Annotated in this window: 67 protein-coding genes, 2 pseudogenes and 1 riboswitch (2 of these 70 running past the window's edge); of the genes and pseudogenes, 22 read left to right on the plus strand and 47 right to left on the minus strand. The window is 41.5% G+C overall.

The annotated features are described in order from the left end of the window. The 18 genes from sufU to BTO28_RS04950 form a co-directional block, all read right to left on the minus strand. Positions 1-142, minus strand: the 5' portion of a protein-coding gene (gene sufU / locus BTO28_RS04865; RefSeq protein ID WP_076764424.1) for a Fe-S cluster assembly sulfur transfer protein SufU. It extends 293 nt beyond the left edge of the window; only the first 142 of its 435 coding nucleotides appear in the window; its start codon is at positions 140-142; its stop codon lies off the left edge, out of view. Beyond that, positions 132-1361, minus strand: a complete 1230-nt coding sequence (locus tag BTO28_RS04870) for a cysteine desulfurase (RefSeq protein ID WP_076764425.1) — start codon at positions 1359-1361, stop codon at positions 132-134. Before BTO28_RS04870 ends, sufU begins: the two co-directional genes overlap by 11 nt. After that, a complete protein-coding gene (sufD, locus tag BTO28_RS04875; protein WP_076764426.1) occupies positions 1358-2668 on the minus strand; it encodes a Fe-S cluster assembly protein SufD in 1311 nt (436 codons plus the stop codon). Before sufD ends, BTO28_RS04870 begins: the two co-directional genes overlap by 4 nt. Positions 2669-2684: 16 nt before the next feature. Continuing rightward, entirely contained in the window at positions 2685-3461 is a 777-nt protein-coding gene (gene sufC / locus BTO28_RS04880; protein ID WP_076764427.1) for a Fe-S cluster assembly ATPase SufC, read from the minus strand. A gap of 174 nt (positions 3462-3635) precedes the next feature. After that, entirely contained in the window at positions 3636-3797 is a 162-nt protein-coding gene (locus BTO28_RS04885) for a hypothetical protein (protein ID WP_233129825.1), read from the minus strand. Positions 3798-4085: 288 nt separating this feature from the next. Beyond that, on the minus strand, positions 4086-4937 hold the full coding sequence (locus BTO28_RS04890; protein ID WP_076764429.1) for a MetQ/NlpA family ABC transporter substrate-binding protein: 852 nt from the start codon (positions 4935-4937) through the stop codon (positions 4086-4088). 22 nt (positions 4938-4959) lie between these two features. Then, positions 4960-5628: a methionine ABC transporter permease gene (locus tag BTO28_RS04895; protein WP_076764430.1), complete on the minus strand. Its 669-nt coding sequence runs from the start codon at positions 5626-5628 to the stop codon at positions 4960-4962. Next, positions 5621-6646 carry a methionine ABC transporter ATP-binding protein gene (locus BTO28_RS04900; protein ID WP_076764431.1) on the minus strand — a complete coding sequence of 342 codons (1026 nt, stop codon included), beginning with the start codon at positions 6644-6646 and terminating at the stop codon, positions 5621-5623. The genes BTO28_RS04895 and BTO28_RS04900 overlap by 8 nt, the downstream gene beginning before the upstream one ends. Before the next feature lie 71 nt (positions 6647-6717). Continuing rightward, positions 6718-6821, minus strand: a riboswitch (SAM riboswitch). 86 nt (positions 6822-6907) lie between these two features. After that, positions 6908-7207, minus strand: coding sequence for a thioredoxin family protein (locus BTO28_RS04905; RefSeq protein WP_076764432.1), 300 nt, complete (start codon positions 7205-7207; stop codon positions 6908-6910). A gap of 3 nt (positions 7208-7210) precedes the next feature. After that, the gene (locus BTO28_RS04910; protein ID WP_076764512.1) at positions 7211-7570 is read right to left on the minus strand and encodes a toprim domain-containing protein; all 360 of its coding nucleotides are present in this window, start codon (positions 7568-7570) and stop codon (positions 7211-7213) included. 133 nt (positions 7571-7703) lie between these two features. Next, positions 7704-8105 (minus strand): DUF3021 domain-containing protein, encoded by a 402-nt coding sequence (locus BTO28_RS04915; RefSeq protein WP_076764433.1) that lies wholly within the window; start codon positions 8103-8105, stop codon positions 7704-7706. Position 8106: 1 nt separating this feature from the next. Further along, positions 8107-8556, minus strand: coding sequence for a LytTR family DNA-binding domain-containing protein (locus tag BTO28_RS04920; RefSeq protein WP_076764434.1), 450 nt, complete (start codon positions 8554-8556; stop codon positions 8107-8109). A gap of 167 nt (positions 8557-8723) precedes the next feature. Continuing rightward, positions 8724-9107: a glycine cleavage system protein GcvH gene (gcvH, locus tag BTO28_RS04925; protein WP_076764435.1), complete on the minus strand. Its 384-nt coding sequence runs from the start codon at positions 9105-9107 to the stop codon at positions 8724-8726. Between the two features lie 71 nt (positions 9108-9178). Next, positions 9179-9529 carry an arsenate reductase family protein gene (locus BTO28_RS04930; protein WP_076764436.1) on the minus strand — a complete coding sequence of 117 codons (351 nt, stop codon included), beginning with the start codon at positions 9527-9529 and terminating at the stop codon, positions 9179-9181. Between the two features lie 50 nt (positions 9530-9579). After that, on the minus strand, positions 9580-9948 hold the full coding sequence (locus BTO28_RS04935; protein ID WP_076764437.1) for a VOC family protein: 369 nt from the start codon (positions 9946-9948) through the stop codon (positions 9580-9582). A gap of 97 nt (positions 9949-10045) precedes the next feature. Then, entirely contained in the window at positions 10046-11812 is a 1767-nt protein-coding gene (locus BTO28_RS04940; protein ID WP_083711302.1) for an acyl-CoA dehydrogenase family protein, read from the minus strand. Positions 11813-11826: 14 nt separating this feature from the next. Next, entirely contained in the window at positions 11827-13005 is a 1179-nt protein-coding gene (locus BTO28_RS04945) for an acetyl-CoA C-acetyltransferase (protein ID WP_076764439.1), read from the minus strand. Between the two features lie 13 nt (positions 13006-13018). Continuing rightward, positions 13019-15343: a 3-hydroxyacyl-CoA dehydrogenase/enoyl-CoA hydratase family protein gene (locus BTO28_RS04950; protein WP_076764440.1), complete on the minus strand. Its 2325-nt coding sequence runs from the start codon at positions 15341-15343 to the stop codon at positions 13019-13021. Between the two features lie 139 nt (positions 15344-15482). Between BTO28_RS04950 and cls the strand changes: the two genes are divergently transcribed. Further along, on the plus strand, positions 15483-17009 hold the full coding sequence (cls, locus tag BTO28_RS04955; protein ID WP_076764441.1) for a cardiolipin synthase: 1527 nt from the start codon (positions 15483-15485) through the stop codon (positions 17007-17009). Between the two features lie 127 nt (positions 17010-17136). Here cls and BTO28_RS04960 read toward each other — a convergent pair whose 3' ends face one another. The 4 genes from BTO28_RS04960 to BTO28_RS04975 all read right to left on the minus strand — a co-directional run bounded on the left by BTO28_RS04960 (position 17137) and on the right by BTO28_RS04975 (position 20861). After that, the gene (locus BTO28_RS04960) at positions 17137-17847 is read right to left on the minus strand and encodes a LutC/YkgG family protein (protein WP_076764442.1); all 711 of its coding nucleotides are present in this window, start codon (positions 17845-17847) and stop codon (positions 17137-17139) included. After that, the gene (locus BTO28_RS04965) at positions 17844-19274 is read right to left on the minus strand and encodes a LutB/LldF family L-lactate oxidation iron-sulfur protein (protein ID WP_076764443.1); all 1431 of its coding nucleotides are present in this window, start codon (positions 19272-19274) and stop codon (positions 17844-17846) included. Before BTO28_RS04965 ends, BTO28_RS04960 begins: the two co-directional genes overlap by 4 nt. A gap of 13 nt (positions 19275-19287) precedes the next feature. Further along, a complete protein-coding gene (locus tag BTO28_RS04970) occupies positions 19288-20004 on the minus strand; it encodes a (Fe-S)-binding protein (RefSeq protein ID WP_076764444.1) in 717 nt (238 codons plus the stop codon). 113 nt (positions 20005-20117) lie between these two features. Then, positions 20118-20861, minus strand: coding sequence for a FadR/GntR family transcriptional regulator (locus BTO28_RS04975; RefSeq protein WP_076764445.1), 744 nt, complete (start codon positions 20859-20861; stop codon positions 20118-20120). 171 nt (positions 20862-21032) lie between these two features. On the opposite strand from BTO28_RS04975, the gene BTO28_RS04980 reads away from it, so the two are divergent. Then, positions 21033-22844, plus strand: a complete 1812-nt coding sequence (locus tag BTO28_RS04980) for an L-lactate permease (protein WP_076764446.1) — start codon at positions 21033-21035, stop codon at positions 22842-22844. A gap of 58 nt (positions 22845-22902) precedes the next feature. On the opposite strand, the gene BTO28_RS04985 is transcribed toward BTO28_RS04980, so the two are convergent. Next, a complete protein-coding gene (locus tag BTO28_RS04985) occupies positions 22903-23109 on the minus strand; it encodes a hypothetical protein (RefSeq protein ID WP_076764447.1) in 207 nt (68 codons plus the stop codon). 52 nt (positions 23110-23161) lie between these two features. Continuing rightward, the gene (locus BTO28_RS04990) at positions 23162-23350 is read right to left on the minus strand and encodes a hypothetical protein (RefSeq protein WP_076764448.1); all 189 of its coding nucleotides are present in this window, start codon (positions 23348-23350) and stop codon (positions 23162-23164) included. Between the two features lie 505 nt (positions 23351-23855). Between BTO28_RS04990 and BTO28_RS04995 the strand changes: the two genes are divergently transcribed. Further along, positions 23856-24287: a hypothetical protein gene (locus BTO28_RS04995; RefSeq protein ID WP_076764449.1), complete on the plus strand. Its 432-nt coding sequence runs from the start codon at positions 23856-23858 to the stop codon at positions 24285-24287. Between the two features lie 125 nt (positions 24288-24412). Here the strand turns inward: BTO28_RS04995 and BTO28_RS17765 are convergent, their stop codons facing one another. The 4 genes from BTO28_RS17765 to BTO28_RS05010 are packed head-to-tail and all read right to left on the minus strand — an operon-like array spanning position 24413 to position 26549. Continuing rightward, positions 24413-24829, minus strand: a complete 417-nt coding sequence (locus tag BTO28_RS17765; protein WP_332888706.1) for a hypothetical protein — start codon at positions 24827-24829, stop codon at positions 24413-24415. Further along, positions 24816-25109, minus strand: coding sequence for a DUF2306 domain-containing protein (locus BTO28_RS17770; protein ID WP_332888707.1), 294 nt, complete (start codon positions 25107-25109; stop codon positions 24816-24818). The genes BTO28_RS17765 and BTO28_RS17770 overlap by 14 nt, the downstream gene beginning before the upstream one ends. 58 nt (positions 25110-25167) lie before the next feature. Continuing rightward, entirely contained in the window at positions 25168-25725 is a 558-nt protein-coding gene (locus tag BTO28_RS05005) for a DJ-1/PfpI family protein (protein ID WP_076764450.1), read from the minus strand. Between the two features lie 38 nt (positions 25726-25763). Next, positions 25764-26549 carry a PhzF family phenazine biosynthesis protein gene (locus tag BTO28_RS05010; protein WP_076764451.1) on the minus strand — a complete coding sequence of 262 codons (786 nt, stop codon included), beginning with the start codon at positions 26547-26549 and terminating at the stop codon, positions 25764-25766. A gap of 190 nt (positions 26550-26739) precedes the next feature. Here BTO28_RS05010 and BTO28_RS05015 point away from each other — a divergent pair, with 190 nt between their 5' ends. Continuing rightward, positions 26740-27549 (plus strand): alpha/beta fold hydrolase, encoded by an 810-nt coding sequence (locus BTO28_RS05015; RefSeq protein ID WP_076764452.1) that lies wholly within the window; start codon positions 26740-26742, stop codon positions 27547-27549. Positions 27550-27623: 74 nt separating this feature from the next. Continuing rightward, positions 27624-27947, plus strand: a complete 324-nt coding sequence (locus BTO28_RS05020) for an iron-sulfur cluster biosynthesis family protein (protein ID WP_076764453.1) — start codon at positions 27624-27626, stop codon at positions 27945-27947. Between the two features lie 312 nt (positions 27948-28259). Here BTO28_RS05020 and BTO28_RS05025 read toward each other — a convergent pair whose 3' ends face one another. Beyond that, positions 28260-29186, minus strand: a complete 927-nt coding sequence (locus BTO28_RS05025) for a phosphodiester glycosidase family protein (RefSeq protein ID WP_144289451.1) — start codon at positions 29184-29186, stop codon at positions 28260-28262. Positions 29187-30248: 1062 nt separating this feature from the next. Next, entirely contained in the window at positions 30249-30707 is a 459-nt protein-coding gene (locus tag BTO28_RS05035; RefSeq protein ID WP_076764456.1) for a PH domain-containing protein, read from the minus strand. Between the two features lie 377 nt (positions 30708-31084). On the opposite strand from BTO28_RS05035, the gene BTO28_RS05040 reads away from it, so the two are divergent. The 5 genes and pseudogenes from BTO28_RS05040 to BTO28_RS17425 all read left to right on the plus strand — a co-directional run. Next, a complete protein-coding gene (locus tag BTO28_RS05040; RefSeq protein ID WP_076764457.1) occupies positions 31085-31702 on the plus strand; it encodes a DUF47 domain-containing protein in 618 nt (205 codons plus the stop codon). Positions 31703-31716: 14 nt separating this feature from the next. Further along, complete coding sequence (locus BTO28_RS05045; RefSeq protein ID WP_076764458.1) at positions 31717-32715, plus strand: inorganic phosphate transporter; 999 nt, start codon at positions 31717-31719, stop codon at positions 32713-32715. A gap of 167 nt (positions 32716-32882) precedes the next feature. Next, positions 32883-33182 carry an SRPBCC family protein gene (locus BTO28_RS05050; protein WP_198936743.1) on the plus strand — a complete coding sequence of 100 codons (300 nt, stop codon included), beginning with the start codon at positions 32883-32885 and terminating at the stop codon, positions 33180-33182. 110 nt (positions 33183-33292) lie between these two features. Continuing rightward, on the plus strand, positions 33293-33526 hold the full coding sequence (locus BTO28_RS05055) for a hypothetical protein (protein WP_076764460.1): 234 nt from the start codon (positions 33293-33295) through the stop codon (positions 33524-33526). 77 nt (positions 33527-33603) lie between these two features. Further along, positions 33604-33776, plus strand: a pseudogene (locus tag BTO28_RS17425) (amino acid permease); the annotation flags it as partial. A gap of 309 nt (positions 33777-34085) precedes the next feature. Here BTO28_RS17425 and BTO28_RS05060 read toward each other — a convergent pair. The 4 genes and pseudogenes from BTO28_RS05060 to BTO28_RS17870 form a co-directional block, all read right to left on the minus strand. After that, the gene (locus BTO28_RS05060; RefSeq protein WP_076764461.1) at positions 34086-34742 is read right to left on the minus strand and encodes a phosphatase PAP2 family protein; all 657 of its coding nucleotides are present in this window, start codon (positions 34740-34742) and stop codon (positions 34086-34088) included. Positions 34743-34893: 151 nt separating this feature from the next. Next, a complete protein-coding gene (locus BTO28_RS05065; RefSeq protein ID WP_076764462.1) occupies positions 34894-35613 on the minus strand; it encodes a YebC/PmpR family DNA-binding transcriptional regulator in 720 nt (239 codons plus the stop codon). A gap of 192 nt (positions 35614-35805) precedes the next feature. Continuing rightward, positions 35806-36066 carry a hypothetical protein gene (locus BTO28_RS05070; protein ID WP_076764513.1) on the minus strand — a complete coding sequence of 87 codons (261 nt, stop codon included), beginning with the start codon at positions 36064-36066 and terminating at the stop codon, positions 35806-35808. A gap of 61 nt (positions 36067-36127) precedes the next feature. Beyond that, a pseudogene (locus BTO28_RS17870) lies at positions 36128-36238 on the minus strand (VOC family protein); the annotation flags it as partial. A gap of 195 nt (positions 36239-36433) precedes the next feature. On the opposite strand from BTO28_RS17870, the gene BTO28_RS05075 reads away from it, so the two are divergent. Further along, positions 36434-36967: a YceI family protein gene (locus tag BTO28_RS05075; RefSeq protein WP_076764463.1), complete on the plus strand. Its 534-nt coding sequence runs from the start codon at positions 36434-36436 to the stop codon at positions 36965-36967. A gap of 42 nt (positions 36968-37009) precedes the next feature. On the opposite strand, the gene BTO28_RS05080 is transcribed toward BTO28_RS05075, so the two are convergent. From BTO28_RS05080 to BTO28_RS05110, 7 genes are all read right to left on the minus strand, one after another. Further along, entirely contained in the window at positions 37010-37198 is a 189-nt protein-coding gene (locus BTO28_RS05080; protein ID WP_076764464.1) for a hypothetical protein, read from the minus strand. 144 nt (positions 37199-37342) lie between these two features. After that, positions 37343-38542: a Bcr/CflA family multidrug efflux MFS transporter gene (locus tag BTO28_RS05085; RefSeq protein WP_076764465.1), complete on the minus strand. Its 1200-nt coding sequence runs from the start codon at positions 38540-38542 to the stop codon at positions 37343-37345. A gap of 185 nt (positions 38543-38727) precedes the next feature. Continuing rightward, positions 38728-39042, minus strand: coding sequence for an ArsR/SmtB family transcription factor (locus tag BTO28_RS05090; RefSeq protein WP_076764466.1), 315 nt, complete (start codon positions 39040-39042; stop codon positions 38728-38730). An 84-nt stretch (positions 39043-39126) separates the two neighbouring features. After that, positions 39127-40401: a Y-family DNA polymerase gene (locus tag BTO28_RS05095; protein ID WP_083711306.1), complete on the minus strand. Its 1275-nt coding sequence runs from the start codon at positions 40399-40401 to the stop codon at positions 39127-39129. 5 nt (positions 40402-40406) lie between these two features. Continuing rightward, positions 40407-40739 (minus strand): hypothetical protein, encoded by a 333-nt coding sequence (locus BTO28_RS05100; protein ID WP_076764468.1) that lies wholly within the window; start codon positions 40737-40739, stop codon positions 40407-40409. Between the two features lie 186 nt (positions 40740-40925). Further along, positions 40926-41120 carry a hypothetical protein gene (locus tag BTO28_RS05105; RefSeq protein ID WP_076764469.1) on the minus strand — a complete coding sequence of 65 codons (195 nt, stop codon included), beginning with the start codon at positions 41118-41120 and terminating at the stop codon, positions 40926-40928. Positions 41121-41237: 117 nt separating this feature from the next. Next, positions 41238-41567 (minus strand): hypothetical protein, encoded by a 330-nt coding sequence (locus BTO28_RS05110; protein WP_076764470.1) that lies wholly within the window; start codon positions 41565-41567, stop codon positions 41238-41240. Positions 41568-41744: 177 nt separating this feature from the next. Between BTO28_RS05110 and BTO28_RS17080 the strand changes: the two genes are divergently transcribed. Further along, positions 41745-41888: a hypothetical protein gene (locus BTO28_RS17080; RefSeq protein ID WP_158068782.1), complete on the plus strand. Its 144-nt coding sequence runs from the start codon at positions 41745-41747 to the stop codon at positions 41886-41888. A gap of 107 nt (positions 41889-41995) precedes the next feature. Here BTO28_RS17080 and BTO28_RS05115 read toward each other — a convergent pair whose 3' ends face one another. From BTO28_RS05115 to BTO28_RS05130, 4 genes are all read right to left on the minus strand, one after another. Further along, on the minus strand, positions 41996-42391 hold the full coding sequence (locus tag BTO28_RS05115) for a hypothetical protein (RefSeq protein ID WP_076764471.1): 396 nt from the start codon (positions 42389-42391) through the stop codon (positions 41996-41998). Between the two features lie 90 nt (positions 42392-42481). Then, positions 42482-45058 (minus strand): YfhO family protein, encoded by a 2577-nt coding sequence (locus tag BTO28_RS05120; RefSeq protein ID WP_076764472.1) that lies wholly within the window; start codon positions 45056-45058, stop codon positions 42482-42484. Then, the gene (locus BTO28_RS05125) at positions 45055-45444 is read right to left on the minus strand and encodes a GtrA family protein (RefSeq protein WP_076764473.1); all 390 of its coding nucleotides are present in this window, start codon (positions 45442-45444) and stop codon (positions 45055-45057) included. Before BTO28_RS05125 ends, BTO28_RS05120 begins: the two co-directional genes overlap by 4 nt. After that, positions 45392-46378 (minus strand): glycosyltransferase family 2 protein, encoded by a 987-nt coding sequence (locus BTO28_RS05130; RefSeq protein ID WP_076764474.1) that lies wholly within the window; start codon positions 46376-46378, stop codon positions 45392-45394. Before BTO28_RS05130 ends, BTO28_RS05125 begins: the two co-directional genes overlap by 53 nt. Before the next feature lie 357 nt (positions 46379-46735). On the opposite strand from BTO28_RS05130, the gene BTO28_RS05135 reads away from it, so the two are divergent. The 8 genes from BTO28_RS05135 (at position 46736) to BTO28_RS05170 (ending at position 54870) form a co-directional block, all read left to right on the plus strand. Continuing rightward, the gene (locus BTO28_RS05135) at positions 46736-48091 is read left to right on the plus strand and encodes an arsenic transporter (RefSeq protein ID WP_076764475.1); all 1356 of its coding nucleotides are present in this window, start codon (positions 46736-46738) and stop codon (positions 48089-48091) included. 180 nt (positions 48092-48271) lie between these two features. Continuing rightward, positions 48272-48946: a DUF421 domain-containing protein gene (locus tag BTO28_RS05140; protein WP_233129831.1), complete on the plus strand. Its 675-nt coding sequence runs from the start codon at positions 48272-48274 to the stop codon at positions 48944-48946. A 108-nt stretch (positions 48947-49054) separates the two neighbouring features. Continuing rightward, complete coding sequence (locus BTO28_RS05145; RefSeq protein ID WP_083711308.1) at positions 49055-50140, plus strand: CdaR family transcriptional regulator; 1086 nt, start codon at positions 49055-49057, stop codon at positions 50138-50140. A gap of 85 nt (positions 50141-50225) precedes the next feature. Beyond that, the gene (glcD, locus tag BTO28_RS05150; protein WP_076764478.1) at positions 50226-51638 is read left to right on the plus strand and encodes a glycolate oxidase subunit GlcD; all 1413 of its coding nucleotides are present in this window, start codon (positions 50226-50228) and stop codon (positions 51636-51638) included. Continuing rightward, positions 51635-52966 (plus strand): (Fe-S)-binding protein, encoded by a 1332-nt coding sequence (locus tag BTO28_RS05155; protein WP_076764479.1) that lies wholly within the window; start codon positions 51635-51637, stop codon positions 52964-52966. The genes glcD and BTO28_RS05155 overlap by 4 nt, the downstream gene beginning before the upstream one ends. Positions 52967-53155: 189 nt before the next feature. Further along, positions 53156-53293 (plus strand): YvrJ family protein, encoded by a 138-nt coding sequence (locus BTO28_RS05160; protein WP_076764480.1) that lies wholly within the window; start codon positions 53156-53158, stop codon positions 53291-53293. A gap of 228 nt (positions 53294-53521) precedes the next feature. Continuing rightward, positions 53522-54202: a hypothetical protein gene (locus BTO28_RS05165; protein WP_076764481.1), complete on the plus strand. Its 681-nt coding sequence runs from the start codon at positions 53522-53524 to the stop codon at positions 54200-54202. 14 nt (positions 54203-54216) lie between these two features. Then, complete coding sequence (locus BTO28_RS05170; RefSeq protein ID WP_076764482.1) at positions 54217-54870, plus strand: hypothetical protein; 654 nt, start codon at positions 54217-54219, stop codon at positions 54868-54870. Between the two features lie 143 nt (positions 54871-55013). Here BTO28_RS05170 and BTO28_RS17085 read toward each other — a convergent pair whose 3' ends face one another. Continuing rightward, a complete protein-coding gene (locus tag BTO28_RS17085; protein ID WP_158068783.1) occupies positions 55014-55157 on the minus strand; it encodes a hypothetical protein in 144 nt (47 codons plus the stop codon). A gap of 148 nt (positions 55158-55305) precedes the next feature. Between BTO28_RS17085 and BTO28_RS05175 the strand changes: the two genes are divergently transcribed. Both BTO28_RS05175 and BTO28_RS05180 read left to right on the plus strand, forming a co-directional pair. Further along, on the plus strand, positions 55306-55521 hold the full coding sequence (locus BTO28_RS05175; protein WP_076764483.1) for a DUF1659 domain-containing protein: 216 nt from the start codon (positions 55306-55308) through the stop codon (positions 55519-55521). Positions 55522-55544: 23 nt separating this feature from the next. Beyond that, complete coding sequence (locus BTO28_RS05180) at positions 55545-55757, plus strand: DUF2922 domain-containing protein (protein WP_076764484.1); 213 nt, start codon at positions 55545-55547, stop codon at positions 55755-55757. A gap of 42 nt (positions 55758-55799) precedes the next feature. Here BTO28_RS05180 and BTO28_RS05185 read toward each other — a convergent pair whose 3' ends face one another. Next, positions 55800-56375 carry the 3' portion of a YitT family protein gene (locus tag BTO28_RS05185; protein ID WP_076764485.1) on the minus strand. Its footprint extends 231 nt past the window's final position, so the window shows 576 of its 807 coding nt (coding positions 232-807); its start codon lies beyond the right edge, outside the window; its stop codon occupies positions 55800-55802.

Consider the following 56375-nt stretch of genomic DNA (forward strand, 5'->3'; position numbering starts at 1 on the left):
TCAAATGAATACGATCTCCACACGTAGGATTATTCATGTCAATTGTAACACTGCCGTCTTCAATTGCTCCCTTATTCCGTGGGTTTTTGTAATGATCCATAATCACCTGGCGGTAAAGTTGATCTAAATTATCAAAAGACATCTGAGAAATACTCCTTTGTTTTTAGCAAACCGGCGGCAAGTCTGTCGATATCTTCTTCCGTGTTGTACAAATAAAAACTTGCTCGTGCCGTCGAAGAGACCTGGCACCATTTCATTAACGGCTGTGCGCAATGATGGCCAGCGCGGACGGCGATGCCTTCTGCATCAAGAACTGTTGCTACGTCATGTGGATGAACCTCATCCAAATTAAATGTTACCACACCCGCGCGGTCTTTTCCGCTTTTCGGACCTAAAATTTTCAAACCTGGAATATCCGCCAACTTTTCAAGCGCGTAAGTCGCAAGTTTATGCTCATGCTGTTCAATCTTATCCAAGCCAATGTCAGCTAAAAAATCAATGGCTGCTCCGAGACCGATTGCCCCGGCAATGATTGGCGTGCCACCTTCAAATTTCCACGGCAGCTCTTTCCAAGTTGACTCATAAAGACCGACAAAGTCAATCATTTCACCGCCAAATTCAATCGGCTCCATGTTGTTGAGCAATTGTTCTTTCCCGTATAATACCCCAATTCCAGTTGGTCCGCACATCTTATGGCCCGAAAAAGCTAGAAAGTCACAATCGAGCTTTTGTACATCGACTTGAATATGCGGTGCTGCCTGGGCGGCATCAACAACCATAACAGCTCCGTTTTCATGGGCGATTTTCGTGATGTCTTCAATCGGATTTATCGTTCCAAGTACGTTTGATACCATCATAACAGATACAATCTTAGTATTTGGGGTAACCGTTGCTCGCACATCATCCAGAGAAATCGTTCCATCTTCCTGCATCGGAATATATTTTAGTGTAGCACCTGAAAATTTCGCCAGCTGCTGCCAAGGAATAATATTCGAATGATGCTCCATGTGTGTGATGACGATCTCGTCGCCTTCTTTTACATTTGCACGTCCATAACTTTGCGCAACAAGATTGAGCGCTGTCGTTGTCCCGCGTAAAAAGATGATTTCCTTTGTGGACGCTGCGTTGATGAAACGGCGCACTTTATCGCGCGCCCCTTCATACAAGTCCGTTGCACGATTGCCAAGCGTATGAACACCGCGGTGAACATTCGAGTTGTGCAAACGGTAATAATCGTTTAGCGCTTCAATGACTTGAACAGGTTTTTGAGATGTTGCCGCGCTGTCAAGATATACGAGTGGATGACCATTCACTTCTTGATCGAGAATCGGAAAATATTTTCTCAATTCTTTTGCGTTCATTGGCGAACTTTCCTTTCAATGACACCTGTTAGTTGTTGTTTCACGTTTTCGATTGGCAAATTATTCACAACTGGTGCTAAGAAGCCATGAATAACAAGGCGTTCTGCTTCCTGTTTTGTGATACCGCGGCTCATTAAATAATAAAGCTGTAGAGGGTCGACACGGCCGACAGAGGCAGCATGACCTGCCGTTACATCATCCTCATCAATTAAAAGAATTGGATTGGCGTCACCTCTCGCTTTTTCACTAAGCATTAACACGCGTGATTCCTGCTCTGCATTCGATTTAGAGGCACCATGCTCGATTTTGCCGATTCCATTAAAGATTGATTTTGCTTCGTCTTTCATAACGCCATGTTTCAAAATGTAGCCTTCTGTATGTTTTCCAAAATGAACGACTTTTGTTGTAAAGTTCATGGATTGATTTCCACGGCCGACAACGACCATTTTCGTATCCGCGTAGGATCCGTCACCGATTAAGTTCGTTACATTTTCTGAAACGGTATTGCCATCGTTCATTACACCTAGTGACCAATCAATGCGGGCATTAGGTGCTGTAATACCGCGTCGGTTCACGTATGTTGTTACGTTTTCAGCAAGTGTATCTACAGCTCCATATGATACGCGCGCATTATTTCCTGCAATTACTTCTGTCACAATGTTTGCAACACTTCGCTCAGTTGCCACTGTGGAAATGTAGTTTTCCACATACGTAACCGAGCTGTTCGCTTCTGCTACAACGATTACGTGATTAAAAAGTGCTGCGTTTTTATCGTCATGAATGAAAACAGCCTGTACTGGTTCTTTTATTTCAACGTTTTTCGGCACGTATAAGAAGACGCCGCCGTTTACAAGTGCTGCATGAAGAGCGGTTAACTTATGCTCATCTGCTTTCACCACTTGAGTCATGAAATATTTTTGAAGGAGGTCGCCATGTTCTTTTGCAGCAGTTGCAAAATCAGTGAAAATAACACCTGCTTCTTTTAATTCAGAAGATATATTTAAAATGGACGGTGTGCCATTGCGCTGTACGTAAATAGTTTGTGCTGGATTTTCTTCCCCAACAACCGCTTGAGCTGCTTCTGGAAGAGCTGCGAGCGACTCAAATGGAGCGCTCTGTACATTGTGCGCACCGAACTCCGTAAAGTTCCATTTATCGATTTTTGTTTTATCCGGTTTTGGAAGCGGTAATTCCTCCGCTTTGTTAAACGCATCTAGACGAGCGTTTAAAAGCCATTCAGGTTCGTTGTTTGCAGTTGAAAAAGCGCGAATTCCTTCTTGATCAACCGACCATTTTGTTTCAGTCATAGTAGCTCCTCCTCGATTACTGTACCGTTTCGTCTTCGATGCCAAGTTCCTGTTTAATCCAGTCATATCCTTCTGCTTCAAGGCGTTCCGCAAGTTCCGATCCACCAGATTTCACGATTTTTCCTTGCATCATAACATGGACATGGTCAGGTGTGATGTAATTCAAGAGACGTTGGTAATGCGTAATCATTAAGCAGCCAAAATCTTCACCGCGCATTTTGTTGATTCCTTTTGATACAACTTTAAGCGCATCTATATCAAGACCTGAGTCGATTTCATCAAGGATGGCAATTTTCGGCTGGATTGTCATTAATTGAAGAATTTCGTTGCGTTTTTTCTCCCCGCCAGAAAATCCTTCGTTCAAATAGCGTTGTGCCATATCTTGATCCATTTCAAGAAGATCCATGTTGCCGTCCATTTGACGGATAAATTTCATTAGTGAAATTTCGTCCCCCTCTTCGCGGCGGGCATTTACTGCAGAGCGAAGAAATTCAGCGTTTGTAACGCCTGTAATTTCACTTGGGTATTGCATTGCTAAAAATAGACCTGCACGAGCACGTTCGTCTACTTCCATTTCAAGAACATCTTCTCCGTCAAGTGTGATAGACCCTTGTGTTATTTCATATTTCGGGTGACCCATAATAGCGGAAGAAAGAGTCGATTTACCCGTTCCATTTGGCCCCATGATCGCATGGAACTCGCCGCCTTTAATCTCAAGGTTTACCCCTTTCAAAATTTCTTTCCCGTCGATTGCGACGTGAAGATCTTTAATTGTTAATGTTGATTGTGACATGTTTTACCCTCCGTATTCATCGGTTTGAGTAACCGATTGTGTCTATTCTCAATTTATTCTCATTACAATCTTATAACAAATTAAATTTATATTCAACCGTAGAAAGCGATTACAATTTGTATTCTCAAATAAAAGTAAAAAAACCGGCTTTTTTGCCGGTTCCCTTACTTTTCATTAAGATATGTGATTAGTAAATTTCCGGTTAAAGTCCGCAACGATGCGTCTGCTTTCAAGGTAATCCTGCTCGCGCTGCTGCTCGACGTCAATTCTCACTTCATGCTTCTGGCTGTACACTTCGTAGCCAACACCATGGGATGCGTGCATCGCTTTTTCCATGCCTTCTGTGTACTTCATATTCAGTGAGTTACTAATAGGGAATCAATCCTTTTCGTTTTTTTTTGGAGACCTGCTCCGCTATTAATACTAGCAGGCGGCGAACGGGATACGCAAAAGCAATTAGAAGCCTTGAGTCCCCCTCACAAGTTGTGAGCTCCTTTATACTCTTGTATATATCCCCTTTCGCAGAATATAAACCAAATACTCACGAATTCTTAATTATCTGAAAACTAAATGTTCTTACAAGGTAAAAAAAACCGACCAGTACTAAGCCGGTCGGTTTACGCATTATTTCGAAACTGGTACGAATGCTCCGCCCCATTCTTCTAAAATAAAGTCTTGAATTTCTTTAGAATGAAGGACTTCTACCAATGCTTTAATTTTTTCTTTATCTTCATCACCTGAACGTACAGCAATGATATTCGCATATGGTGAATCTTTTCCTTCAAGGGCAATCGCATCTTCAAGTGGATTCAAGCCAGCGTCCACAGCATAATTCGAGTTGATCATGACTGCATCACCCTCGTCGTTATTGTACACTTGCGGAAGCAATGCAGCTTCATAATCATAGTCGAATTCTAAATTCTTTTTGTTTTCCGCAATATCATCAAGTGTTGCTGCCTCTTTCGCAACACCTTCTTTTAACGTGATTAAACCCGCTTCTTCAAAGAGAGCCAGCATACGACCGTGATCTGCAACAGATGAACTTAAAATAATTTTAGCGCCTTCTGGAAGTTCTTTTAAGTCTTTATACTTTTTCGAATAAATCCCGATAGGTTCAACGTGGATACCGCCAGCACTTACAAAATCGTACCCATGCTCCGCTTTTTGTGCTTCGAGATAAGGAACATGCTGGAAGTAGTTCGCGTCAACTTCTCCCTCTTCTAATACTCTATTCGGTATAATATAATCCTGGAGGGTTTCAATCTCCAATTCATACCCTTTTTCTTCTAGTATCGGCTGCGCTTTTTCCAAAATCGCTGTATGAGGAACTGGATTAGCCGCTACCACAATTTTTTTATCTTCTTCTGCTGTACCTGAGTCTTTGTTTTCATTATCTGCTGTCTCTTCTCCGCCTCCGCACGCTGCAAGAACGAGCATAAAAGCGACTGTCATTAAACCGAGAAGCCATTTTTTCATTACAAATTCCTCCTAAACAAATTTATCGTTTATCGAGTTTACGTGTTGCAGTATCCCCGATGAACTGAATAATAAACACAATGATTAAGATAATAATGGTTGCCATCATCGTGACATCAGTACGACTGCGCTGGAATCCATCCAAAAAGGCAAGATTGCCGAGTCCTCCTGCTCCGATAACACCCGCCATCGCCGTGTAGCCAACAAGGGCAATCGCCGTAACGGTCAAGCCGGAAACGAGAGCTGGCAATGATTCCGGAATTAATACTTTTCTGATAATCGTCCATGTAGATGCACCCATTGCACGGGCAGCTTCAATGACCCCTTTGTCAATTTCCCGAAGGGCTATTTCAACCATCCGGGCATAAAAAGGAGCTGCTCCAATAATTAACGCAGGGAGTGCCGCATTTTCTCCGATAATTGTTCCGACCAGCGCCTTTGTAAATGGAATAAGCAACACAATTAATATGATGAAGGGAATCGAGCGGAAGACGTTGACGATGATGGCTGTTATGCCATATGCCGCTTTATTTTCCCATAACTGCCCTTTCGATGTTAAAAAGAGCAGAAGACCGAGTAATATACCTAAAATAAAGGTGACAATGACTGAAATACTCGTCATATAAAGCGTCTGTACTGTTGCTTCCCACATTTTTTCCCAATCGACATTCGGAAACCATTGTTCAATCATATGTAATTACCTCCGAATCCACCTGCTGCGCATCCAAAAATGCCGTGGCTTTGTCGACTTCAGTTGCATCACCCGTTATTTGAACAAACAATGTTCCATAAGCGCCATTTTGCGTTTGTGAAATTTTCCCCTGCAAAATATTAACGTCCACGTTAAACTGGCGGATCAATTCGGTCATGACCGGCTGTTCTGCTGATACACCAACAAATGTCAGTTTAACAATTTTTCCGTTCGGATGAGATTCAAGCAAATGATGAATCGTTTCCTTTGATTCTTCAGGCTCAGTCACCTGCTGCACAAACCGCTTCGTAATTTGCTGTTCCGGACGGCGGAATACGTCCAGCACCGTACCAAGTTCTACGATTTTCCCCGCTTCCATTACGGCCACGCGATGGCAGATTTTGCGGATAACATGCATTTCATGCGTAATAAGCACAATTGTCAGTCCGAGCCGCTGATTGATATCAACGAGCAATTCTAAAATCGAATCGGTCGTTTGTGGATCAAGCGCGGATGTCGCTTCATCACACAGAAGAACTTGCGGATTGTTCGCGAGTGCTCGCGCAATACCCACTCGCTGCTTTTGTCCTCCTGATAGCTGTGATGGATAAGAATCCCCCCGTCCTTCAAGACCGACAAGTTCAATAAGTTCGTTTACACGCTTGTCCCGTACCGCTTTATTAACGCCGGCAATTTCAAGCGGAAATGCAATATTCTCACGAACCGTGCGTGACCAGAGCAAGTTAAAATGCTGAAAAATCATGCCGATCTCCTGGCGCGCTTTTCGAAGTTCTTTGCCTTTAATTTTAGACACCGCCCGTCCCGCAACAGTCACAGAGCCTTCAGTTGGTGTCTCGAGTCCGTTTAGCATGCGGATGAGTGTACTTTTACCCGCACCGCTGTAGCCGATCATTCCGAAGATTTCACCCTCCTGAACGGAAAGATTTATATCATCAACAGCAGTTACCCGGCCATTTTTTGTATGGAATATTTTCTTTGCCTGTTCAATTAAAATCATGGTGTCAACTCCTTTCCATAAAAAAAACCCGTCTGCACAAAGTAGACAGAAAGGCAGTGATGAACCCCTTTCTCTCATCTTCCGGAGCATATTGCTTCGTGTGACTTGGCACCTTTCTGCTAAAGAAGGTTGCCGGGCTTCATCGGGCACATCCCTCGGCCTCTCTTGATAAGAGCTTGTTCTAAACATGAATGGATTTTAACATTCGGATAATAATTATGTCAATAAAACAATATTTAACCCCCGTTGTAAATAATGGGATTATATAACCGAGCGTATTTCTTCATATATATATGGAACTGACTGAAAAGCATAAATTTTCTTTATTAGTTTCCCATTTGAAAACAAGAGTAAACATGGGACGCTTTCAATCGCAAATAAATGGGCAATATCTTCGTGGTAATTTAAATTGATCCGTCGAAGCGGCACGTCTATGTTCATAGCCTCAACGACATCAAGCATTTTACCGGCCACCTGGCATGTACCACACATTGGTGTGTATGCATATAAAGCTGCTTTCGGTCCAGCAAGCAGTTCTTGAATTGTTTTTGTTGTCTCCATCTTTTACTGCGTTCCTTCTTTCTGTAAAAATTCACCGTGTACATCGATATCCGCGCTCATTAAAACTGACGCGAGATAACGATGCGGAGCAGCCGCGACTTCTTTATAGCGGCGGTCAATGTATAGATGCCGTGCTTGAGGAAGCTCCCGTTTAAACTGTCGGCGTAATTTCTCTCCTGATGCGTCCGCATCAACTAAGATGTATACATCACGTTCAAACAGCTCGTCCACAAGCTCGTCAAGACGTGACACACCAATCGTTCCGTTCGTACAAATGATGTCTACCGGTTCTCTAACAATTTCAGCCACCCGTTTCCGGTCAGAAGACCCTTCGACGATAATTGTTTTTTCCACCATTATCACCATCACCCCGCTGCACGTTATTGTCTCTATTTTCACCTGTTTGATGAAAAAATGCAAAAAATAAGAGCAGACAACCAATCCTTTTGTTGTCTGCTCTTTATAAACTATTTGTCCAGTTTCCCATGTAGATAACCTATTTTCGTATTGAATCATTCATTGATTGTTCCAGCTTTTTCAAATTAAAACGGGCCCCTATCCAAAATAAAACATAGGTTGCACAAAATACCACAAAACTCAGTACAACAGGAAGCGGCTCAGGCGGAACCCAACCGACAAACAAAGCTAGCGGGTAAAACACACATATAGATAGTAGAAAATGAACGGATGTTTGTTTTAACGGACTCCACGAGTCATTGTCAAAAAGAAACGAAGCAAATCCAAAATAAACACCTATTATTAAACTGCCAAACATATGCATCCATAATTCTGACACTGTTGCTTCCACCATGTTTACTTTCATCACAGTCAATACAGCAAATGTTATCACTCCAGCCATGCTAATTCCGACAAACGCTCGTTTTATCACTTCAAACATGTTATTTGCCTCCTGTCCTTAATGTTTCATGCACTACTTTTGTATATTTTCTCGATACATACTCTTTATTTCCTGATTTGAAATAAACACATAGATTTCCGTTAAAAGAAAGTTCAAATCGGTGAATTTGATCTACATTGCCTATCACTGATTTAGAAAATCGAGTAAATTGCCTTTGATCAAGTGTCTCCTCCACTTCGTACAGCTTCATCTTTAATTCAATTATTTGATCCTTTAACACGGCCGTTACTTTTCTTCCTTCCGCCTGCACGTAATCAATATCTTCCGCTTGAATGATAAACGATTGGCCTCCTTTTTCTCCAACCAATCGTTTCACTCTCGAGCCTTTGGAAAACTTTACAATCGATTCCAGCTCCCTAGTCCATTCTTTCGCATGAATTGTCATCACCGGCTCTTCATACTCATCACTTATGTCAATGTTAATCTTCATCTGTCAGCCCCCTTCTATTTATATTATAGTTGGTAGGATTTTTTTTCAGTTGACAAACAACATAACCGGTTAATACCAAGTCATAACATGATGCAAATTCTGTGTATATGGAAATGCTCGTTGTTTTTGGAACACAAAAAAGACCGGCGTTGTGCCGGCCTTTTAAATTAATCTTCTTTTGTCATTTCTTCATATTGTTCTGCAGTCATAAGATCGTCAATTTGAGACGCATCAGACGGCTCAACCACGATCATCCATGCTTTTTCATATGGAGATTCATTAACAAATTCCGGGCTGTCATCAAGATCTTCATTGATTTCAACGACTTTCCCGCTGATCGGGGCATACAATTCAGAAACTGTTTTAACAGATTCAACACTGCCGAAAGGTTCGTTAGCTGTTACTTCATCGCCAACAGACGGAAGCTCAACGAAAACGATGTCACCAAGTTCAGATTGCGCGAAATCCGTAATCCCGATGCGCACTTTCCCATCTTCTTGTTTCACCCATTCATGTTCTTCGGAAAAACGCAGGTCTTTAGGCAAATTCATTTGTTTGTCCCTCCAGATTGTATAATTATACTTTTCACTTTACTGATTATTTATACAGAAAGCAAGAGGATTCATTTCCATTTTTGTGCATATTCGTCTTCTTTAAAGCCAACCGTCACCGTATTATTGTTGATTGCAAGCGGGCGCTTAATTAACATGCCATCAGATGCCAATATGTCAAGCAGCTCATCATCAGACGATGCTGCGACTTTATCCTTTAACCCCAGCTCACGGTATTTTTGACCGCTCGTATTAAAAAACTTCTTTAACGGAAGCCCGCTTTTTTCATAGGCTTCTTTTAATTCTGCTTTTGATGGGGGCATATCAACAATATGGATCGCTTCGTACGATACATTATGTTCATCAAGCCATTTTTTTGCATTGCGGCATGTCCCGCATTTTGGATACCAGTAAAACTTCATTATAAAATCACCTCAACTGATGATGTTCGACAAAATCCGCAAAAATCCTTTTATCTTTGAAAATTCATTACCCAGTTAATGCCGTTTTTGCAGTCGGTGACCTGTCCGTGCAGTGCGCCGAAAAATGTATCCGCGAGCTTTACTTTAATGGCGCCTCCGTCTGCAGCCAATTTTTCATAGGCATTCGTAATTTCCTCTTCGCTCCCAAATTGCATAATGACATTTGCATCTTTCGTCTCATTTTGCTTTCCATATGTATCGGCAAAATGAATAAGGCTGCCGCCAAGATGCAGCTCAGCATGAAGCAATTTTCCGGCATGCTCGTTCAAAATTTTAATATCGCCACCGAAAATAGACTGATAATACTCTACCGATTCCCGTACATCTTTCACTAAAATAAAAGGACTAGCACTTTTCACGTTATGATCACCTCACGGATAAATTTCAACTTTTTTTGTAAAAATCCTTCTTTTGTTAATGCTAAAAGCCCCTTTTTATCAAAAGGGGCCCACGTTATTATACGACGTATTTCAACGTATTATTCAGTTTCTCTGCTGCTTCACGCTTTTTTGCAATGACGTTGATCGGTGTGTGGCGGCCGAGTTTGCGTAATACAGACATCATCATGCGCAATGTGTCGCCTGATTCAATCGCCACGATCGTTTCTTTTGCATGTGTTTCTATTTCGTTGAATGCTTCCTGGCAGAAAATTTGGGTGTACAATAATTTCTGTTTATTTTTTTCTTCACCGAAATTCTCTATTGCTTTTTCAGTGCGCAAAACCGCTGATTCCATCGCATACACTAAGTTAGCAAGATCCGCGATATTTGCCAGTACTTCTTGCTCCACTTCAAGCGCTTTTCCGTATTTCTGAACGGCAAGCCCTGCACCAAGAAGGGCAATTTTCTTTGCATTTTTCACAAGCATTTTTTCTTGCGCAAGTACAGCGTCCCCCGGTTCTTCCGGTATATGCATCATCACTTCTCCTTGCAGCGCCTGTGCTTTTTCAAACAGCGGCAGCTCTCCTTTGAACGCTTTTTTCAAAAATGTACCCGGCACGAGAAGCCGGTTAATTTCATTCGTTCCTTCGAAAATACGGTTAATGCGAGAATCCCGATACATTCTCGCGATTTCATATTCCTCCATAAATCCGTAGCCGCCGTGAATTTGCACCCCTTCGTCTACAACAAAATCGAGTACTTCTGATCCGAAAAATTTGCCTAGTGAACACTCAATTGCATACTCGGCAACAGATGCCGCAATGGCTTTTCCGTCCTTTTGTTCTTCTTCAGAGAGGGCGCTCATCCGCTCTTCAAAGTACCCTACCGTTCGATAAATTGCACTTTCTGATGCGTATACTTTTGACGCCATCGTCCCGAATTTTTCTTTGATCAAATTAAAGTTTGCAATCGGTGTTTTGAACTGCTGGCGTTCATTTGCGTACTTTAATGAGATATCCAGCGCCCGCTTCGCACTGCCGACTGTACCAACACCTAATTTGTAACGCCCAATGTTTAAAATATTAAATGCAATGACGTGACCGCGTCCTGCTTCACCAAGTAAATTTTCCACCGGCACTTGGGCATCACTTAAAATTAGTGTTCGTGTCGATGAACTTTTGATCCCCATTTTTTCTTCTTCTGCCCCGGTTGATACACCCGGATAATCTTTCTCCACTATAAACGCCGAAAATTGTTCCCCGCCAATTTTCGCGTACACAATAAACACATCTGCAAACGCAGAGTTTGTAATCCACTGTTTTTCCCCGTTTAACACATAATGTGTCCCTGATTCGTTCAATCGTGCTGTTGTTTTCGCCCCGAGCGCGTCCGATCCCGAACCGGGTTCTGTAAGGGCATAGGCCGCGAAACGTGTTCCCGCTGCTAAATCGGGAAGATATTTTTTCTTTTGCTCTTCATTTCCAAATAAGACGATCGGCAATGATCCGATTCCGACGTGCGCCCCATGCGAAATAGAAAATCCGCCTGCGCCCGCCATTTTCTCAGCAATCAGCGCAGAACTGATTTTATCAAGATTCAGCCCCCCGTATTCTTCTGGCACATCTGCAGCCAGCAGCCCAAGTTCGCCTGCTTCCCTTAATAATTTCACAGACCGGTCAAATTCATGCTTTTCTAAGAAGGGTACTTCAGGCATGACGCTGCCTATCACAAAGTCCTCAGTCGTTTTGGCAATCATTTTTTGTTCATCTGAAAAATCTTCAGGTGTAAATATGAAATTAAAATCCACATCTTCTATTAAAAAAGAACCGCCTTTTGCTGCCATGTTCATTTCCCCCTTTATGAAATCATTTCAAAAACGCCGGCGGCCCCCATACCGCCGCCGATGCACATCGTGACAACACCAAATTGCTGGTTACGGCGCTTCAATTCATGCAGTAATGACAAAGTTAACTTTGCCCCTGTACAGCCGAGCGGATGGCCGAGTGCAATCGCTCCGCCGTTTACATTCACAATCTCTTCGTTCAATCCTAGTTCCCGAATGACCTGTATCGACTGCGATGCAAACGCTTCGTTCAGTTCAAATAAATCAATATCTGATAATTCCAGTCCTGCAAGTTTCAGTGCTTTGGGCACCGCAACAACCGGGCCGACGCCCATAATTTCCGGCGGGACGCCCCCAACCGCAAACGAGCGAAACTTTGCTATAGGCGTGAGACCGAGTGACTCCGCTTTTTCGCGTTCCATCACCATGACGGCTGCGGCGCCATCCGATGTTTGTGAAGCATTACCCGCCGTTACAGATCCCGTAACCGAAAATACTGGACGAAGTTTTTCAAGCCCTTCCATTGATGTTCCAAGACGTACCCCTTCATCCTGTGAAAAAACAACGTGTTCCTCCACTAATTTATGATCAGTACCAACTTCTCTGAATGTCACTTCAACTGGTACAATTTCATCAACAAACTTACCCTCTTCAATTGCATGACCTGCCCTTTCGTGGCTGCGCACGGCAAAAGCATCCTGTTCTTCTCGCGAAATGCCGTACTTTTTCGCCACTTCTTCTGCCGTGTGTCCCATCGACATGTAATATCCCGGCATCTCTTCGGCAATCCTTACGTTAGGACGTGCAATATGGCCCATCATGGGCACAAGACTCATCGATTCCGCTCCTCCTGCAATAATCGTGTCCGCGTGGCCAATCATAATTTTTTCTGCTGCATAAGCAATGGATTGCAGTCCAGATGAACAGTACCGGTTAATTGTAATAGCAGGTACATCATGCGAAAGCCCGGCAAGCGCACCGATATTTCGCGCCATATTTAACCCTTGCTCCGCTTCGGGCATTGCGCACCCGATAATAAGATCATCTATATGACCATCGTAGCCGCCTGCTCTTTTCAATGTTTCTTTTACAACAATTGCGCCAAGATCATCCGGACGCATGTTCCGCAATGTCCCTTTTTTTGCCCGTCCAACCGGTGTACGCGCACCGGCGACAATGACCGCTTCCTTCATTTCGATCTCCCCTTTAATTACGAAGTGGTTTTCCCTTAACGAGCATATGGTGCATTCGCTCCTGTGTTTTCGGCTGTGCTACGAGCTGTAAAAATGCTTCCCGCTCAAGATCGAGCAAATACTGTTCATCGACTTCCGTTCCGAACGGGACTTTGCCTCCTGCAATCACCCATGCAAGCTTTTTGGCTATTGTCAAATCATAATCGGATATAAATCCAGATGCGTGCATTGACTGCGCACCTAGTAATAGTGTCGCGTAACCGGTTTCACCTGTGACCGGCACTTTTTTGCGAACTGGTGCGGTGTATCCCTTCCCGTATAAATGAAGGACTGCCTGTTTTGCGTCATGCAGCAGATGATCATGATTAGCGCTAATTCCGTCAGCTTTATATAAAAAATTATTATCTCGTGCCTCTGCCCCCGATGTTGACACTTTAGCCATCGCAATCGTTTCAAATACTTTATTTGCAACTGCCTGCAAATCAACCGTAACACCAGCTGGCAGCTGTTCAAGGTGGCGAATATAAAGCTCTTTATTTCCCCCGCCTCCTGGAATAAGCCCAACACCTGCTTCGACAAGTCCCATATACGTTTCCATTGAAGCTTGAATATGTGCGGCCGGCAAACATACTTCCGTTCCCCCTCCCAGCGTCATCCCAAACGGGGCGGCAACAACTGGTTTTGCACTGTATTTAACTTTCATCATCGCCTGCTGGAACCCCTTGACAACCATATCGATTTCCCATATGTCATCATCTTGCGCGGCCATTAAGATCATCGCGAGGTTCGCGCCAACACAGAAGTTTTTCCCCTGGTTTCCAATGACAAGACCTTTATAATTTTTCTCAACTTCATCGACTGCTGTATTGATCATCTGTACGATATCCATGCCAATTGCGTTGTTTGGAGAGGTAAATTCAAGAAGTGCCACACCATCGCCAAGATCGATCAAATTCGCTCCGCTGTTTTGTTTAATGACGTTCCCTTCCTGTTTCAGCTGTTTTAAATCGATGGCTTTCGGATTCTTTTCAATCGGATTATACGATTGAGATGACGGATCGTAATAAAGGCCGTTTTTATAAAACGTGTCACCGTCCATCTCTTTCACCCAATCTGGAATGATGTGTCCGTCAGATTCCATCTTGTTAATTGAATCAGCGATACCGATTTTATCCCAAATTTCAAAAGGGCCTTCACTCCATCCAAATCCCCATTTCATGGCCCTATCAATTGATACAATATCATCAGCAATTTCACCGGTTAACCGCGCCGAATACAACAGTGTCGGTGCGAGCATATTCCAAATGAATTGCCCCGCCTGATCGTCCGAATATACAAGCGTTTTCCATTTCATAGATCCTTTTTGCTGTTTGGCTCTCTCGATTGAAGCCGCTTTCATTTTCTTTCGTTCAATATATTCCATTACATTTAGATCTAGCTCAAGAATAGTCTTTCCATCCTTTTTAAAAAAGCCCTGACCTGCTTTCGCTCCGATCCAGCCCTTGTCACGCATTTTCAAAAGTGCTTCCGGCACGTTAAATATTGCTTTTTCCTCACCATCCACCAGATCATAAACGTTTTTGGCGACGTGAATGAACGTATCGAGGCCAACAACATCGAGTGTTCTGAAAGTAGCGCTTTTTGGCCGGCCAATAAGCGGTCCTGTAATAGAATCAACTTCACCCGGTGATAAATTCATCTCGGTCATAACATGCATCGTCTTCAGCAAACCATATGTGCCAATCCGGTTTGCGATAAAATTCGGTGTATCTTTCGCGAATACCACGCCTTTTCCAAGCACGTCTTCTCCGAACTTTTTCATGTAATATAATACATCCGGGTCTGTTTCAGATGTTGAAATGACTTCAAGCAATTTTAAATATCGGGGCGGGTTAAAAAAGTGAGTGCCGAGAAAATGCTTTCTAAAATCCTTGCTCCGTCCTTCTTTCATCGCTTCAACAGAAATGCCTGATGTGTTGGATGAAACAATGCTGCCTGGCTTTCGATGCCGGTCAACTTTTTCAAAAACAGCCTTTTTCACGTCAAGACGCTCCACAACGACTTCGACAATCCAGTCTGCTTCCGCGAGTTTATCAAGGTCATCTTCGAGATTTCCGGCTGTGATAAGATGCGCGTTTTGTTTTGAAGAAAGCGGTGCTGGTTTTTGTTTGAATAATTTTCGGATAGCGCTTTCAGAAAGTTCGTTTCTATTTTTTGCATTCTCTGGGACAATATCAAGTAAAATGGATGGAATGCCAATGTTCGCAAGATGCGCGGCAATGCCTGAGCCCATGACACCTGACCCGATGACCGCTGCTTTTCGAATGTGCTGAACCACTTTGTATCCTCCTTTGAATGAATACTCATTCATTTATTCTTATTTTCACTATACAGGACCTTTTTTAAAATTTCAACAGTCACTTCCGGAAAAAACGGGTAAACTGATACATAGTTGGTTGAGAGGGAGGGTATTTGCCATGAGAGAAAAAACAGTGCAGCTAATCGTTTTAATTACTGTTGTTGCGCTCGTATATTTTGGACTACGCTATTTTTCGAATGAATTGTCGGTTGCATTTACATATCTCGCCGGAATCATTTCGATTATTGTTGTATTTAATTTATTATTATTCGATTCACGCGGAACGAACTCAAAAGTCGCTTGGATTGCAATCGTACTCGTCTTTCCCCTGGCAGGTGCAATCGTCTATTCTGTGTTTGGACGGGATCCGCGCAGCCGGATGCTGCCAAAGCATGTCATTTTAGAAACAGTGAAATTTATTACAACGATGCGCCATCACGGTGAGAAATGGGATATTTCAAAAATGGTTCCCCAAGCAAAAAAAATTCAAAATATGACCGGCTTTGAAGCACTCGCGGGAAATAAGGTTGATATATTAACAAACGGAGAGGAAACATTCCCGGCCATTCTCGATGCGATCCGCCATGCGGAACATCACATTCACATTCAATATTATATTTTCCGCGAGGATGAACTATCAACAGAAGTGCGCGATGCTCTTGTAGAACGAGCAGAAGCAAATGTACATGTGCGCTTTTTGTATGATGGTCTCGGTTCCTCTGGATTATCAGCGTCGTTTTTGAGTCCTTTAAAAGAGGCAGGCGGTGAAGTGTATGCCTTTGATCCAATCGTATCCCCTTGGTTTACACGAACGGCAAATTTGCGGAACCACCGAAAAATGGTTGTCGTTGACGGACACACTGGATTCACCGGCGGGCTTAACGTCGGTGAAGAATACAGAAGCAATACAGAACAGTTCGAAGTATGGCGCGACACACATATACGAATGGAAGGTCCCGCTGTACGCCAATTACAGGAAGCGTTTATCACTGATTGGATTCATGCAACGAGTGCGAAAACGTCATTGCTTGATGAATTAAAAGAAACGTTTCGATTTTCTGCTTATTTTCCATCTGAAACACATGAAGCAGACGAAATGGTTCAGACGGTATATGGCGGGCCATACAATGAAGAACGGGATGTACGTGATGCGATGATGGAAATGATTCAATCCGCCGAAAAATCAATCTGGATTGCATCCCCTTATTTTGTACCGGATGACGAATCCCTAGCCGCTGTCCGTGTAGCGGCGCGAAGTGGCAAAGATGTGCGCGTTATCGTCCCCGGAAAAGGAGACCGTGCAATCTCGTTTTATGGTACAAATTCATATTTTCAGGATTTATTAAGCGCCGGTGTAAAAGTATTCGCATACCGGGATGATTCTTTTATTCATTCAAAAGTGCTGCTGATAGACGGAAAGCATGCTATTGTGGGGACAGCCAATTTTGACGTCCGCAGCTTCCGTCTTAACCATGAACTCATGACGTTCCTATACAACCGGACACCGGCCGTCGAAAAAGTCGAAGTGGACTTTTTAAAGGACTTTTCCGATTCGGTTCCGATTAGCCGTGAACGATATGAACATAGAAATTTCCTAAAACGAATTGGGGAATCTCTTGCCAGATTACTGTCGCCTATTTTATAGTGCATAAAGCCGCTCTTATGAGCGGCTTTATGCACTATAATAAAAAATCCGCTGTATATTCACTGCGGATTTTCTAATTTTCTATTTTATTTCTTATACAAGTTATTCAGCTAACCATTTAGGGAATTTATCGATCTTCCACGATGATATATGCCGCTTTTACGGGACCATGCACACCGACGACTAAATTCATTTCAATATCTGCGGAGTTGCTCGGTCCAGTGATGAAATTAATACACGATGGAATTGTTTCACCAGTCTGAACGCGTCGTGATATTTCCTGTGCAGCCTGTGTCATACGGGGGACAACCGTGCTTTTAGGAATGATCGCAATGTACTTGTGGGGCAGCAAACTAACGGACCGCCCTTTATCAGAGCTTGAAAACAGCACCACTGTACCGGATTCAGCGAGCGTCATATCGCTGAATGTAATGCCGATATTGGCACGCTCGGCTTCAGCAATATTTTCTTTCCCTCGATTGGAATCCCATTCATTCACTTCGACGCTGCGAGCAGGCCACGTTTCGCGAACAAGTTTACCGAGACCGAATTCATCAAAGCGAAGGTCACGCCATAGCGAAATTGGACCACCCCCGTACAAATTGACCGTTGATTCCAGAACCGCTGCAAGCTTATCACTAGACGTTTCGATTAGTTCCGTATGAATAAGCCGGCATTGATTGCGTAAAACTTCCATTAGTTCATCGGCTGTTTTGCCGGTCAATGTTTTGTCCTGCGGACGAAATGCCCAGTTACCATCCGGTTTCACTGATGTATTTCGGCTGCGGCCAAGCCGTTCAGCTATATTATCTAAAAAAGAGTCGCGGTTGTGTATCATTTTTTAACTCCTCCTGACTCGTGTTCCTTAAACCAGTCACGGAACCGTTCTTTGTTCGGTGCCGGAAATTCGCGAATTTCCGTCCACGTTTTTAAAGGACCCGGTCCGTTTGAAATACGCCCATCTTTCGTAAATGGCTTCATGACAGTAGAGGCCATTTTCGAACCCGCTCCATAAAGAGGGTTCGATGAAGCACCAAGTCCAAATGCCTTCATCGCAAGTTTCTCTGAAATTGGTGCACGTCCTTCTTTTTCCACAATGACCTGGCGGTGTTTATGTAAAAGTTCATGCAATGGAATTTTCACCGGACATGCATCTGTACAAGCCGCACATAATGTTGACGCGTATGGCAGTTCTTTGAAATCATCATAGCCGCCAAGAAGAGGCGTTAATACTGCACCAATTGGTCCCGGATAAATTGAATTGTACGAGTGGCCGCCAATGTGGCGGTATACCGGACATACATTAATACAAGCAGCGCAGCGAATACACTGTAACACTGACTGAAATTCAGTCCCCAAGATTTTTGAACGTCCATTATCCACAATAACAAGGTGAAATTCTTCCGGTCCATCTGCATCGCCATCCTGACGCGGACCGGAAAGTGCCGTGATATAGCTTGTTAATTTTTGTCCGACCGCACTACGTGTAAGGAGGCTGACCAATACTTCAAATTCTTCAAATGTGGGTACTATGCGTTCCATCCCCATCACCGTAATTTGCGTTTTCGGCAGTGCAGAAACAAGGCGCGCATTTCCTTCATTTGTAACAAGGCTGATAGAACCAGATTCTGAAATGGCGAAATTACAGCCAGTAATACCGATGTCCGCTGTTAAAAATTCCTGGCGCAGTTTCTCCCGTGCATGAAGGGCCAGTTCTTCCGGTTTCGATGTTAATTTATAATCTAATTTCTCCGCAAACACGTCTCGGATTTGTTCTTTATTTTTATGGAGTGCCGGCGCAACGATATGTGAAGGTGGATCGTGGTCATCGAGCTGTAAAATGTACTCACCGAGATCCGTCTCGATCACTTCACATCCTTCTTCTTCCAAAATTTGATTTAAACCGATTTCTTCCGTAACCATAGACTTCGATTTGACGATTTTTTTGCCGTTTTTGGAATTGACGACTTCGCGAACGTACGCATTCGCTTCATCCGCTGTTTCAGCAAAATACACGTGTCCGCCCCGTTTTTGGACATTTTCTGCCAGTTCATGCAAGTAATAATCAAGGTTGTCAAGCACATGCTTGCGAATTTCTTCTCCATGTGACCTCCACTCTTCCCAGTTCCCCAGCTCTTCTGCAGCATCCAGACGACGTGTTCGAAGACGCTCCTGCGCTCCTGCCACCGCTCCACGCATAAATGTATCCTGCATATTTTCGTTTACATTGTCTTTAAATTTTCCTTCACCGATTTTCATCGCCATATTGTTTTCCCCCTTACCGGCTGTTTAATACTTCCGCAATGTGCATGACACGAATTGGTTTTCCCCTCCGCTCGATTCTGCCGCCGATATTCATTAAACAGCCGCCATCAGCACCAATTAAAAAATCAGCGCCAGTCATTTCCGCAGAATCTACTTTTTCATCCACCATTTGTTCAGAAATATTGCCCATTTTCACCGAGAATGTGCCGCCGAATCCGCAGCAGTTATGTGCGTTTGGAAGTGGTTCGAATGAAAGCCCCTCCACATTTTTAAGTAACCTCATTGGCGCATCTTTTACACCAAGAAGGCGCGTCATATGGCAAGATGGGTGATATGTTGCCACACCATCTAATCTCGCCCCTACATCTTCCACTTTTAAGACATCGAGGATAAACTCCGTCAGTTCATATGTTTTCGACGCAAGCTTTTCCGCCCTCGGACGCCAAATTGGATCGTCATGGAAAATATGCTGGTATTCTTTAAACATCGTCGCACATGAGCCGGACGGTGTGACAATGACTTCCGCATTTTCGAATGTCGCAATCATCTTTTTCATCGCATCTTTTGATTCTTCCACATATCCTGAATTGTACGCAGGCTGACCGCAGCAAACCTGACCCATCGGAAATTCAATCTCACACCCAAGGCGTTCCAGCAATTCCACAGTTGCTTTCCCTACATCGGCTTGAAACATATCAACAATACACGTAATAAATAGTGTTACCTTCAATTTTCCCACCCCATGAAGTAAGGTCATCAGATGACCTGTATTATTGTTTTATTTTTATCATACTACAAACGCTTACATAACCACAAACGCTTTTTATAAAACAAAAAAACCGGCTAGATTTCACCGGTTTCAGTATACACATCGTTATTGTTCATATAGTCATGCAGAACATGCTCGACATAATCAAGATGCAATGCCATTGCGCTGCGCGCTGACGACGGATTTCCTTCTTGAATGGCACGCAAAATCGCATCATGCTGAACATTTAATTGATCGACTGTTGCTGTTTTCGAATATAGGCAAATGCGGCGTGTTTCACGCATTGATTCCGCGGTCATGTCTGACACATGATGCATTAAGCTTGCCAAAAGTTTATTGCCGGCTGCTTCTGCAATCGCTAAGTGAAACGCGAGATCTGCTTTCTCTCCCAGCTCTGCGTCACCTGAATACTTTGTCATATCGGCAAAAGCCTGCTTCATTGCGTCGAGATCTTCATCGGTTCGCCGGTTCGCTGCCGAAGCCGCAATCCCTGTTTCTAAAATTTTTCGCACTTCCATTAAGCCGGTTAAATCATCACGGTTCATTAACAACGCACTCTGTAAAGGAAACGCGATCCCATCAGCAGAAAAGGATTTTACATATGTCCCTTCTCCCTGTCTCATTTCGATTAAGCCCATCGCACGCAGAGATGTAAGTGCTTCTCGAATTGCCGAGCGCCCGACCTGAAAACTTTCAGCCAGCTGCTGAACGGAATCTAACTTTTCACCCGGCTGCAACTCGCCAGAGCGAATGGATTCAATCAGTGTTTCGGCTACTTCTTCATATATTTTTTTCGGTTTAATTTGCTTGTATTTCAACGTTATCGTCACCTCTTGTTTTTATTATAAACGGAAATCAGAAGAAATTTTGATTTTTTAAAAATTTTGATTGTTTTTTCAGAACATTCCCTCTATAATCAAAACAGGTCATCTGATGACCAAATCATTAACTAATTTTGAAATCGCTTACTTTTAGGAGGGTGCCATATTATGAGTTTGCTAACATTGTCATTGATTGCAATTGTGCCGATCATTACGATCTTGGTTTTTCTTGTTTTCTTAAACTGGCCGGCTAGCCGCGCGATGCCGATCGCACTTTTCGTTACTGCGCTCATCGCCATGTTCGTCTGGGGAACGGACGCTAATGTTGTCGCTGGTGCTGCATTTAATGGCCTGATCACAGCACTTGAAGTTATTTTCATCGTATTCGGTGCCGTACTTCTTTTAAATACTGTAAAAGAAAGCGGTGCCATCAATACGATTCGCCGCGGTTTTATTGGAATTTCACCAGATCGTCGTGTTCAAGCCATTATCATTGCCTGGTTGTTTGGATCGTTTATAGAAGGATCTGCGGGATTTGGCACACCTGCCGCAATCGCAGCTCCGCTTCTTGTGGCAATTGGATTTCCTGCGATGGCCGCCGTTATGGTATCCCTCATTATTCAAAGTACGCCTGTCTCATTCGGCGCCATCGGTACACCACTTCAAATTGGTGTGAACACCGGGTTAACAGATCAGCCGTCTGTACTCGCGGGGCTCGAAGGCACAGGCATGAATTACACCGATTATCTTCTGTATATTACATCCAATGTCGCCCTTATTCACGGAATCGTAGGCACATTGATTCCATTATTTGTTGTCGCCATGCTTACTCGCTTTTTCGGGCTGAACAAGTCATTTCGCGAAGGGTTAAAAGTATGGAAATTTGCCCTGTTTGCAGGAATCGCTTTTACCGTTCCTTACTATATTATTGCCACCTTGTTAGGACCGGAATTCCCATCGCTGCTTGGTTCACTAATCGCTCTTATCATTGTCGTACCGGCTGCACAAAAAGGATTGTTTATGCCGGCAAAAGACGAGGTTTTTGATTTCCCTCCTAGAAGCAAATGGGAAGAAGACTGGTTCGGCAAACTTAACCATGAACCAGAACGAGAAGAAGGAACAAATCGTTCTATTTCAATGGCGATGTCATGGCTTCCGTACATTCTTGTTGCCGGGCTTCTGGTTGCATCACGTACGGTCGAGCCATTGACGTCTGCTTTGAAAGCGCCTGCAATGGTATTTGAAAATACGTTCGGATCTGGTATTACAACAACATCAACACCTCTTTTTTTACCGGGCTTTATTTTTATCGTTGTGTCTGTTTTAACATTCTTCCTCCACCGCATGAAGTCTGCGGACTACAAACACGCTTGGAAAAGTTCATTTAAAACAGCTGCTTCTGCTGGTTTAGCGCTTATTTTTGCGGTACCCATGATTAAAATTTTCTTGAATACGTCTTTAGCTGCGGATAAAGTGTCCGCTGCGACAGAAGCTCTCGCCGGTCAAAATATGCCGCTTGTTCTTGCCGAAAGTGTTTCGGTTATCGCTGGTGATTTTTGGCCGATCGTTGCCCCTTCAGTCGGTGCTCTCGGTGCGTTTATTGCCGGAAGCAATACGTTCAGCAATATGATGTTCTCCCTGTTCCAGTTCGGTGCTGCTGGCAACATCGGACTAGACGTACATCAGTCTGGCATTGTGGTGGCCATGCAAGCGGTCGGCGGTGCTGCCGGTAATATGATTTGCGTCCACAATGTTGTTGCTGCATCCGCTACAGTCGGCTTAATTGGTAAAGAAGGCGCCCTCATACGCAGCGTTCTTCTGCCAATGACCTACTACTTGCTTGCAGCTGGATTCCTTGGCATGGCCATTATTCACGGTGTTGTCAACGTTTGGCTTCTCGTTTATGCTGCCATCGTTATCGTATATCTTGCACGGCTCGTTACTGCGAAAAATGGATTATCACTAGCAGCAGTTCGATAAAAAAAACCGTCTCAACTTAAGGGCAGTCCCCCTCTGAGTTGAGACGGTTTTTTTAAAATTATTTCCACCCATCTATAGATACGGTAATTCCATCATAAACGGTTCGATTCTTCTCCTGATGATTAGACAAATAAATATTAATAAACGATGCAATGATAAAGAGCACGCCCGCAGTCATAAAAACGGTAATCAGCGATGTCATATTCATAAAGACTCCTGAAACACTCGTACCGATCAGCAAAGAACCGGTAAGTACTGGTGTCATCAACTCCTTCACCCTGCCGATGTACGCTTTATCAATAGACGGATCACTGCTGTCAACGTCGGCTGAATGAGATCCATAATAAAATTCCAGTAAGTAACCGCATTCCTCCTGTTAAAATCGGCCAAACTGACCATACTTCAATGATCGTCGCCAGGCCTAAAAAGAATAACCCGCTGAACATGATTGTTTTTTCTTTCAGCTTTGTGGAACTAATCGCTGCAAGAACGCCCCCCATCAGCATTCCAAAACCCGCGGCGGCTGTAACATTGAATATTTTTTTCTAGTCAAGACGGTCCATAATGATGAAAATATCAAGCGGTTTGTTATGTGAATGCTTCCGTCTGTTATATCCTTCATCAACTTCTCTTAATGATTTTGAGAATCATTTTCAATTTCTTGTTGACTTATACGAAAACTGCGTTTATGATAAAAATGTAACCGGTAATGATAATCATTATCATAGTGCTTTACCCCACCGATTCATTGTGCATTGTTAGGCGGTCCGAACGCCCATCCGGATCGCCCCTTTTTATGTAAAATTTGATGCTATCCGGCCAATGATCCTCTTCCAATTTTTTATATACTGCTGTCTATTTTTTCTGAATATTAAAAATTCAGTAATCCTATTTCTATTTATTTCTTAGCATTTACGAATTGATTACATCTCGTACTTGCCTGTTTATGATTGTGACTGTGGGGAAACTTGCAAATGTATCATAAATCTACCATAGGAGAGTGATGTTAAGATGATGAAGAAATTAGCGAGTTCAGGTTTGGCTTTAGGTCTGGCATTTGGTGCGGGATCGGCCGCATTAGCAAACGGAGCTGAAGAAAGCCAAGTGGATCTTTCTACAAAATTGAATACAGAACTCCACGATGGTTATTTATCTTCTAATCAAGAATTACAAGCTATGGCGGAATCCAATAATTGGACTGTAAAAGATCTTCAAGTATGGGCGGATGCTAACGGCTTAACGGAAGCGGACCTTCAAAATTTAGCTGAAAAATCCGGGTGGAGTGAAGAAGAAATCTCCAGCTTGAACTTAGATGTAAATGCAAGCATCGGACTCGGTGATCTTTTGGATGGTTCAGACAATCTTTTGGATTCAATTAATCATGAGGATAACAATCTTACTGACAATCTTTTAGATGAAGATCTGTTAGGTGGGATTCTCTAACTTGACCAAAGCATTTATGAGGAAGGGGCTCTCTTTTGAGAAGCCCCCTTTTTATTATTGAATGGTTTTATAGTCGTCTACGATAGAACAAGTGGGTTGACTTCGTACTATGTCTTTCCTTATGCCTAAATATTGCTGTTCTTACTGCCGTTAAATTTTTTCGTATAGTAAATGGATAGTCCAATAATAACAGGCGTTAAGATCATCGTTGGCAGAAACCATAACAAAATGCTGACCGTTTCGATATCGAGGAGTCTCGGTGCCCCGAACACAACAAAAGCTGTAATCGTGGCGATGGAGCAGCCAAGCATGCCGCCAAAATGTTCAAACCACCAGTGCATTTTTCTATTCAGTTTTCGCAGCCAATATTTTAACTGGGTTACACTTAAAAACACACCTAACAGCGGAAACCAGGTTAAGAGTGCAAAGTCCTTGATGAATCCATATATGCTAATGCCAATAGCCGATGTCAGAAGAAGGAGCGGAAATCCTAAATCGAGTATGTTTTTGTGGACGTCCTTCCTCCCTTTAAACCGGAGCACCCGAATGCCATAAAACGCTGTCGATGAACTTAAGATGGCGATAAAAATTAAAAACATTGTAAATGATATGGTTTCGGAAGAACTGCCCCGGGTCGAACAGACGATACATACCTAAGTAAAAAGCTGATATCGCCACTACTATCATGCCCCCGACGTACCCCCATCCCGACATGCTATGCAGCTTCCCCCCTTTCTTTGTCACAACGGGAATCCAGAAAGTGAAAAGCGCAGTAAACCCGCCAATAATATGCAAAATTAGAATTAGCTGAAAAAATTCCATCCATTTACCTCTTTTCTATATACCATTACCAATTTTAAAAATTGTGAGTCACCCTACCTCATACATTTTGATAGTCCATTTGTACTCGGATTTTTTCTTTTGCATCAAAATCGGCTAATTTCTCACAGAGATAAAGTCCTAAATCGATAGAAGAGCTGACGCCTCCGGCTGTAATAATATCCCCTTCATCGACAATTCGCTCACTGAGAACCGTACAGTATGTTTGTAACTCAAGAAACGCATTCGGATGCGTCGTTGCAGATTTCCCTTCTAAAAATCCTGCAGCGCCTAATAGAAGTGACCCTGTACAAACAGACGCCTTCATCTTGCAGTTTTTTGCTGTTTTGAGCCATTCAATAAACGGAGCATCATTTCGTAATGTTCTTGTGCCAAATCCACCTGGGACAATGACAAGATCGTACTGATCAAGAGATTCCCTTACTCTCGTGGGTGTAAACTGAAGACCTGTCCCATCTACAATTTCTTCTGTAAAAGCGCAAATATCCCACTCTAAATCCGGGATGACATTCATCGTTTTCAATCTCGTTACGGGATCATACACACCAACGAAGTCGAGCGCTGTTACATGATGAAAAAGAACAAAAGCGATTTTCATTTTTTCTCCCTCCGATCATTCTTTTGAACATTTCTTATTTACGTTGTTAGTCTTCCATCCAAAATCGATGTCACTTTCCCCGCAATTCGCACCTTATTGCCCTCAACATTTACTTTTAATAGACCGCCTCTTTCAGAAGATTGATAGGCAGTGAAATCATGTTTACCCATTTTCTTTTTCCAGTACGGACCCAGGCAGCAATGTGCTGAACCAGTGACATAGTCTTCATTCAATCCTTGTGCGGGAGAGAAAAAACGAGAAACAAAATCGAGGTCTGGTGTATCTGAACGGGCCGTGACAATCACACCACGTACAGACATCCGGCTAATCAGCTCTATATCAGGATTCATTTCCCTGACCATTTCCTCAGAAGCCACTTCCACCAGCAGATCATACTGATTTTGCCCGATATAAACAGGTTTCACACCTAGCGCTTCTACTAGGAATTCTGGTGTTTCCACTTCTTTTTCATAAAGCGCAGGAAACCATAACTGTACCCAATCATCCACCAAATTTGCCGTCACGACTCCACTTTTTGTTTGAAAATGAATGGACTGTTCCTTTTGAACATATTTGTTTTCCCATAAAAAATAACCACTGGCAAGCGTACCATGGCCGCAGATTGGGATTTCTGTTGAAGGGGTAAACCACCTTAACTGAAATTCTTCGCCGGCCGTTCGTATAAAAGCCGTAACGGGCAAGTTTATTTCGCTTGCGACCTGCTGCATCCAGTGATCCGTTTTTTCCTCCTTTATCAGACAAACAGCCGCCGGATTGCCTCGAAATGCCCGATCTGTGAAGGTATTAAATATAGATAGGTGCATCCATCCCCCTCCTGCTCTCTACTACCTTTTCTTTTTCTATTATACAGTGCATTTTATAAAAAATGGTAAAAAGTTAGCGGGTATGGGAACAGCCAAACATTACAAAAAGAAAAAATATTTTTCATAAAGTCATTTTATTTCCTGTAGATGAATACCTTTCAGGACAGCAGTCTTTATAGGAGGAATTCACGTGGGATATTATTTGAGAATAGAGCCTGATGTAAATATATATGTGGAAGATGTGAACCAAAAAAGCGCAAAGACAATTTTGTTTTTACACGGTTGGCCCGCAAATCATAAGCTGTTTGAATACCAGTTTAACCACCTTCCTTCGATGGGCTATCGATGCATAGGTATGGACTTAAGGGGATTCGGCAACTCGGACAAACCTTCAAGCGGCTACTCCTACGATCGAATGGCCGATGACGTGAGGGCTGTGATTGAAGAACTTCACTTAGAAAATGTTACACTCGCAGGACACTCTGTAGGAGGAGCCATATCCATTCGATACATGGCACGCCATAATGGGTATGGGGTGGAAAAGCTTGCTTTATTCGCTGCCGCAGCACCAAGCTTTACAAAACTTCCTGATTTTCCTTACGGGATGACGAAAGAAGACGTGACAAAACATATTCAGGAAACATATGAGGACCGTCCAAACATGCTGAAAGAATTCGGAGACCTCTTTTTCTTTCAATATGTCACTCGCTCTTTCTCCGACTGGTTCTTCCAGTTGGGGCTCCAGGCTGCAGGCTGGTCCACAGCGTCGCTTGCTGCCTCACTTAGAGATGAAAGCTTGTTTTCTGATCTTGAAAACATTCAAGTTCCGACACTCATTCTTCATGGTATTCATGATAAAGTCTGTCCATTTCCACTTGCAGAAGCACAAAATAGAGGGATAAAAAACTCAAAACTTGTATCGTTTGAAAACAGCGGTCACGGATTGTTCTGGGAAGAGCGGGATAAATTCAATCAGACATTAGCTGAATTTATTGGATAATCTGCTTTCCAATCGTCCGGCAAGCCTTAAAAAAACAGCTATGATATACTGAAAAGAAAAAAGGATGAACGACAATGGAGATTACCATAACACCCGCCGCCGCTAAAAAAATTCGAGAATTGCGAAATCGTGAACGCGGCTTGTTGAAGTTAAAATGGGATACAGAAGGCAACGGATGCGTGCTGAACGGTGTCCCAACCTTATGGTATGTAGATGAACCAGATGAGGATCATGATGTACTGCTTGAAACCAATGACATGTCCATTCTCGTTGAAAAACCGAAAATGGTGTTTTACGATGAAGAGCTAAAAATTGATTACTCAACAGATGCGGGCATGTTCCAGCTAAAAAGCCCTGGTCAGATTTTGAACGGCCGGATGGCGTTTCGGAATAAATAATGAAAAGCGGCTGCAAGACGCACGCCGCTTTTTTCTTTGGATTTTATGACACTTAAATAATGATTAGATATTCTTCATATCCCCTTTCAACCAGTTCTTCTTTTGGGATAAATTGTAAGTCGGCGGAGTTCAGGCAATATCGCAATCCCCCTTAACCGTCTTCGAATACGTGTTCAAAGTGAACCGGCTTTTTTGCTCCGGACCTCTGTTCTTATTATGTGATGAGTGACATCCATTTCTTTCTTTACATTCACTAAATCGGAGAAATATTTTGTACTCACAATCACAATCTAGAAAACTCTCATTATATTATCACTTTTTTACCACAAACAACGCACTGCCAATGTTTCTATTTTCTGTAGGCCTATTAACTGTTTTCCCCCTGACTACAAGAGAACTAGAACCACCGCCGTCAAAGTTTACGGCTTCTACAGCACCTAATTTCAGCATAATTAGCGCACTTTGATCCGCCGTCACGCCTTTACTTGTTCCGCTTCTTCCGTCAACAGCAACTAAAATGTAACGTCCATCTTTTAACTGTCCAAAAAGAGAGCGTGGGTTCCGTTGAGTGCTGTGAGAAAATCGATAGGCATTTTCGAGGTTTTTCACACCATCTTGAACTAAAGCGTAACTTGTACCCACAACAAAGTTTGTTTGCTGCTTCAATTGATTTAACTTGCTTCTAGCAAATGTTTTATTGTCATAGTTTGCAATATCAATACGTCCATCTTTATAAAGATGCAGAGAAATATACCGCGCTGAAGGGGCTTGAATATACTTGCCATCTACGAGATACATACCTCCATGTTGAGAGCCGGGTCCGAACATACCCATATTTATTTTGGCTGTTTCTTTATTCATCTTCATATTTATTAATCTTTCTAGTTTTGATGTACCCAAACTCACTTTTAACGTTTCGTTTGTCCCCGAAGTATACACATAAACGGCACTGTTAAACATACTATATTTTTTAAAAGTAGGTTGATAGGACTTCTTTGACGTTTCTGAAGGCTCATCTGATTTTCTCTTCTTTTCATTTCTCTCTGTAACTAAAACTGAAGATGCTTGTTTTACTTCTGCTGCTTTAGCAATCGAAGTTAATAAAAACGGGTTCTCTTCCAATCTTTCTGTTTCAAAGCCCCCGAATAAACCAATCAATAAACCTATTAAAGCTGCTCTTTTGCCTAATCTATTTTTTCTAATTACCATATCAACTTGCTGCTCCCCTCTAGTTGGCACTCATTTTGAACACCATTAAAAACTCCCCTGTACATACAAAATAACTGAAACATTTTTATTCACTCATATTGAAAGATTCTTTTGATTTTCGCCAGATTCCAATATAAAAGAATAATAGCTTTGCTGCGAGAAGAAGTGATGTTCAACTCATTTCTATTATTAGTATAAAATACCTGGTTATAATTGTATAGTTTATTCCAAATAAAAGAATAGGAATGTCTTGTTTGAGGTAACAAAAAAAGCAGCTTTTATAATAGCTGCTTTACGCGTCATTACAATGAAATTTTCTTTTTATCGTTACTCATGTTCAACAGTCTGGCTGACGGCCTGAACGTACTTTTCACACCATTTTTTCCATTAAATTCCACAGGGATAAATCGTTATTCCATCCAATAACGCTTTTAATGACGACCAGACAAACATGCCAGCCGGCAAGATCTTTTGGGGTATGGTTCGTTATCGTATGAATCTTTTCAATGAATACTAATTGACAGCCTTCCTGTTCGGAATATAATTCAAAGCGAACAACATCTTTAGCCCATGTAACAGCCTCGACCAAACTTCATCAGCAGATTGATTAAAATGACGATCGAATCGGGGCGCGGAAGCAATGAAAACACCAATGACCTGCTTCGGTGACAGGTGCCGAGCTCGACCGGGCTCTCCAGCTGCTCAACAACCGGCCATGAAAGTGTCTTGACTGGCGCACGCCACACGAAGCGTTCATCGGCGAAATGCTGCACTTAACTTGACAAATGATCATGAAAATAAATAACACTGTTTAGATTTAAACAGTGTTATAAAATGATTATTTTGATAGGTCTTTTTAAAAACACATTTTATTATGAATTTTGAAACCCATATAAACCGATCCATTCGAGGCATGAGATTATTAGAAGTATAAGGCTAGCCGATACGAGCATTAACTTTATTTTTTTATTTTGCATTTTAATGAATAATGATAAATATACAAAACATATAAGTATCTAAAAGAGGGACGAGTAATTACCAGACCTAATCGACCAATAGTTCTTCTTGATAAAGCTAGTAATCCATTAAATATTAACTAAGCAGCCTAGACTTATTATCAATTTTTATATGGGGGTTTATTTTGAGTATTTGTCTTAAGAACGCCTCTTTATCTTTTGGAGATATATTAATAGTTTCAAATTCATTATAATTGATTTCGATTTTATCTCCTGATAATGCGGGATCAATAAATGGATTCTTTGTCTGCCTGATCGTACTAATTGTACCAATATCAATTATTTTTTTATAAGGTCCAAAATGTACGTTTAATATTGATTGTTGAATTTCATAGCGTGTGCCGAACCATATCCATAATAAATAAATTGCTGGTATTAACAATATTATGGTTGTTATCACTTTATTATTAAGAATTTCAGGCAACATGATTACTCCTATTGGTTCAATGGATAAGATAGATGGCAAGATGCAAGTTAATATGATGATCCAAATAACTAAAGACATCCAAATACTTTTTTTTGATGGAAAAACCAATGTCATCTCTCCTCTGTATATAAATCGTATTTAATTATTACAGTTATCATGCATTCTAAAAAGGTTTTTCCACAGCAGGAGAAAAAGCACTTTTTAGCCATTCCCCCCCTCCTTCATAGTTTTTATAAGGAAAATGTAGCATAATTAGGGAATTTATTTTAAGAACTGCAAATACGGATTACAGGTAGTTGCGCGTCTTAAAACAGAGATTCTCTTTGAAATATTCGAGCACCCCCCTTTATTTTTCCATTACTGTCATAATCACCGCCTTCATGCATTAGACTAGATTGATTCCATCTCCCATAAAAACTTATTTTTCTCGAAACATCTTAAGCAAAATTGATTCGTTTTCATCTAAAAAACAGGGGGACGTTCAGATGTTTAAAAACAAAAAAGATAAATTTTTTATTCTGCTCGAATCCATTGCTGTAAATTTAAAAGAAGGAGCTTATTATTTCTCAGACTATAAACTTAAACATCCGAGTGATTTAAACATATTCTCAGAAGAAATGAAAATATTTAAAATTCAAGGTGATAAGTATATTCATCAAACCATTAAAGAATTAAACAATTCATTTATTACACCGATTGAGCGGGAAGATGTTTTAGCGCTGGCGATGAGTATGAATGATGTGTTGGATAGGCTGGAAGAAACAGCCGCCATTTTCGAAATATATTCTGTGGCGCAGACAGATGCGTATATGTTTAAGGTTGTAGATGCGATTCGGTCATGTACAGATGAAATTGTCAAAGCGGTTGAATTGTTGTCCGCAAAAAAACTGCCGGATATTCGAGCACATGCAATTAAAATCAAAGAGTATGAAATCATTTGTGAAGGCGTTTTACGCCAGTCAATTAAGCACATTTTTACAATTGAAAAAGATCCGATCCGCCTCATTAAAATGAAAGAGATTTATGATCATTTTGAAGAAATAGCAGACTCCTGCCAGGCCGTTGCAAATACCCTTGAAACCATCATCATGAAGAATGCGTAAAGGGCATTAGCGATATGGAAGATTTCTTAATCATTACCATTCCCATTGTTATTTTTGCCCTTGCTTTCGATTTCATCAATGGTTTTCATGATACTGCCAATTCGATTGCAACAGCCGTTTCAACGAAAGCACTTACACCAAGACGGGCTATTATTCTTGCTGCAGTTATGAATTTTGTCGGCGCAATGACATTTACAGGTGTTGCGAAAACCATCACGAAAGATATTGTAGATCCTTTCATGCTTCAAAATGGATCGATGGTCATTTTAGCTGCGTTGCTTGCAGCAATTTTTTGGAACTTGCTTACATGGTATTATGGCATTCCAAGTAGTTCTTCGCATGCCCTTATCGGGTCTATTGCTGGTGCAGCGATTGCAGCTGCAGGATTTCAGGCACTTAATTACACGGGTTTCTTTAAAATTTTACAGGCACTGATCATTTCTCCCTTACTTGCTTTCGCAGTTGGATTCATTATGTACAGCCTGTTCAAAGTTATTTTTAAAAACAACAATCTATCACAAACGAATCGTAATTTCCGCGCATTCCAAATTTTCACAGCAGCATTACAGGCCTATACTCACGGAACAAATGATGCACAAAAAGCGATGGGTATTATCACGATGGCGCTCATTGCAAACAACCATCAGCAAACGACTGATATCCAGTTATGGGTACAAGTTTCTTGTGCGTTAGCCATAGGGCTCGGCACATCTGTCGGCGGGTGGAAAATTATTAAAACAGTCGGCGGGAAAATTATGAAAATCCGTCCTGTTAACGGTGTGGCAGCCGATTTATCGTCTGCTATGGTTATTTTCACGGCCACACTGATTCATCTGCCGGTCAGTACGACTCATGTCATCTCTTCCTCTATTCTCGGTGTAGGTTCTTCCCATCGGGTAAAAGGTGTAAAATGGGATACAGCACAACGTATGATCTTCACATGGGTGATTACACTTCCTGTTTCTGCAACCATTGCATCGATTTTCTACTACATCTTAATATTATTCTTTTAAGCTGTACCCAAATATGGATTCAGCTTTTTTATATGCTTGTTACAATGTAAACATTCATTTTATAGAATAAGAGCTAATTAAAAGGGAGTGGACAAACTGTACTCAAATACCACACTTATATAAAAGCACCTATTGAAGTGTATTTTGACATTGGCAGAAATGTAGAAGTGCATACAAAAACAACATCTAATACAAAGGAAACAGTTGTTGGCGGTGTGACAGAGGGATTATTAGAACAAGGTGATTATGTCACTTGGGAGGCAATTCATTTCGGTGTTAAACAGAGAGTAACAGCTAAAATTACAGAAATGGATCCACCATATACATTTACTGACGTTATGGTAAAAGGAGCTTTTCATTCCTTTATTCATATACACGAATTTATAGAAAACGGCAAAGGGGGCCATTATGACGGATACATTTATATAAAGCCCCTTTTCTCGTGCGACATAAAAATGTTTCAATAATTAAAATTCCAAGCACAACATACAAATAATAGATGAATAAATTTCCTTTCAATTTTTCAAATAACGGGTTCATCCTTTCCGTATATTATTTGACTCGGAGGTGTAGGTACATGTCTCAAAAAAATGGTGATAATGCAGCAAACGATCAAGACGTTTACATTAATGTCGGTATAACACCTGAGATTGATGAATATTACGACCAACGTTTTAATAAATGGATCCATATTAAAGAAATAGATGACGGTGTGGAGAATGAGAACGATAAAGAAGCGGGTTTCATTGACTATGCAGTCTTCGGAATCGTCTTGGCGGCAAGCACCTTATTCTTCATCAATTATTTATAGCCGCCAGCGAATTTCAACTGGACATTTTCACCTCATTATTACTTCTAGTGTTAATACTTTTAAGTAATCTATGGCAGACGTCTATACCGGTATCGGGGAGTGTTTACACGTATACGTATGCAACCTTTGGTGGACTTTTAGCCTTTTTAATTGCTGGGGTTTAATGCTTGAATATGTTATTGCGCTTGCGGCTGTGGCAGCAGGCTGGGCAGGTTATTTTCAATCGTTCATATCTGGATTCGGGCTAAACCCTTGGCAACACAGGAAAGAGAGGGAAAAATGGGAGAGGAAATAAAGGCTAAAAAAAGTATAAATTGATGTATAACAAGGTCTACACACCAATTTATACACCAATTTGCAGTCATGATCCGTCATTTTCCCGCTGTCCTTTCCTCTGCTCCAGGAAGTGGACTAAATGGAATCGTTAACTTACCTGCCAAGAATCATGATTTTTATTAATTACGGCTCTTGTAAGTAAAGGAGGAAAAGAGAGTACACCCGTTTTATATGTGGCCGTTTAAACAAACTGTAAGACAGTGCTTCGTTTTTTAGTTTCTGGTCACCCAGCGCTTTTGCATTTTTTTATATAGGACTGACAGGTAATATAAACAAAACAAAACCATGCCACCGAAATGCTTATAGCAGCAATTGTATCAGAAAGAAAATGGGCTCCGAGGACAATCCGGCTTAACGCAACCCCTGCTATAATGATTGAACATATCGCATAAAGGAGAATCTTTATTGACTCCTTTTTTACTAAGCGATAACTTATATAAATCAGAAAGGTGAAAAGGATAACACTCCGCATTGTATGTCCACTGGGAAAGCTGTAAGATGCGATTTCAATAGTATAATTAAACACTTCTATATTACTCATTTCTCCTGGTCTTTTCCTTTGAAAAGAAACTTTTAACAGTAGATTTAATAGGATACCGCCAAATGTGAGAATTATTAAAAAGAAGCTGTTAAACCAATCCCTTTTAGATAGGAAGAAGACTGTCATTCCAAGCGTAGCCACAAGGATAAATTCACTCGATCCTATAACAGTTATCAATTCCATACTTTCTACCATGGCGTTGGAATTTTGAGCTATCCACGAAGTAATGACTTCATCAAATAAAAAGCCATCATTGTATAACGACAAAAATGCAATGGACACAAAAATAACTAAAGAGGCCGTCATTATGGAGGTTAAACGTTTATTTTCATAGATCATGTTTTTTCACTCTTTCTATTTATGTGAATAATGAATCTTTATCTTATTACATGTCGGTGTTTAATGACAAACAATATGGTTGAATGGGGGAATGGAAAGATGTGATAAAAATAAAACAGACCTTTTTTATGACAAAGGTCTGTTTTCATTTTTATTCACTTAAATCCACATTGTGGTACACTTGCTGGACATCTTCTAAGTCTTCTAATGCATCAATCATTTTTTCAAACTGTTCCTGATCGGCTTCTGATAATGTCACATCATTTTGCGCGAGCATCGTAAGCTCCGCTACTGTAAATTCCGTGATCCCGGCATTCTTAAATGCTTCTTGCACGGCATGGAACTGGTCAGGCTCGGCATAAACGATAACTGCTTCATCTTCTTCTAATATGTCACGCACGTCTACATCCGCTTCCATTAAGATTTCAAGCGCTTCATCTGCTGTTTTCCCTTCAAGACCGATGACAGCCGTTGCATCAAACATATAGGCAACTGAACCACTTACTCCCATGTTACCACCGTTTTTACCAAATGCGGCACGTACATCTGATGCAGTACGGTTCACGTTATTGGTCAGTGCATCCACGATGACCATTGATCCGTTTGGTCCGAAGCCTTCATAACGAAGTTCGTCAAAGTTTTCTTCTGAACCGCCTTTCGCTTTTTCAATCGCACGGTCAATAATCGTTTTTGGTACACTGTACGTTTTTGCCCGCTCGAGTACGACTCTTAACGCCTGATTTGTTTCTGGATCTGGTTCCCCTTGCTTAGCGGCTACATAGATTTCGCGTCCAAACTTTGCGTATATACGACTCGTGTTTGCATCTTTTGATGCTTTTTTTTCTTTAATGTTGTTCCACTTACGCCCCATACTATTTCACTCTCTTTCAAATTTGACTCTTCACAAAAGAACTAATATGTAATAAAACTATACGAATGGCTGCATTCACTTACTGTATTCATTATACCTCAATTGCAATCATTTGGTGCGAGTTTCATATTCAAAAAAGAAGTACTTATGTATATGTAAAACCATGGATTTTAACTCCATGGTTTTAGGCGGCTATTCTGTCTCATCTTTTTCATCATGTGTCGGGTGTGCACCGGGGTACTGCCTTGGTAAATTTTCATGCTGATTTCTAAACTCATAGGTAAAACCACTTGTGTATTGCTGGCCTTCCTCCCATGGAGTGCTCTTATTTTCAACTGGTTTTATTTTACCTATTGGCGAACCATATGGTCCTTCCGGAAATTCCTCCGCTGTTAAGAAATTTCTTTGTTTTTCCACGTTTGATAAATCTTTATATTCCTTTTTATTATCCACATAAACACCCCGCCATGTTTTTTTGTAATGTGACCCAAAATGAAGGGGATTATGCACGTCGTTAGCTTTTGGCAAGATGTAATTGCCGCGAAACACCGTATTTATTTTCTACCCACCCGAATTTTTCACTCATCGAAGAAGCGGCTAACGGTATTAAAACCGTTCCATTTTCTCAGATAACCTTTGATTCATGGCCTCCTCAGCCGTTCCAGAAAACATTAAAAATGTTGTGATTTTTTGAGCATTCACTCCTTTTTTATTGATGATTCTTTTACGTTCGTTTTATTTAAAGAAAGCAAGGGAAATACATCATATAGCATCCACTGTTACCAAATTTCTTAAAAACGAGCAAAAGGAGAAGTGAATCATGACAAAAACAAAATGGGCAGTCGACAGAGCGCACAGCAGTATTGATTTTGCCATCCGGCACTTGATGGTCAGCAATGTAAAAGGAACGTTTCACGCATTTTCAGCAGTCATAGAGGCTGACCCGGCAAATTTAACGACAGCAAACATTGCATTCACTGTTGATCTTGAAAGCGTTGATACACACAATAAGGAACGCGATGCTCATTTACTCACGCCTGATTTCTTTGACATTGACAAGTTTCCGCAAATGACATTTTTGGCGAACAATATTGTGGAAACCGGTGAAAACAAATACGACATGATCGGCGAATTTTCGCTGCACGGCGTAACCCGTTCGGAAACGTTTGCTGTCACGTACGAAGGTGCCGCAAAAGACCCTGCCGGGCAAGAGAAAATTGGTTTTCGTGCGAGAGGATCCATTAATCGTAAAGACTATGAATTGAATTTCAATAAGCCATTAGAAACAGGTGGTGTATTGCTCGGAGACCAGGTGAACATTTCATTGGACATTCTGGCGTCTAAAGAAACGTAGGCAGCTCCCGAGATTCATGTGCTTTCCTCTATATTATATATTTTATATACACCTTAGGAAGCGCCACTTTACTCTTTCAGCATATTCATCCATTTCTTTTTTTGTTTTCACGCTGAACCCCTCTGTATAGAGAATAGATAACGTTTTTTCATCTATAATGAATAAGGAACACGTAATCCTTTCTTTCTTTTCAAAAGCATTGTGCATGACCGTTACATGATATTGCTTCATCATCTTTTCTCCTTTAGCCCGTTTCATTCTAGTTTCTATTTACCAGTGTTATCGTCTGAAACGGATTTTAATCTGTTATTTAAGAAAAAGCGGCTGTTCCGCAAGTCAAGTAAACCTTGCGGGACGCCGCTTTATTTTTTCGTTCTAGCTGTAACTTCTATTCATCTTTCTAACCAGCCCATAATAAGACAGCAGGGCAAACGCACTTGCAGAAAAGATAATAACCCCCATCGGGAGAGCCGTATTTTCCCCCGCTATTCCGACAAGCGGCGCCGTTATCGAGCCCAGTACAAAAGGCAGCAATCCTAAAAGAGCGGATGCGCTTCCCGCAATATGCCCCTGCTTTTCCATTGCTAATGAAAAAGAAGACGTTGCAATAATGGCGATTGATGAAACAAAAAAGAAGATCGGAATAGCAATCGTAAAGAGCGGTCCTTTTAACAGAACCATGATGACTAACAAAAGGCTGGACACGCTTGATATAAATAAACCAATCTGCAAAAAGCGTGTTTCTGAAACAAAATCGGCGTATCGGCCAACAATCTGTGTTCCAATGATTAACCCAATCCCATTCATCCCGAACAATAAACTGAATAATTGAGGAGACGCCCCGTAAATGTTTTGATAAACAAAAGGAGTACCGGAAACGTAAGCAAAAATGCCCGCAATAATGAATCCTTGCGTAAGTGCGTATCCCATGAACTCGCGGTCTTTTATTAATGAAATGAAGTTTTTTACTGTTTCCGTCAAGCTGCTTGGTACACGATTTTCAACAGGCAGCGTTTCATCCAGTTTCCATAGCACAATGAGAGCGAACAAAACCCCAATTGCCCCTAACACAATAAAGACACCTGTCCAGTCCGTAAAAAAGAGAATAACGCTTCCCGCGACCGGCGCCAGAATAGGGGCAAGATTGTTAATCAGCATCAGTAATGCAAAAAACTTCGTTAGTTCCCGGCCGCTGTATACATCGCGGACAATAGCACGTGAAATAACAAGCCCTGCCGCCGCCGCAAACCCTTGCAAAAAGCGTGCACCGATAAAGAAATAGATCGAAGGAGCGTATGCGCATAATATGGACGCCACAAAATACAATGTGAGAAAGATGAGGAGCGGTTTACGTCGGCCCCGGACATCACTTATCGGTCCGATGATCAGCTGTCCGAATCCGAGACCTAACAGGCAGGCAGTTAAACTAATTTGTACAAAAGAAGCGCTCGTGCCGAATTCATTTGCGATTGTCGGGAATGAAGGCAAGTACATATCGATTGTAAGAGGACCCATTGCGGCAAGTGAGCCAAGAAGAAGTGCGAATCGTAACCGCGTATTGATTAATTTGTTCAAGTTTTCTAACAACCTTTCATCATTCCAGGTGTTTCTGCCTATTAATGAAAAATACACCTTGTCTTGTGTGATTGAGCACTCAGTACAATACCACCAATTCTTGCGCTTAAAACCATCTTATTGTTCGTTGGCCCCTTCTTCATTGATACATTTAAAATAAACGATATATAACAAAAAAGAACTCGTTAAAGTTCTTCTTTTAACGAATTCCAGAGTTCTTTAATGATGGTTTCATTTCTCCTGTAGTATGTCCATTGACCGTGTCGTTCAGATTCCAATAAGCCCGCCTTTTGCAGCATGGTTAAATATTGAGAAATCGTTGACTGCGATAACCCAGCCTTTTCAACAATATCTCCGACACAGACTCCTCCTTTTTCATTCATATTTTTTGATAAATGAGCGGAAGGCTTATCAAAGTGTTTTTCCGGTTCTTTAAGCCATTTCAATATCTCTAATCGCGTTTCATTAGATAGTGCTTTAAAAATGTCAATTTGATTCATGGCTTTATGTTAATCGGGTTTTTTCGATATGTCAATAAAGAGGGAAAATCAGGTTATTTAACACTATTTCCCCGATTAGGGATTTTACCCTTTATGCCCCCCTACATGATTTGCCCGCCTCAAAAACGTGCCGCCCCTCAATAAACTATGTGCTCTAAAAATCGAGTCTTTCCCATACCGCAACCGGATCGTATCCATTACGGCGTCGATCGCATGATTCTTCTCATCGCATTCAGCCGCCGAAAACAAATTGATCTGTTCGTATTCGTCCGAACCGAGTTTGGTGCAGACAACATGAATCTGCCGGACAGGCTGCCCGCGCCAGTATCGCTTAAACAGCTGAATAAAGGAAACAGCAAGCTCCTTTGTACTGTTTGTGCTTCGCTGCAGCAGCATTTGATGCTTAAATCCCCTCTCTTCAATGTCCTTGCTGTACGAAATGCCAAGCGCAATGCCAGACGCCGCCGAATTATGCGCGCGAAGCCGCATCGCCACTTCGTCGACCATCTCCTGGATCACAACGATGATTTCCTGTTCAACGTAATAGTCCCTCATTAAAATCTGGCCTTTCGAATACGATTTTTCCCTGGGACCGACTCGTTCGGAAATCACGCTGTAATCCACGCCCCACGCATGGTAATACAGCTGAGATCCGAGAACTCCAAGCCTGCTCTTCAGTTTGAACCGATCCGCGTGCGCAAGGTCATACACCTTGTAAATGCCCATATTGTTCAGCCTTTTTTTATAGCCGCTGGAAATCCCCCACATATCCGTTAATTCCGGAATGCGCCAGATCGTTTCCTGTACGCGTTCATACGACCAGTATGCAAGCCCATTGGGCGCATTTTTCGCCTCGTTATCCAGCGCCAGCTTGGCTAAAAGAGGGTTATCACCGATCCCGATCGTGACGACTAGTTTCAGCTCTTTAAAGATCGTATGCTGGATCTTCTTTGCGATCTCAAACTTATCTCCAAACAATCGACGCGAGGCCGTTACATCTAAAAATGCTTCATCAATACTGTAAATATATAAATCTTCATCTGATACAAACCGCTTAAGAATATCGATGATCATTTTATTCACTTTTAAATACAGCGACATGGATGGCTCCACAATCATTAGCCGGCGGTCATTGGGAATTTCAAAGGCGCGCGATCCCGTCTTAATCCCAAATTCTTTTTTCACTTTCGGCGAAGAAGCCAGAACGACTGAACCGGGTCGATTCCTATTGGAAACAACTACAATATAGGCACCTAAAGGATGGATTTTGCGCCGGACTGCTTCGACGCTGGCAAAAAAAGATTTCACATCGATACAAAGGACATCCCGCCTCGGCATCTGTGTGTAATCAATCGACATCACCATCACCTCTCAACCAGTGTAATCGATACGATTTCATCGACCCAAAACACAGAGCTGGATCCCTTCAATGAAAGAAACCCTTTTTTCCTGCCTGTTCGGGTGAAGGATTGAACTACGCCCTTCACTTCGAAATAAGGTTCCCCAAACGTATCCATGTTAAATACAATTTCCTTTTCGAAATGAATCGAGATGTTTACAATCCTGTCAAAACGATCTTTTTCCTGTTCATCAAGCATCACTTGTTTCTTTTTAATATTTTCTTCTCTCAGCTGTTCGGCGTGTTCCGGCAGGATTAAACCTTGCCATTTCAACATCTTTCTATCGTCATATAACAAAGTCAACGCCCCCTGGAACATAAGTTCTTTTTATTCATTATAAGAACTATCGTTCGATTTGGCAAAGGGAGATTTATGGGAATATAGGAAAAATGGAAATACAGTGAAATATACAGAAAAGATAAGTTCGTGGCGGTTCCGCGTATTCCAGATTAAAATAAAAAAACTCCCTAAAGGAGCTAAAAATCAGGCGAATTCATCATATATTTCTAATTGCTCTTTCAACAGTTCAGCCCGGCCCAAAAACCGTACTCCATCACTTATCTGCACAGTGTCACAAACAAGATGCACCACTTTGTTTTTTTCGGTCCAGGCAACAAGGTCTTTTTCCAAAATCTTTTTCCTGCATGCAGCACATAGTAAACCAACTGCACAATTCATAAATCCATTCTCCTTTTTGTAAGCGCTTTACATAATTATATCGCAGACAAAAAGAAAAGATTGTAGAATCATCGTTCATATTCTAAAAAAGATTATGTCGAAAGAACAGAATCGTGATTAATCTGCCGTTCGGGCATCCGCAAAATCAAGAGAGACGATATCTTTCAGGTAAAAATATTCACTGGTTCCGCTAATTTGTATATACCCTTCTTCCCAATTGACTGACTTCACTACCCCTATCACCGTGAAAGGCTCACCAAACGTCATCTTCATTTCAATCGGCTTTCCGTCATAAATAGAAGCAATGAGGGCTCTGTCGAACAATTCCTTTGCGTGTACGTCTAGAAAAGCAGATTTCTTTTCATTATCGGCGTCCCGCATCTGCTCAGCGTGCTCCGACAACATAAATCCTTGCCATTTACCCATCTTTCTGTCAGTGTATAGCATGTTAAACGCCTCCTGGAACATAAGTTCTTTTTTGTACTATAAGAACAAATGATCTATTTTGCAATACTTATTTTTGGCATTAAAGGAATTGCAACACGCTGTGCCATTCCATTTCACGTATGTTCTCTAAAGAAACGGAGAAAATAACCTGAACTATCGATCAAGGAGGCACTCATAATGGCTGAAAACAAAGAAGGTTATGAAGAAACGTTTAAGGAAAATGTCAAACAAATACAGGAAGAGCACAATCAGATGATGGAGGATAAAGACCGGATTCCGAATCAGCAAAACCGCATGAAAAGTGTGGAAAGAAAATTATAGATGTACCAATTCGACCTCAAAACAAAAAGTGGCGGGATGGTCTGAACATCACGCCACTTTTTTGGATATAGCCGGTAAACGCGAGAACTTGCAGTGCCGGCTCGTTGCTACTGAGCAGCCGATTCTTTCTCTTTATAGTAGCTGGACACCGCATGATTAAAAGCCTGTTTTCTTTCCATAATGGTTGCTCTGGACTTTTTCATCCCCTCATCAAAGGTGCTCCACGAGAGTCCATATTTTTCTTCAAACCAGCTCATGAAATCTTGCTCCTTGCTGCCCTGTGGATAAACGTAACGATAAATCGTGTTATATACTTTTTCAGCGTCACTTGCAGAGAAAGGACCCGTTAAAGCTTTCAACGCTGCTTTTCGTCCATCTCCAACATAAAACGAAATAAACATTTCCGGCAAAGCAGCAATATGCCGGCCGTTATGTGTAAGAATGAAAAACTCGGCGCTTTTGCTCTTGCCAGTAAAGATACCGGCAATCTTAATTCTTTCCACCTTGTACCACCTCAACATTTTTTCTATCCTTTAGGTTGCCCAAAAATGAAGATCTTTAATATGGTCAAACAAGTTGGTTGCAATCGACGGTTACACACGCTTTGAACTTATTGCCAAAGCACCCATCATACCGACAAACGTAAGGAAAAGAGAGAGTCGAAAGTAAGGAGGATAATACGATAAGACAATGTGATTCCCTCCTTTTTCTAAAGCAAAGCCGGTAAATGCGTAGTTTGCTTTTTCAATTTGTTTTTTTTCGCCGTTTATTTTTAATTCCCATCCTTTTTCATAAGGCACAGGCAGCACCATATATTTTTCCCCAGACTGATTGTTGAAATCAATGGCAAGCTTATTTCTCTTCCATTCAAAGGAGGAAGTATTCTCCGCTTGTTGTACAGCCATCCGAAGTTCGCGATAGTCTTCTTCATATAAGGCCAGTCCCTTCAATTCGTACATTCCTTCCGGCACCCGAATAGATATTTTTTCACTTTTCGGCACTCGGATCACCAAATCGTTCACGCCCGTTTTATAAATGGATGCACCATGTTTTCTTGTTGTGCGGTAGTCATTCACTTTTAAAGAGAAACCTTTCCCTTCTCTATTTTTAATGGATAAATGAACATACAAATCTTCTGTATTCAAAAGCGTCTGAGCAGGAAGTAAATCGATTCCTCCTGTTTTTTCTGTGACTGTCAGACGGTTATTTTCATAGGTTGCGCCAACAGTTTCTATCGCCGTACTCGAAATATGATTTTTTTCCTTCGCAGGCTGCTGCGAACTTCCTTTATTTAAAATAATCCCATCGAGCATCGCGTGTTCCCGGTCAAGCGGCGAGGCGGATTGTAAGTCTTTTTCAGAAAATACATTTTTGGTGGTCCGTATAAAAGGGAGCGTCATTGAATTTTTGTACACAACATACTGGTCGGATTCCGCAAAAGGTTCAAATCCGTACGGCACGTTTTCCCCTTTATTTTTTTCTCTCATCCAATAGTTCGCCTGCAGAAGGCTGTGCAAATTCGCTCTGTTGCCAAGAGTGGCATAACGGCTGACACTTTCTCTGCCCATATCGATTTTCAAATCATGCCAATAAAAAAACAATAGTTTTTCATTAAAAATACTCGAATACAGGCTGGTTCCGTTAAAACCCTGCACAATCGGCGTATTATTTCTGCCGGCTATCATCCAGTCGATCCGAAACAGGCGCCCGCCCTCTTCTTTTTTTATTTTTCCAATCATCTGCTGCTGCTCTTTGCTGTTGTACGCCTCACTGCTTAAAAATTCTGCCGATACTTGATGAACAGGGTATCCCGACTGCATATACTTTTCATAAACATTGACAATCAACACACTTGAAAGCAAAATCCAGCCTTGCAGCATGAGCAAAACTCCCTTTTTCTTTTTCCAGCTGAACACCAAGACAAGAATAACGTGGATGAGTAAAAGAGAGAGTATGATCGCCAATATCGTATTCCATTGATCGCGGGTGTACGGCAGTCTTTGATCAGCATAGACAGTGAACATATAGAGAAAGAGCGTCCCAACAATGGAAACAAGCACCGAGCGGATGGTCGTTTGTTTCAAGAAATGCAGCCCTGCTGCTGTGACACCGCCCGCCGTAAAAGACAGCACATATTCCCAGCGGTATTGCGGTGCTGAAAAGCCGTTGAAAGCACTTGCTGCCAATGGGCTAAAATGAAGCAAGACGAAGAAAAGGCTTAAACAAGCAAACAACGTGAAAATGCGATGCTTATAAAAAGAAAAATTCAACAAAAAAAGAACGACGATCGCCGGCAAAATGATGACGTGGCTGGAAAACAAAATATTGTCACTCAAATCAACCAACGGTATATTCTGCTCATAGCTTGGACGGTAATTATTTACATAACCGTAAACTGCCGGGATAAAAGATATTGCGCTAATACAAAAACTGATCAGCACACCTTTTATAAAAAATGTTAGCTGTTTCTTCTTTGGCAGTTCTTTTTCAGTTAATGGAATCATCCAGCGGCAAAAAATATAGAGAAATACAAAAATGAAATTTATGTAGGCAAAATAAAAATTTGTCATTAACATAAGAGACAACGTGACGATAAAAAGGACTGGCCTGCTTTCTCTTATGATTTTTTCCACGCCAAACACAAGGAGAGGCACCCATAGCATCGCATCGGCAAAAAACTCCCAAAACACCACATGGCGAAAATACATGACAGACAGACCATATACAGCCGCACCTGAAAAAGCAGCCGCTGTAGAGATGTTCATATACCGGTAAACAAGCGTAGACATAAATAAAATCAAACTTAATCGTAAAATGCTGACGATTAAGACCGCATTTAGCCAAAAGAAAAGATCAGGCGGGCGAATGAGCTGAAGGGATTCCATGAAAAAGACAACGCACGATGTGAAAAGAAAAACAACGGACGTTGAAAAATAATAAGCTAACTGGCTGTAAAATCCCCCGCCAAGTCCAAAGCTCCAGGAATAAAAAAAGTTTCCTGCAGTGTATTGGTCGTAAATAAATTTTTTAAATGGAATCATCTGTGACAGCCCATCATTTGGACCAATCATAAGCCTTCCTTCCGGCCACTTCTGTAAAAAAAAGAAATGCGCAGCTGCGGACAAAATGAAACAGCTGAGCATTAAAAATGGTATCGATTTATCCCTCATCCTGCGACACTCTCTTTTTTCAAAACTTTCCCTGTCACAAGAAAAGTCATAGGCACAGCGATAATGACAGCGAAAATCGGTGTAATCGTACTGCTCACATGGAAATATTCAATCAACACAAACATAAAAAAAGATGAAACGGCAAAGTTAAAGAGCTGCGTTAAAGGAAACGTTAAGAACTTTACCAGAGTCGGCTTCACTTTAAACGTAATGTACGAATTTAAGAAAAACGAGATAACCATGCTAATGAAAAAAGCAACAATGTGAGAAAACATATATTCCATCTCTAACGAGGAATGCAACAACAGATAGAGCACATAGTAAGTAACGGTATTAATTCCCCCGATGATCACGAATCTGATAAATTCTTGGCCTGTTCTTCCCATACGTTACTCCATTCATGATATTTGTCTCCTGAATTAAATAAGGTGGACGTTTTTTCGTTTCATAATAAATTCTGCCAATATATTCACCAATGACGCCCAAACTTAAAAGCTGAATGCCTCCAAGCAGAAGAACAGCTGTAATAATCGTAAAATAGCCGGGCACATCGATTCCCGTTTGGACAATATGAATAAACGTAATCAAACTGTAAACAACAGATAAAAACAGAATAAACGCCCCCGTATAAAAGCAAGCCCTGAGCGGTCTATTATTAAACGACACAAGCCCATCCAATCCGTAATTAAGCAGGTTTGAAAACGACCATTTGGTTTCTCCGTTTTCACGAGGTACGTTATCATAATCAATCATTTTTTGCTCCATGCCAATCCAGGAAAATAAACCTTTAGAAAAACGCTGATTTTCATTTAATGATAAAGCAGCCTTCACGGCTCTTTCGCTTAAAAGCCTGAAATCGCCTACCCCGTCTTCCAAATCCACATCAACCACTTTGTTAATCACTTTGTAGTAAGCGGATGAGCAAAATCGGCGAAAAGGGTGCTCCCCTTTCCGGTTTCGGCGGGCAATCACCTGGTCGAAGCCTTCTTCAAACCCTTTGATCAATTCAGGGATTAAGGAAGGAGGATGCTGCATATCGGAATCCATCATAATGACTGCTTTCCCGGTAATATACTGAAGACCGGCAAAAAGAGCTGCTTCCTTTCCAAAATTCCGGGAGAAGGAAATATACTTCACTTTTGAGGTTCTGGAGGATATTTGTTTAATTCGATCTAGTGTGTCATCTGTACTTGCATCATTGATAAACAGCAATTCAACATCGTATGGAAGTCTTGAAAATTCTTTGACGATCCTTTCATAAATCAACTGTATATTTTCTTCTTCATTGTAAGCAGGAATGATTACAGAAATGACCTCCATTGACTGGCACCTCCCTTTTGTTTACTGCTTTTTACTGCCGCTCAATTTTTCATTGATCACCCTCATCAAACGACAGTGTGCCCCATTTTCCCTTCTGTATAACCATTTTTCTAAAAAAAGACCAAACACCATTTTTTTATGCCGGTCTCAATAGGTGCATGTATGAACAGCCAATAAAAAAGATTTCCTCCACTATCAGATTAGGCATTATTCTCTAATAATATTTTCAATAAAAAAATATTATTAGATTAGGTTGGTTATCCAGTTGCATTTTCATAGGAATGAATATAAATATAGTAATAAATCGGACAAGAAGGGCAAATGGCTCAAGCTCTTTTTAAAAAGGAGAAGGTAATAATGAGCTTCGAAATCGCAATTACCATTCTTGTGTTTATCATGACGATGTCCGTTGTATTACTGAGGCCCGGCGAAATAAATGAAGCATGGCCGGCATCTGTTGGGGCAGGCATGATTTTACTCACAGGAATTGTATCAAGTGATGATATTTCAGATATCATTAGCAAGATCGGCGGAGCATCGGTTACGATTATGGCCACAATTGTCATGGCTGTCATTTTGGAAAGTTTCGGGTTTTTTCACTGGGCAGCAGCACGCCTGGCATATTTAGCGAAAGGTTCGGGATATCGTCTCTATTGGTACATCCAATTGCTATGTTTTTTGATGACGCTTTTATTTAACAATGACGGCAGCATTTTGATTACGACTCCCATTTTAATTTTACTTCTTACAAACCTTCGCTTAAAACCGCATGAACAACTTCCCTATTTATTGAGTGGTGCTCTGATTGCAACAGCTTCCAGCGCTCCTATCGGGGTAAGCAACATCGTGAATTTAATTGCTTTAAAAATTGTTCATATGTCTCTTTATATGCATACAGCGATGATGTTTGTTCCTGCTACTCTCGGATTACTGTTTATGTCCTGGTTGATGTTTGTCGTCGTGAAAAAGAAAATACCGGAGAAGCTGCCAAATTCCAAATATGACATAGAAGAAATGTTTTTCACAAAAAAATTTCATCCGTTAAAAGGGACACTAAGTATTGAAACAAAGCGGAAACGGACGATTTTTATGCTAAGGGTTTTGCTTTTCGTCTTTGTACTCCGCTGTCTGCTTTTTGTCGCCTCCTATCTTTCAATTCCAATTGAGCTGGTGGCAGTGCTCGGGTCGCTTATTCTTCTTTTATGGAGATGGTACCATCTGCGCACAAATCCGATTGATATTTTTAAAAAAACACCATGGCACATCCTTATATTTGCCTTTTCTATGTATGTCATCATTTACGGCCTCCATAATGCAGGTTTGACAGCGATGCTTGTGAAAATATGTGAGCCAATCGTTAATCAGGGGCTGTTTCAAGCAAGCTTTATCATGGGTGGATTGGTTTCAATTTTATCTAACCTATTTAATAACCACCCTGCTTTAATGATTGGAACCATTACCTTAACAGAAATGGGACTGGATCCTATCACCTTAAAAACTATTTACCTCGCTAATATTATTGGCAGTGATATGGGGTCGCTGTTACTGCCTATCGGAACACTTGCTTCTCTCATTTGGATGGACATTTTAAGAAAAAACAATATAAAAGTCACATGGAATGACTATCTGAGTGTGTCCCTCATTGTCGTCCCTTTAACGACCATTGTCACATTGTTTTTATTATTTTACTGGGTACAACTGGTCTTTGCCTGATGGATAGGATCAGGAGTTCAAACACTTTCAATAGACGCATGAAGGTCTTCAGCAACCTTCATGCGCTTTCTTCGTTCCAGAGTTAAATAGAGTAAACATTTGATGTATACCTTCACATTTAATTCGTCCATACTAAAGAACAGAACTATTTGGCAGGAGGGGTAAGTCGTATTGGAAACAGTGGGAATAGGTTTACTGACATTGAAAGTGATCATCGGTTTTGCCGCTTTATTTTTTCTCATTCTTGCAACCGGAAAAGTATCCATCAATCAATTGTCCCCCTATCACTTAGTGTTTGTTTTAGTGCTAGGGGATTTTTTAGGAGAAAGTCTATATGAAAACAAGATAAAGATATTCCATTTCCTATATGCAGCCGGCCTATGGACTCTCCTTATGCTGGCCATCGAGTATTTGACACAAAAAAAGAAATCGGCCCGCTCCTTGCTGGAAGGAAATCCCTCCATCATTATTCGGGATGGCGTTCTCGATCGGGAGATGATGAACAAAAATAAATTAGACATTAATGAAGTCGCAAGCTTACTGCGGCTCAATAGTGTATTTTCCGTCCGGGAAGTTCAATATGGCATATTGGAAGAAAACGGACAGATTAGTGTACTTTTAAAATCAAAATACGACCAGACAGTTAAGGAAGACCTTAACATTCCAGAAAGTGAAGTGGACCTTCCCATCTCGTTCATCATCGATGGGGAAATTCTTTTAGATAACTTGCAGGAACGGGGCTTTGATCACGAATGGTTACTGAACGAATTAAAGGCGAATGGATACAACAATGAAAAGGAAGTCTTTTTCGCCGATTGGCGGGAAGGAGAAGGTATTCATATCAGTCCGAAATAACAGAGCTGCTCTGGACTGGTTTTTATTCCATATATCTCCCTCGTCGCCCTCCCCTCATTCTTTTTTCATGTGTTACACTACATGTAAAAAAGAATGGGGGTTTTTCGGGTGCTTTCTACATTTCTTGCAAAAAAAATCATCGATGAAGTGAAAAAGTTTTTAAATGAAGATCTTATTATTACCGGCGTGGACGGGATCATTATGGCGAGCTCCGATGATAGCCGAGTCGGGACTTTTCATGAAGGAGCTCTTGTTTGTGCGGCAGAGCGTCGAAAAATGATTATTTACAAAGAAGATGAACAGCGATTAAAAGGTGTCAGAAACGGATTGAATTTGCCAATTTTCTTTCTTGATAACGTGATCGGCGTGATCGGGATTACCGGAGAACCTGATCGTATTTTGCCTTATGGTGAACTGCTGCGAAAAATGACAGAACTGCTCGTTCAAGAAAGCTATTACTCGGAGCAGCTTCAATGGCGGTCCCGGGGGCTCGAGGCATTTGTATATGACTGGCTGCAAGCAGATTCATGGTCTCGGGATTTAATGAAGCGGGCAGAATTTTTCAACATCGACTTAACGGCAAAACGACAATTTATCTTCATCCAGCTAGAAGAATTTATATACAACAGCATGGCAGAATTGACAAGATTTTGGGACGACCCACGAGAGCAGGACTTTTTCATCCACCATGGAAATAACCGGGTTCTCCTCATTCATAGTGCGTATTTTGAAAAAGAAACACTTACATATAAACTGGAAAGATTACTGTCCTTTATGAATACACCTGTACGGATCGGGATTGGACGGATTGTAGAATCAACCGACGTGGCAGCCGGATACGCGCAGGCAGAACGGGCTCTTGCTGCAGCTGCGCCAAACACCATTGTCTTCGAGGAGGACTTGCGTCTTGATTACTGCCTGCAGGATATCAACCCCGACACGCGGGATGAATTTGTAAAACGAATCCTGCAAAACGTGAGGAACAACAAAGAATTGCTCGATACATTCCACATGTTTTTCAAGCAAAATATGTCATTAAAAGCAACAGCGGGAGCGCTTCAAATTCATATTAACACCCTGCATTACCGCATGAAAAAAATTGAAATGTTCACAGGGCTGGATTTAAAACACTTTCCTGATATCGTATCTCTTTATTTAGCTCTTCGCTTTTTAGATGAACATACAAAAAAATAGTAAATATATTGCTCATTTTCACACCAATATCTATATAAACACAACTTTTTATAGGTTAAGATACAAAGAAAAGGAGAATAGACCAATGATACCTGATTACATAAAAACAAAATTCGAAGCAATTGTCGGTCCTGAAAATGTAGATGTTTCCCCTGTTGGACGACTTGTGTACTCATACGATGCAACACCCAATTTTCAGTCGATGCCAGATGCAGTCGTAGCACCTCGCAATACAAAAGATGTATCTGAAATTGTAACCGTTTGCTTAGAAGGGAAAATTCCGATTGTCCCACGTGGTTCGGGAACGAATTTAGCAGCGGGAACAGTGCCTTCTGAAGGGGGCATTGTGTTGCTATTTAAACACATGAACCAAATTCTCGAAATCGATGAAGAAAATTTAACGGTTACCGTACAGCCAGGCGTTATCACCCTTGATATGATTAACGCCGTAGAAAAACGTGGTCTCTTTTATCCACCAGACCCGAGTTCGATGAAAATTTCGACAATCGGCGGCAATATTAATGAGAATTCCGGAGGCCTGCGCGGATTGAAATATGGCGTGACGCGGGATTATGTAATGGCTCTTGAGGCGGTGCTGCCAAATGGCGACATTATCCGAACAGGAGGCAAGCTTGCGAAAGATGTAGCAGGCTATGATTTAACAAGACTATTAACCGGTTCTGAAGGAACACTCGCTGTTATAACAGAAGCAACAATGAAACTCATTCCAATGCCCGAAACAAAGCAGACAATGCTCGCTCTCTATCAAAGCATGGACGCAGCGGCCAAATCTGTCTCCGAAATCATTGCGGCAAAAATCATTCCGGCGACGCTTGAATTTCTCGACCGTCCTACATTAAAAGCCGTCGAAGATTTTGCAAAAATCGGTCTGCCGACAGACGTTGAAGCCGTTCTTTTGATCGAACAAGACGGAACACCAGAAAATGTCGCCCGTGACATGCAAAAAATGGCCAGCATTTGCACGCGTGAACAGGCTATTTCCGTCCAAATTGCCGCAACAGAAGCAGAAGCACTGGCGCTGACAACAGCACGCCGCGCAGCATTATCCGCTCTCGCCCGATTAAAACCGACGACAATTTTAGAAGACGCGACAGTGCCAAGATCGGAAATCGCCAACATGGTCAAAGCGATCAATGAAATTGCGGCAAAACATAACGTCACGATTGCCACATTCGGCCACGCCGGCGACGGAAACCTTCATCCAACATGTCCAACCGATGCGCGTGATCACGATGAAATGGAACGCGTCGAGGCAGCATTTGCAGACATATTTGAAAAAGCAATTGAACTTGGCGGTACAATTACCGGGGAGCACGGCGTCGGGATGATGAAAGCACCCTATTTAGAATGGAAGATGGGACCTGAAGGGATCGCCATTATGAAAGCGATTAAGCAGTCCTTTGACCCTGAAAATATTATGAATCCCGGCAAAATCTTTGCGAAAGAAACGAGAAAAAGGTTGGTGATTTCACAATGACAACAATGACGGCACGTGAAAAAGCGATTCAAGAATCATTTAGTTTACGGATGGATGAAGCCGAGCTATTAAACTGTATGCAATGCGGCTTTTGCCTCCCTTCCTGCCCAACTTACCTGGAGACAGGTTTTGACGAAAGCCAGTCACCGCGGGGAAGAATTGCACTCATGAAAGCCGTTCATGACGGGTTGATCGCACCGGATGATGATGTGGAACGTTCACTTAATCTGTGCCTCGGCTGCCGGGCTTGTGAACCGGTCTGCCCCGCCGGTGTGAAATACGGTTACTTGCTTGAAGAAGCAAGAGATATTTTCAATAACCATAACGAGCATTCTGCACCTGTGAAAGCCGTTCGGAAAACGGTATTTGAAGGCTTATTTCCTCATCAAAACCGGATGGAACATGCTGTTACACTGCTTGGCATTTACCAGAGAAGCGGGCTGCAAAACGCAACACGCAAACTTGGATTCATGAAATTGTTTCCTGAAAGCATGCAGGCAATGGAACGGATCCTTCCTGCTGTACCAAAAAAAAGCGAGATGAAAAACCGGTCATCAAGTTTTACCGCACTTACTGAAAAAACGGCTACTGTCGCCTTTTTCTCCGGCTGCCTTATGGATACAATGTTTCTCAATACAAATAACGCCACAATCAAGCTTCTTCAGAAAGCGGGCTGTGACATTGTGATTCCAGAGGGTCAAAATTGCTGTGGCGCACTTCACGGACATAGCGGTGAAAAAGACGGCGCGAAAGAATTGGCGAAACGCAATATTGATGCATTTGAAAAATCAGATGCAGACTATATTATTACGAACGCGGGAGGATGCGGCGCGTTTTTAATCGATTACGATCACCTGCTAAAGGATGATCCGGATTACGCTGAACGTGCAAAAGCCTTTACCGCCAAAATCAAAGACATTACTCAAATTTTATTCGAACTTGATTTCCATGAGCGGGTCAAATTAAAAATCGAATCGCAAACGATTACGTACCAGGATTCCTGCCATTTGCGCAACGTCATGAATACGCATATCGCACCTCGTGTACTGATGAATGCGATCGAGGGCGCCGACTTTCGCGAAATGGAAAATGCGGACAGTTGCTGCGGGTCAGCCGGAATATATAACATCGTTGAATCCGATATGTCGATGCAAATTCTCGATCACAAGATGGAAAAAGCAAAAGCAACGAATGCCCACACGATTGTAACAGCGAATCCAGGCTGCCTTCTCCAAATGAAGCTTGGTATAGAGCGGGAAGGTCTGTCAAACAAAGTTCGTGCCGTCCATATCGTCGATTTACTTCTTGAAGCCGCCGAACACCATTAAACAAAAGAACCATTAAAAGAAATAAGAAACAATTCACCATGAATATTGGTTCATGGTGTTTTTTTCATTTAACCCCCGCCTGTAAAAAAGACCATTATGGCATCGGAAACGGTTCAAACAATTTGCCCGGTCCGGTTTCGATTTTCATGCATCCACTGTATATAACAAGCAAGAAAGGAGGAATGACCTGTGGAAACATTACTGCCGCTCATTCAGGACGTTGGATTTCCAATTATCGTAACGTTCTATTTACTGTATCGGATTGAAACAAAACTTGATGGCGTCATCGAGTCCATACAGAATCTTCCGGACAAAATGAAACAGTAACCTTATTTTAAAAAGCGCAGCTTCAAATGAAGCGGTGCTTTTTTATACATAGTAATAAAAAACCATGAACTGCCAGGCATGCAGGAAATAACAAGGAAAAAAAGATTTGATAATTAGTTGGAAATGCTTATTTTATATAGTTAACTTTTCCTGATTTTATCAATTTATAACAATATGATACAAGTTTATGGTAATGTTGCCACGTAACCATTCTTTGGGAGGACTGAAATGAAAAAAATTATTTTTACAGCAATCATTTTTACTTTAATTCTTGCACTGGTAAAACCTGAGGTGAATCACGCACAAAAACCCGTAAACGGAAAAATAAAAAATGTTGAAGCAGAGATGTATAAAGAAATAGATTTATTTTTTGATAAAATAAAGGTGACAGAAAAAAAGTTTGAATCAATGAGCAATAAACAACAGCAGGATTTTATTGACAGCATGCTTTCATCCCCTGAATATTTAAAATTAGAGAAAAAATTAGCTACACTTGAGCCCTATTCAAAAAATACGTCAGAAGTAAGAGCGCAGGCCCTGCCAGTATTACTGGCTCCGGTAGCAGCAATGGTTGGAAGGGTCGCTATTAAAGCAGTCGCAAAAAAAGGAACGAAATTTGCCGAAAAATATTTAAAAGGAAAGTTAAATAAAATCGGAAAAAACTATGAAGTAAGCTGGAATGTTAAAGGGAGAGACGGCAGTTTAAATAGTTTAGTTGTCGTTTTTCAAAAAGTGGGCCGTTCAAAAAAACGTGTGTTTGCTGTTGACCACACTAAAATTCCGTTAAAACCGGGAAGCTCAAAAAAAATCTGGCATTTCCACGTTACCCCTGATGTCAATATGCACCATACGATGTGTTCTTTCATCCCTTCTGGTCATAAGCCAGATACAAAAACAAAATGCTATTAAAGGGAATGACGTTTATGTACAAATATACAGATCTTGAAAAACAATTAATACAAAGTGATCTTTCAATACCTTCTATTGAAAAGCTGTATGTTGACCATGTTCAAAAACTGATAAAAAATACAGAAAGCTACAAGCTGCCTGTATTCATTCAAAAATATTATGGAAATATCAAAATGGAAGAATTCGATTTGGATTCAGCGACTGACGCCATTATGTGTTATATGTTCTCATTTGAACACGAAGAACATGTGTGGAACCATTTCCTTAAGAAATTGACTGAAAATAAATCGTACGGCGTCTCTTTTTTTGAAGAAGACGGAGTGATAGCAAATGAACAGGATCTCGATCCAACAAATATCGAAAAAATAGGCAAATTACAGTATGATGCTGGCGTCAATCATGAAGATAACATTGGTGTTATTCGCAGCCAGCAAGCGTCTAAACCTGCTTTTGAAATTACAATGGACAGCGCTGTTATGACATTCAGTGAAGGCGATGAAGCGATTATTTTTTCAAGAGGGGGCTCGTACGTATACTGGATCACAACCAATACAGCCTTTTGCGACATTCAACAACTCGCGGACACATATAATCTACAAATAACAGATTTCCAGCTTCATCTAAAAGAAAAAAGTATTTTTATCGAAAGAAAGCCTGATTCCGTTTAACGGAACCAGGCTCTTTGCTCTCTTACACGTCTACTTTATAATTCAGCGCCAGATTATACCCCGGAAGCCCGCGAATGCCCGGTTTTCTTTCAGTGTTTCGAAAATGGTAATTTCCATATCCATTTGCTTCCTCTGTTCGCCCTTCAAAGAGGCTGATTTTCAATAATTGCAGAATAAAAATCGCTTTCTCCATCGGGAAAATCGATGGAATCTTTTTTGCTCCGGATATGCGAGCGCGTCCATGACACACGAATGTACAATATCGGATATTTGTTCTTTGACGACATTCAAAGAGTCTCCCAATCCATAAATCTTAATCTGCCCCATATTTTACTCACTCTCCCTTGTCTTAATGTATAAAAAAAAATTTTTCAAAAATGGAGGTATCGATTTTCAATATATCCCGTACTTAACAAATGAAAGGAGGGATAAAAAATGGCACAGGCGACTTTGAACAAATCGACGCTGCGTCTCGTGTTTGATAACGGGATCGACGAGTCAGGGAAATCTGTATATAAAACAAAGTCTTATTCCAATGTGAATACGGCCGCTACAGCAGACCAGCTACAAGCTGCAGCTGCGGCGATTGCAACACTTTCATCAATGCCGCTTTCTTCCATAGAACTCAATGACTCATCTGTTATTAACTAAACAAAAAAAGGAGGATGACTCTTATGGCGAAAACATTGCAGCTTCAGTTCAACACATCTGAAGGCGGAAGTGCCAGCGTGACGATTGATGCACCGCTTGAGCCGGTAAATGCAGTTACCGTTCAACAAGCAATGGATGCGATCATTGCATCCGGTGTCTTCATCTCAACGACGGGTTCGTTCATTTCCGCAAATAAAGCAAGCTTGATCGATCGAGAAGTAACAGAAATCCTGTAAACAAACGAAGCCGATCCTAAACGAGGATCGGCTTTTTTCTTTCTAGTCCCGATGAAATAGTCCAACAACTTCAACGGTCTGCGTAATGTTCACAAACGCTTTCGGATCGATGTCATGTATAATTTGCTTCACTTCATTTAATTGATAGCGCGTGATGACGGTCATTAAAATAAAACGGTTTTCTCCGGAATATGCGCCTTTGCCCTCCGTCAACGTAATGCCGCGGTATAGACTCTTAAGCAGCTTCTCGCACATTTCATCGCCTTTTGAAGTGACAATGTTCAGTGTCAGTTTTATATGTTTCGTATGAATCGTGTCAACTACCTTCCCGGTTGCATAAATTGCGATCAATGTGTTTAAAGCAGCATCCCAGCTGAACAAAAAACCAGCCACCACGACGACAGCAGCATTCATGATGGACAAAAGGGCACCAAGTGGAAAATCTTTTTTTCGGGCCAGCAGCATCGCAAGTATGTCAAAGCCGCCGGATGATGCGGATGCTCGAAAAATAATCCCAACACCTGCTCCGGTCAGTACCCCGCCAAATAAAGAAGATAAAATAGGCTCCGTTGACAGCTTAATAACAGGCACGATGTACAGCCCGATCGACAATGTTAT

It is taken from the genome of Domibacillus epiphyticus (assembly GCF_001975785.1).
GTDB lineage: Bacteria > Bacillota > Bacilli > Bacillales > Domibacillaceae > Domibacillus > Domibacillus epiphyticus.

Excerpts from the sequence above, each read along its gene's own strand:
- BTO28_RS04870 (WP_076764425.1), bottom strand. The coding sequence starts at position 1,361 with ATGAACGCAAAAGAATTGAGAAAATATTTTCCGATTCTCGATCAAGAA.
- sufD (WP_076764426.1), bottom strand. The coding sequence starts at position 2,668 with ATGACTGAAACAAAATGGTCGGTTGATCAAGAAGGAATTCGCGCTTTT.
- sufC (WP_076764427.1), bottom strand. The coding sequence starts at position 3,461 with ATGTCACAATCAACATTAACAATTAAAGATCTTCACGTCGCAATCGAC.
- BTO28_RS04885 (WP_233129825.1), bottom strand. The coding sequence starts at position 3,797 with ATGGAAAAAGCGATGCACGCATCCCATGGTGTTGGCTACGAAGTGTAC.
- BTO28_RS04890 (WP_076764429.1), bottom strand. The coding sequence starts at position 4,937 with ATGAAAAAATGGCTTCTCGGTTTAATGACAGTCGCTTTTATGCTCGTT.
- BTO28_RS04895 (WP_076764430.1), bottom strand. The coding sequence starts at position 5,628 with ATGATTGAACAATGGTTTCCGAATGTCGATTGGGAAAAAATGTGGGAA.
- BTO28_RS04900 (WP_076764431.1), bottom strand. The coding sequence starts at position 6,646 with ATGATTTTAATTGAACAGGCAAAGAAAATATTCCATACAAAAAATGGC.
- BTO28_RS04905 (WP_076764432.1), bottom strand. The coding sequence starts at position 7,207 with ATGGAGACAACAAAAACAATTCAAGAACTGCTTGCTGGACCGAAAGCA.
- BTO28_RS04915 (WP_076764433.1), bottom strand. The coding sequence starts at position 8,105 with ATGTTTGAAGTGATAAAACGAGCGTTTGTCGGAATTAGCATGGCTGGA.
- BTO28_RS04920 (WP_076764434.1), bottom strand. The coding sequence starts at position 8,556 with ATGAAGATTAACATTGACATAAGTGATGAGTATGAAGAGCCGGTGATG.
- gcvH (WP_076764435.1), bottom strand. The coding sequence starts at position 9,107 with ATGAATTTGCCTAAAGACCTGCGTTTTTCCGAAGAACATGAATGGGTG.
- BTO28_RS04930 (WP_076764436.1), bottom strand. The coding sequence starts at position 9,529 with ATGAAGTTTTACTGGTATCCAAAATGCGGGACATGCCGCAATGCAAAA.
- BTO28_RS04940 (WP_083711302.1), bottom strand. The coding sequence starts at position 11,812 with ATGGCAGCAAAAGGCGGTTCTTTTTTAATAGAAGATGTGGATTTTAAT.
- BTO28_RS04945 (WP_076764439.1), bottom strand. The coding sequence starts at position 13,005 with ATGAAGGAAGCGGTCATTGTCGCCGGTGCGCGTACACCGGTTGGACGG.
- cls (WP_076764441.1), top strand. The coding sequence starts at position 15,483 with ATGAGAGAAAAAACAGTGCAGCTAATCGTTTTAATTACTGTTGTTGCG.
- BTO28_RS04960 (WP_076764442.1), bottom strand. The coding sequence starts at position 17,847 with ATGATACACAACCGCGACTCTTTTTTAGATAATATAGCTGAACGGCTT.
- BTO28_RS04965 (WP_076764443.1), bottom strand. The coding sequence starts at position 19,274 with ATGGCGATGAAAATCGGTGAAGGAAAATTTAAAGACAATGTAAACGAA.
- BTO28_RS04980 (WP_076764446.1), top strand. The coding sequence starts at position 21,033 with ATGAGTTTGCTAACATTGTCATTGATTGCAATTGTGCCGATCATTACG.
- BTO28_RS04985 (WP_076764447.1), bottom strand. The coding sequence starts at position 23,109 with ATGACACCAGTACTTACCGGTTCTTTGCTGATCGGTACGAGTGTTTCA.
- BTO28_RS04990 (WP_076764448.1), bottom strand. The coding sequence starts at position 23,350 with ATGCTGATGGGGGGCGTTCTTGCAGCGATTAGTTCCACAAAGCTGAAA.
- BTO28_RS04995 (WP_076764449.1), top strand. The coding sequence starts at position 23,856 with ATGATGAAGAAATTAGCGAGTTCAGGTTTGGCTTTAGGTCTGGCATTT.
- BTO28_RS17770 (WP_332888707.1), bottom strand. The coding sequence starts at position 25,109 with ATGGAATTTTTTCAGCTAATTCTAATTTTGCATATTATTGGCGGGTTT.
- BTO28_RS05005 (WP_076764450.1), bottom strand. The coding sequence starts at position 25,725 with ATGAAAATCGCTTTTGTTCTTTTTCATCATGTAACAGCGCTCGACTTC.
- BTO28_RS05010 (WP_076764451.1), bottom strand. The coding sequence starts at position 26,549 with ATGCACCTATCTATATTTAATACCTTCACAGATCGGGCATTTCGAGGC.
- BTO28_RS05020 (WP_076764453.1), top strand. The coding sequence starts at position 27,624 with ATGGAGATTACCATAACACCCGCCGCCGCTAAAAAAATTCGAGAATTG.
- BTO28_RS05040 (WP_076764457.1), top strand. The coding sequence starts at position 31,085 with ATGTTTAAAAACAAAAAAGATAAATTTTTTATTCTGCTCGAATCCATT.
- BTO28_RS05045 (WP_076764458.1), top strand. The coding sequence starts at position 31,717 with ATGGAAGATTTCTTAATCATTACCATTCCCATTGTTATTTTTGCCCTT.
- BTO28_RS05055 (WP_076764460.1), top strand. The coding sequence starts at position 33,293 with ATGTCTCAAAAAAATGGTGATAATGCAGCAAACGATCAAGACGTTTAC.
- BTO28_RS05060 (WP_076764461.1), bottom strand. The coding sequence starts at position 34,742 with ATGATCTATGAAAATAAACGTTTAACCTCCATAATGACGGCCTCTTTA.
- BTO28_RS05065 (WP_076764462.1), bottom strand. The coding sequence starts at position 35,613 with ATGGGGCGTAAGTGGAACAACATTAAAGAAAAAAAAGCATCAAAAGAT.
- BTO28_RS05075 (WP_076764463.1), top strand. The coding sequence starts at position 36,434 with ATGACAAAAACAAAATGGGCAGTCGACAGAGCGCACAGCAGTATTGAT.
- BTO28_RS05080 (WP_076764464.1), bottom strand. The coding sequence starts at position 37,198 with ATGAAGCAATATCATGTAACGGTCATGCACAATGCTTTTGAAAAGAAA.
- BTO28_RS05090 (WP_076764466.1), bottom strand. The coding sequence starts at position 39,042 with ATGAATCAAATTGACATTTTTAAAGCACTATCTAATGAAACGCGATTA.
- BTO28_RS05095 (WP_083711306.1), bottom strand. The coding sequence starts at position 40,401 with ATGTCGATTGATTACACACAGATGCCGAGGCGGGATGTCCTTTGTATC.
- BTO28_RS05105 (WP_076764469.1), bottom strand. The coding sequence starts at position 41,120 with ATGAATTGTGCAGTTGGTTTACTATGTGCTGCATGCAGGAAAAAGATT.
- BTO28_RS05110 (WP_076764470.1), bottom strand. The coding sequence starts at position 41,567 with ATGCTATACACTGACAGAAAGATGGGTAAATGGCAAGGATTTATGTTG.
- BTO28_RS17080 (WP_158068782.1), top strand. The coding sequence starts at position 41,745 with ATGGCTGAAAACAAAGAAGGTTATGAAGAAACGTTTAAGGAAAATGTC.
- BTO28_RS05120 (WP_076764472.1), bottom strand. The coding sequence starts at position 45,058 with ATGAGGGATAAATCGATACCATTTTTAATGCTCAGCTGTTTCATTTTG.
- BTO28_RS05125 (WP_076764473.1), bottom strand. The coding sequence starts at position 45,444 with ATGGGAAGAACAGGCCAAGAATTTATCAGATTCGTGATCATCGGGGGA.
- BTO28_RS05130 (WP_076764474.1), bottom strand. The coding sequence starts at position 46,378 with ATGGAGGTCATTTCTGTAATCATTCCTGCTTACAATGAAGAAGAAAAT.
- BTO28_RS05135 (WP_076764475.1), top strand. The coding sequence starts at position 46,736 with ATGAGCTTCGAAATCGCAATTACCATTCTTGTGTTTATCATGACGATG.
- glcD (WP_076764478.1), top strand. The coding sequence starts at position 50,226 with ATGATACCTGATTACATAAAAACAAAATTCGAAGCAATTGTCGGTCCT.
- BTO28_RS05155 (WP_076764479.1), top strand. The coding sequence starts at position 51,635 with ATGACAACAATGACGGCACGTGAAAAAGCGATTCAAGAATCATTTAGT.
- BTO28_RS05165 (WP_076764481.1), top strand. The coding sequence starts at position 53,522 with ATGAAAAAAATTATTTTTACAGCAATCATTTTTACTTTAATTCTTGCA.
- BTO28_RS05170 (WP_076764482.1), top strand. The coding sequence starts at position 54,217 with ATGTACAAATATACAGATCTTGAAAAACAATTAATACAAAGTGATCTT.
- BTO28_RS17085 (WP_158068783.1), bottom strand. The coding sequence starts at position 55,157 with ATGTCGTCAAAGAACAAATATCCGATATTGTACATTCGTGTGTCATGG.
- BTO28_RS05175 (WP_076764483.1), top strand. The coding sequence starts at position 55,306 with ATGGCACAGGCGACTTTGAACAAATCGACGCTGCGTCTCGTGTTTGAT.
- BTO28_RS05180 (WP_076764484.1), top strand. The coding sequence starts at position 55,545 with ATGGCGAAAACATTGCAGCTTCAGTTCAACACATCTGAAGGCGGAAGT.